At 42.3% G+C, this 57,671-nt stretch carries 54 protein-coding genes (1 of these 54 running past the window's edge); 21 read left to right on the top strand and 33 right to left on the bottom strand.

The genetic code is table 11. From position 1 onward, the window contains the following. Positions 1–1,319, top strand: the end of a protein-coding gene (locus tag BUC07_RS10375) for an ATP-binding protein (RefSeq protein ID WP_073169093.1). 1,492 nt of this gene lie to the left of the window's left edge; the window shows 1,319 of its 2,811 coding nt (coding positions 1,493–2,811); its start codon lies beyond the left edge, outside the window; its stop codon occupies positions 1,317–1,319. A gap of 94 nt (positions 1,320–1,413) precedes the next feature. Then, positions 1,414–2,151, top strand: a complete 738-nt coding sequence (locus tag BUC07_RS10370; protein ID WP_175552512.1) for an NAD-dependent epimerase/dehydratase family protein — start codon at positions 1,414–1,416, stop codon at positions 2,149–2,151. A gap of 60 nt (positions 2,152–2,211) precedes the next feature. Here the strand turns inward: BUC07_RS10370 and BUC07_RS10365 are convergent, their stop codons facing one another. The 3 genes from BUC07_RS10365 to BUC07_RS10355 form a co-directional block, all read right to left on the bottom strand. Then, a complete protein-coding gene (locus BUC07_RS10365; RefSeq protein ID WP_139279538.1) occupies positions 2,212–2,919 on the bottom strand; it encodes a LolA family protein in 708 nt (235 codons plus the stop codon). A 98-nt stretch (positions 2,920–3,017) separates the two neighbouring features. Continuing rightward, complete coding sequence (locus BUC07_RS10360; RefSeq protein WP_073169088.1) at positions 3,018–3,656, bottom strand: ferredoxin--NADP reductase; 639 nt, start codon at positions 3,654–3,656, stop codon at positions 3,018–3,020. 31 nt (positions 3,657–3,687) lie between these two features. Further along, entirely contained in the window at positions 3,688–4,803 is a 1,116-nt protein-coding gene (locus tag BUC07_RS10355; RefSeq protein ID WP_073169086.1) for an Sb-PDE family phosphodiesterase, read from the bottom strand. 204 nt (positions 4,804–5,007) lie between these two features. On the opposite strand from BUC07_RS10355, the gene BUC07_RS10350 reads away from it, so the two are divergent. The 3 genes from BUC07_RS10350 (at position 5,008) to nagB (ending at position 9,474) form a co-directional block, all read left to right on the top strand. Then, the gene (locus BUC07_RS10350; RefSeq protein WP_073169085.1) at positions 5,008–6,228 is read left to right on the top strand and encodes an ROK family transcriptional regulator; all 1,221 of its coding nucleotides are present in this window, start codon (positions 5,008–5,010) and stop codon (positions 6,226–6,228) included. A gap of 69 nt (positions 6,229–6,297) precedes the next feature. Beyond that, complete coding sequence (locus tag BUC07_RS10345; protein ID WP_073169083.1) at positions 6,298–8,619, top strand: glucosamine-6-phosphate isomerase; 2,322 nt, start codon at positions 6,298–6,300, stop codon at positions 8,617–8,619. A 39-nt stretch (positions 8,620–8,658) separates the two neighbouring features. Then, complete coding sequence (gene nagB, locus BUC07_RS10340) at positions 8,659–9,474, top strand: glucosamine-6-phosphate deaminase (protein ID WP_073169081.1); 816 nt, start codon at positions 8,659–8,661, stop codon at positions 9,472–9,474. 401 nt (positions 9,475–9,875) lie between these two features. On the opposite strand, the gene BUC07_RS10325 is transcribed toward nagB, so the two are convergent. The 4 genes from BUC07_RS10325 to yidD form a co-directional block, all read right to left on the bottom strand. Beyond that, on the bottom strand, positions 9,876–10,688 hold the full coding sequence (locus BUC07_RS10325; protein ID WP_217652680.1) for a metal ABC transporter permease: 813 nt from the start codon (positions 10,686–10,688) through the stop codon (positions 9,876–9,878). Between the two features lies 1 nt (position 10,689). Then, positions 10,690–11,436 (bottom strand): metal ABC transporter ATP-binding protein, encoded by a 747-nt coding sequence (locus BUC07_RS10320; protein ID WP_073169076.1) that lies wholly within the window; start codon positions 11,434–11,436, stop codon positions 10,690–10,692. Next, the gene (locus BUC07_RS10315; RefSeq protein WP_073169179.1) at positions 11,436–12,311 is read right to left on the bottom strand and encodes a metal ABC transporter solute-binding protein, Zn/Mn family; all 876 of its coding nucleotides are present in this window, start codon (positions 12,309–12,311) and stop codon (positions 11,436–11,438) included. The genes BUC07_RS10320 and BUC07_RS10315 overlap by 1 nt, the downstream gene beginning before the upstream one ends. An 87-nt stretch (positions 12,312–12,398) precedes the next feature. Then, positions 12,399–12,677 carry a membrane protein insertion efficiency factor YidD gene (gene yidD, locus BUC07_RS10310; RefSeq protein WP_073169074.1) on the bottom strand — a complete coding sequence of 93 codons (279 nt, stop codon included), beginning with the start codon at positions 12,675–12,677 and terminating at the stop codon, positions 12,399–12,401. A gap of 210 nt (positions 12,678–12,887) precedes the next feature. On the opposite strand from yidD, the gene BUC07_RS10305 reads away from it, so the two are divergent. From BUC07_RS10305 to BUC07_RS10285, 5 genes are all read left to right on the top strand, one after another. After that, positions 12,888–14,102, top strand: coding sequence for a paraquat-inducible protein A (locus BUC07_RS10305; RefSeq protein ID WP_073169072.1), 1,215 nt, complete (start codon positions 12,888–12,890; stop codon positions 14,100–14,102). A gap of 183 nt (positions 14,103–14,285) precedes the next feature. Then, positions 14,286–15,263 carry an ROK family protein gene (locus BUC07_RS10300; RefSeq protein WP_073169070.1) on the top strand — a complete coding sequence of 326 codons (978 nt, stop codon included), beginning with the start codon at positions 14,286–14,288 and terminating at the stop codon, positions 15,261–15,263. Positions 15,264–15,370: 107 nt separating this feature from the next. Further along, positions 15,371–17,302 (top strand): M1 family metallopeptidase, encoded by a 1,932-nt coding sequence (locus BUC07_RS10295; protein ID WP_073169068.1) that lies wholly within the window; start codon positions 15,371–15,373, stop codon positions 17,300–17,302. A gap of 101 nt (positions 17,303–17,403) precedes the next feature. Then, on the top strand, positions 17,404–17,805 hold the full coding sequence (gene nikR, locus BUC07_RS10290) for a nickel-responsive transcriptional regulator NikR (protein WP_073169066.1): 402 nt from the start codon (positions 17,404–17,406) through the stop codon (positions 17,803–17,805). A gap of 60 nt (positions 17,806–17,865) precedes the next feature. Then, on the top strand, positions 17,866–19,707 hold the full coding sequence (locus BUC07_RS10285) for a TonB-dependent receptor (protein ID WP_073169064.1): 1,842 nt from the start codon (positions 17,866–17,868) through the stop codon (positions 19,705–19,707). 5 nt (positions 19,708–19,712) lie between these two features. Here the strand turns inward: BUC07_RS10285 and porK (BUC07_RS10280) are convergent, their stop codons facing one another. From porK (BUC07_RS10280) to topA, 8 genes are all read right to left on the bottom strand, one after another. Continuing rightward, entirely contained in the window at positions 19,713–21,065 is a 1,353-nt protein-coding gene (gene porK / locus BUC07_RS10280; RefSeq protein WP_073169062.1) for a T9SS ring complex lipoprotein PorK/GldK, read from the bottom strand. A gap of 100 nt (positions 21,066–21,165) precedes the next feature. Further along, on the bottom strand, positions 21,166–22,017 hold the full coding sequence (gene porN / locus BUC07_RS10275) for a type IX secretion system ring subunit PorN/GldN (protein WP_073169060.1): 852 nt from the start codon (positions 22,015–22,017) through the stop codon (positions 21,166–21,168). 2 nt (positions 22,018–22,019) lie between these two features. Next, positions 22,020–23,630, bottom strand: a complete 1,611-nt coding sequence (porM, locus tag BUC07_RS10270) for a type IX secretion system motor protein PorM/GldM (RefSeq protein ID WP_073169058.1) — start codon at positions 23,628–23,630, stop codon at positions 22,020–22,022. A 17-nt stretch (positions 23,631–23,647) separates the two neighbouring features. Next, positions 23,648–24,622, bottom strand: coding sequence for a type IX secretion system motor protein PorL/GldL (gene porL, locus BUC07_RS10265; RefSeq protein ID WP_073169056.1), 975 nt, complete (start codon positions 24,620–24,622; stop codon positions 23,648–23,650). Positions 24,623–24,644: 22 nt separating this feature from the next. Further along, entirely contained in the window at positions 24,645–25,985 is a 1,341-nt protein-coding gene (gene porK / locus BUC07_RS10260; RefSeq protein ID WP_073169054.1) for a T9SS ring complex lipoprotein PorK/GldK, read from the bottom strand. Positions 25,986–26,008: 23 nt separating this feature from the next. After that, on the bottom strand, positions 26,009–26,953 hold the full coding sequence (locus tag BUC07_RS10255) for a PorP/SprF family type IX secretion system membrane protein (protein ID WP_073169052.1): 945 nt from the start codon (positions 26,951–26,953) through the stop codon (positions 26,009–26,011). Between the two features lie 117 nt (positions 26,954–27,070). After that, on the bottom strand, positions 27,071–28,228 hold the full coding sequence (locus BUC07_RS10250) for an arginase family protein (RefSeq protein ID WP_073169051.1): 1,158 nt from the start codon (positions 28,226–28,228) through the stop codon (positions 27,071–27,073). 55 nt (positions 28,229–28,283) lie between these two features. Beyond that, positions 28,284–30,623 (bottom strand): type I DNA topoisomerase, encoded by a 2,340-nt coding sequence (topA, locus tag BUC07_RS10245; protein WP_073169049.1) that lies wholly within the window; start codon positions 30,621–30,623, stop codon positions 28,284–28,286. Between the two features lie 211 nt (positions 30,624–30,834). Here topA and BUC07_RS10240 point away from each other — a divergent pair, with 211 nt between their 5' ends. Beyond that, positions 30,835–33,213, top strand: a complete 2,379-nt coding sequence (locus BUC07_RS10240; protein WP_073169047.1) for a penicillin-binding protein 1A — start codon at positions 30,835–30,837, stop codon at positions 33,211–33,213. On the opposite strand, the gene BUC07_RS10235 is transcribed toward BUC07_RS10240, so the two are convergent. Beyond that, positions 33,210–33,728: a nitroreductase family protein gene (locus BUC07_RS10235; RefSeq protein ID WP_073169045.1), complete on the bottom strand. Its 519-nt coding sequence runs from the start codon at positions 33,726–33,728 to the stop codon at positions 33,210–33,212. The two genes, BUC07_RS10240 and BUC07_RS10235, sit on opposite strands and share 4 nt — an antisense overlap. A 77-nt stretch (positions 33,729–33,805) precedes the next feature. On the opposite strand from BUC07_RS10235, the gene BUC07_RS10230 reads away from it, so the two are divergent. Continuing rightward, complete coding sequence (locus BUC07_RS10230) at positions 33,806–34,876, top strand: amidohydrolase family protein (protein ID WP_073169043.1); 1,071 nt, start codon at positions 33,806–33,808, stop codon at positions 34,874–34,876. A 60-nt stretch (positions 34,877–34,936) separates the two neighbouring features. Here BUC07_RS10230 and BUC07_RS10225 read toward each other — a convergent pair whose 3' ends face one another. From BUC07_RS10225 to ispG, 10 genes are all read right to left on the bottom strand, one after another. Beyond that, positions 34,937–35,407 carry a hypothetical protein gene (locus BUC07_RS10225; RefSeq protein ID WP_073169041.1) on the bottom strand — a complete coding sequence of 157 codons (471 nt, stop codon included), beginning with the start codon at positions 35,405–35,407 and terminating at the stop codon, positions 34,937–34,939. A gap of 2 nt (positions 35,408–35,409) precedes the next feature. After that, positions 35,410–36,777, bottom strand: a complete 1,368-nt coding sequence (locus tag BUC07_RS10220; protein ID WP_073169039.1) for an ankyrin repeat domain-containing protein — start codon at positions 36,775–36,777, stop codon at positions 35,410–35,412. A 224-nt stretch (positions 36,778–37,001) separates the two neighbouring features. Continuing rightward, positions 37,002–37,994 carry a metallophosphoesterase family protein gene (locus BUC07_RS10215; RefSeq protein WP_073169176.1) on the bottom strand — a complete coding sequence of 331 codons (993 nt, stop codon included), beginning with the start codon at positions 37,992–37,994 and terminating at the stop codon, positions 37,002–37,004. A gap of 106 nt (positions 37,995–38,100) precedes the next feature. Beyond that, entirely contained in the window at positions 38,101–38,937 is an 837-nt protein-coding gene (locus BUC07_RS10210; protein WP_073169037.1) for an alpha/beta hydrolase, read from the bottom strand. Positions 38,938–39,136: 199 nt separating this feature from the next. After that, positions 39,137–39,466: a helix-turn-helix domain-containing protein gene (locus BUC07_RS10205; RefSeq protein ID WP_073169035.1), complete on the bottom strand. Its 330-nt coding sequence runs from the start codon at positions 39,464–39,466 to the stop codon at positions 39,137–39,139. Next, positions 39,463–39,663, bottom strand: a complete 201-nt coding sequence (locus BUC07_RS21325; protein WP_245792691.1) for a type II toxin-antitoxin system RelE/ParE family toxin — start codon at positions 39,661–39,663, stop codon at positions 39,463–39,465. Before BUC07_RS21325 ends, BUC07_RS10205 begins: the two co-directional genes overlap by 4 nt. Beyond that, positions 39,660–39,809 carry a hypothetical protein gene (locus tag BUC07_RS21320; protein WP_245792690.1) on the bottom strand — a complete coding sequence of 50 codons (150 nt, stop codon included), beginning with the start codon at positions 39,807–39,809 and terminating at the stop codon, positions 39,660–39,662. Before BUC07_RS21320 ends, BUC07_RS21325 begins: the two co-directional genes overlap by 4 nt. Before the next feature lie 212 nt (positions 39,810–40,021). Next, positions 40,022–42,064: a M3 family metallopeptidase gene (locus BUC07_RS10195; RefSeq protein ID WP_073169033.1), complete on the bottom strand. Its 2,043-nt coding sequence runs from the start codon at positions 42,062–42,064 to the stop codon at positions 40,022–40,024. Positions 42,065–42,151: 87 nt separating this feature from the next. Next, positions 42,152–42,730 (bottom strand): flavin reductase family protein, encoded by a 579-nt coding sequence (locus tag BUC07_RS10190; protein WP_073169031.1) that lies wholly within the window; start codon positions 42,728–42,730, stop codon positions 42,152–42,154. Between the two features lie 9 nt (positions 42,731–42,739). Beyond that, entirely contained in the window at positions 42,740–44,593 is a 1,854-nt protein-coding gene (gene ispG, locus BUC07_RS10185) for a (E)-4-hydroxy-3-methylbut-2-enyl-diphosphate synthase (protein WP_073169029.1), read from the bottom strand. A gap of 89 nt (positions 44,594–44,682) precedes the next feature. On the opposite strand from ispG, the gene gldA reads away from it, so the two are divergent. From gldA to BUC07_RS10150, 6 genes are all read left to right on the top strand, one after another. Next, positions 44,683–45,600 (top strand): gliding motility-associated ABC transporter ATP-binding subunit GldA, encoded by a 918-nt coding sequence (gene gldA / locus BUC07_RS10180; protein ID WP_073169028.1) that lies wholly within the window; start codon positions 44,683–44,685, stop codon positions 45,598–45,600. Next, the gene (locus BUC07_RS10175; protein WP_073169026.1) at positions 45,590–46,594 is read left to right on the top strand and encodes a glycosyltransferase family 2 protein; all 1,005 of its coding nucleotides are present in this window, start codon (positions 45,590–45,592) and stop codon (positions 46,592–46,594) included. The genes gldA and BUC07_RS10175 overlap by 11 nt, the downstream gene beginning before the upstream one ends. Positions 46,595–46,779: 185 nt before the next feature. After that, positions 46,780–46,986, top strand: coding sequence for a hypothetical protein (locus BUC07_RS10170; RefSeq protein WP_139279536.1), 207 nt, complete (start codon positions 46,780–46,782; stop codon positions 46,984–46,986). After that, positions 46,986–47,255 carry a type II toxin-antitoxin system RelE/ParE family toxin gene (locus BUC07_RS10165; RefSeq protein WP_073169022.1) on the top strand — a complete coding sequence of 90 codons (270 nt, stop codon included), beginning with the start codon at positions 46,986–46,988 and terminating at the stop codon, positions 47,253–47,255. The genes BUC07_RS10170 and BUC07_RS10165 overlap by 1 nt, the downstream gene beginning before the upstream one ends. 427 nt (positions 47,256–47,682) lie before the next feature. Continuing rightward, positions 47,683–48,936, top strand: a complete 1,254-nt coding sequence (gene metK / locus BUC07_RS10160; protein WP_073169020.1) for a methionine adenosyltransferase — start codon at positions 47,683–47,685, stop codon at positions 48,934–48,936. 218 nt (positions 48,937–49,154) lie between these two features. Next, complete coding sequence (locus tag BUC07_RS10150; RefSeq protein ID WP_073169016.1) at positions 49,155–50,255, top strand: universal stress protein; 1,101 nt, start codon at positions 49,155–49,157, stop codon at positions 50,253–50,255. 122 nt (positions 50,256–50,377) lie between these two features. On the opposite strand, the gene BUC07_RS10145 is transcribed toward BUC07_RS10150, so the two are convergent. After that, positions 50,378–51,406 (bottom strand): NAD-dependent epimerase/dehydratase family protein, encoded by a 1,029-nt coding sequence (locus BUC07_RS10145; protein ID WP_073169014.1) that lies wholly within the window; start codon positions 51,404–51,406, stop codon positions 50,378–50,380. Between the two features lie 103 nt (positions 51,407–51,509). Here BUC07_RS10145 and BUC07_RS10140 point away from each other — a divergent pair, with 103 nt between their 5' ends. Beyond that, on the top strand, positions 51,510–51,698 hold the full coding sequence (locus BUC07_RS10140) for a hypothetical protein (RefSeq protein ID WP_073169012.1): 189 nt from the start codon (positions 51,510–51,512) through the stop codon (positions 51,696–51,698). Positions 51,699–51,702: 4 nt separating this feature from the next. Here BUC07_RS10140 and BUC07_RS10135 read toward each other — a convergent pair whose 3' ends face one another. From BUC07_RS10135 to BUC07_RS10120, 4 genes are all read right to left on the bottom strand, one after another. Continuing rightward, positions 51,703–52,185 (bottom strand): pyridoxamine 5'-phosphate oxidase family protein, encoded by a 483-nt coding sequence (locus BUC07_RS10135; RefSeq protein ID WP_073169010.1) that lies wholly within the window; start codon positions 52,183–52,185, stop codon positions 51,703–51,705. 11 nt (positions 52,186–52,196) lie between these two features. After that, a complete protein-coding gene (gene dnaG, locus BUC07_RS10130) occupies positions 52,197–54,152 on the bottom strand; it encodes a DNA primase (RefSeq protein WP_073169008.1) in 1,956 nt (651 codons plus the stop codon). Positions 54,153–54,213: 61 nt separating this feature from the next. After that, positions 54,214–54,621 carry a PIN domain-containing protein gene (locus tag BUC07_RS10125; protein WP_073169006.1) on the bottom strand — a complete coding sequence of 136 codons (408 nt, stop codon included), beginning with the start codon at positions 54,619–54,621 and terminating at the stop codon, positions 54,214–54,216. Then, positions 54,611–54,820: a hypothetical protein gene (locus BUC07_RS10120; RefSeq protein WP_217652679.1), complete on the bottom strand. Its 210-nt coding sequence runs from the start codon at positions 54,818–54,820 to the stop codon at positions 54,611–54,613. Before BUC07_RS10120 ends, BUC07_RS10125 begins: the two co-directional genes overlap by 11 nt. Positions 54,821–54,955: 135 nt before the next feature. Between BUC07_RS10120 and BUC07_RS10115 the strand changes: the two genes are divergently transcribed. Continuing rightward, complete coding sequence (locus tag BUC07_RS10115) at positions 54,956–55,648, top strand: SIR2 family NAD-dependent protein deacylase (protein ID WP_217652678.1); 693 nt, start codon at positions 54,956–54,958, stop codon at positions 55,646–55,648. Position 55,649: 1 nt separating this feature from the next. Beyond that, entirely contained in the window at positions 55,650–56,285 is a 636-nt protein-coding gene (locus BUC07_RS10110; RefSeq protein ID WP_073169004.1) for a porin family protein, read from the top strand. A 4-nt stretch (positions 56,286–56,289) separates the two neighbouring features. Here BUC07_RS10110 and BUC07_RS10105 read toward each other — a convergent pair whose 3' ends face one another. Then, entirely contained in the window at positions 56,290–56,712 is a 423-nt protein-coding gene (locus BUC07_RS10105) for a globin domain-containing protein (RefSeq protein WP_073169002.1), read from the bottom strand. A gap of 84 nt (positions 56,713–56,796) precedes the next feature. Beyond that, a complete protein-coding gene (locus tag BUC07_RS10100) occupies positions 56,797–57,498 on the bottom strand; it encodes a ComF family protein (protein ID WP_073169000.1) in 702 nt (233 codons plus the stop codon). Positions 57,499–57,671 lie beyond the last annotated feature (173 nt).

Below are 57,671 nucleotides of genomic sequence, written 5' to 3'. Positions count from 1 at the left end.
TTTCATTTCTAAAAAACCTGTTTTATTCATTTGAATCGATGGCTGAATCACAAAAAATTTCGTTGAAGTTTGAATCAGAATTAAAAAACATTCCTGTTGTTTTTGATCCGGATAAAATGGAAAAAATTTTTTATAACCTTATTTCGAATGCATTCAATTTTTCTGTTTCAAAAGGTGAAATAGAAGTCGGGTTGAACGTCATTGATTCCATTGTCGAAATCAGGATTAAAGATACCGGAATAGGCATACCCTCTGACCGGCTGCCACATATTTTTGACCGTTTTTACCAGGTGGATGGTTCTGCCACAAGAAAACATGAAGGCACAGGAATTGGATTAGCGCTGACAAAAGAATTGATTGAGCTTCATAAAGGAAATATTTTGGTAAACAGCAAAGAAGGCGAAGGCAGTGAGTTTATCATTCAACTTCCGCAAGGTGATTTTGAAATTAAAAAAGATGAGTTTGCCAAACCGCAGACCGACACATCTTTGCAGCTCAATGGTTTTAATTTAACTGAAACAGAAGAAAAAATTCCTGTGTGGGATTCTTCCGGCTCTGATAACGATGATATACTTTTAATCGTTGAAGATAATTTTGACGTACGGAATTACATCGCAGATATTTTTAAAAGCAGCTTCCGGATTTTAACAGCACAAAATGGAGAGCATGGATTTTCTATGGCAAAAAACGAAATTCCAGATATTATAATTACTGATGTAATGATGCCGGAAATGGATGGATTTCAATTTTCAAAACAAATACGAAGCAATGAAAAAACCAGCCATGTTCCAATTATAATGTTAACTGCAAAAGCAGGTTTCGATGATAGAATGGCAGGCCTCGAATCCGGAATTGATGCATATATTACTAAACCATTTAAGGCAAAAGAATTAGAAGTTCAAACCCAAAACCTGCTGAAACAACGAAAACTTTTACGGGAACGATTCTGCAAATCAACCATAATAAAACCTTCTGAAGTTTCTGCCATTTCAACAGACCAGATTTTCCTTGAAAAAACAATTCAGAAAATCGAAAATCATTTTGGGGATTATCAGTTTTCGGTGGAACAACTGGCCGGGCATTTGAATATGAGCATTTCGCAGTTAAACAGGAAGTTAAACGCTTTAATTGGTCAGCCTGCCGGGCAGTTGATGAGGTCGCTTCGGTTACAACGGGCTGCCGATTTGCTGAAGCAAAATGCCGGAAACGTATCTGAAATATGCTTCAACCTTGGTTTTAACGACCACGCCTATTTTTCACGTGCCTTTAAAAAACAATTTGGCTGCAGCCCAACCGAATTTAAAAACCAAACGACCTGAAAGTACCTGCTTTTGCGTAAATAAGACAAACGAACCGCTTGCAATCGCCTTAATTTTGCTTTTTAACTATTTGTTAATTAGCAAGTTAATTTCAATGAAAACAATAGGAATTTTGGGCGGGGCAGAGTTTATTGGCTGTTACATCACCCTTAAATTATTAGCAGAAGATTACCGTGTAAAAGTGCAGGACTCGCAAAAAAGAAAAACAATCTTCACTCCGTTTTTCGACCGAATTTCAGGCAACAATAATCTTGAAATATGCAAATTAGACCCGGAAAATCCCGGTCAGCTACGAAATTTTTTAAGCGGGTGTGAAATTCTTATCCAATGCGGCTCACCTTTAAAATTGGGAGTAGAAAATTCAGACACACAACTATATGTGCCGGTTATCAAAAACACAGGGATGCTCATGAAAGCTGTAAGCACAGCTCCGTGGGTAAAAAAAATAATTTTTATTTCTTCGGCGGCGGTTTTCAATCCAGGGCAACCCAAACGAGAAATACCAGGAAACTCTACAGTCACAGAAAACAGCAGGCACTTAAACAAAGCATTGCTACATGCCGAAAAAACGATATTCGAAACAGTTAACAATTTTTCGGATGATTTCTTCGAGGTAATTTACATCTCGCCAATTGAGGTGAAAAATAATGAGCTATCGAACAGCCGCGGCTCCACTGAAAAAGGATTGCAATACCTGTTCAAAAACAATATTAAAACCGATCCCTATTTCAAAAGAATATTAAAACGAAAAAAAATGGACTCGATGGGAGATGTAGATGAATTACCCGAGAGAATTTTCAGGTCAGTGCAGGCAAATGAAGCAGCCATGTAGAACCATAAAAAAAAGGACAGTTGCCTGTCCTCTCTATTCATGAAAATTATTTCTCCTGCCTCAGGGCTTTTCAAAAATCGAATCATCGAGCTGAACACCAAATTCTATTTCTTCAAAAATAATATTGGCCGAACCCATGGGTGATTTCTGCTCAATTTTTGTGGCCATTTTAATGCCGTCAAAATCTTTATAGTCGCTCATAATTTGCTCAATGGTAATTTCCTGCCCCTGCGCTTCCACTTTTCCTTTTACCGAATGCACCAGATAGCTGTCAGTATTGATGTAATAATTTCTTTCCACACCATCTTCGCCGGTTAATTTAATATTGAACACCTCGGCATCGCCTATAAATTCTTTCCCGAGCAACTCGGCGGTAAATCCCTTTTCTTCATAGTTGTACAGTTCTCCGTCAATATCGGCCTGTGTCATGGCCTGCTCCAGTTCTGCTCCGGTAAGCGCCTGAGGTTCCGAGCTAATCCACGGTGCAAGCATCCATCCTTTTTCGCCGTTATAAGTACGAATCATTTTCTGACCCTGCATTTCCATCTCCATCCTGAATTTATCGGGACGCTTCATTTTCATGTCCATAGGGATTTCCATTCCCATCTGTTCAACTTTTGCCTTAATCCGGTAAGTTTCTATATCTGACAGTTTTTCCTGACCGATAGCTTTGAAGTGCTTATCTAAAACATCCTGCAGATTTTGGGCCTGGGCAATATTTGCTGCTGCAAAGACCAGAATAACCAGAGTTAAAATTGTTTTTTTCATTTTTCGTAAATTTAGTTTTAAAATTTTGTGACTATTAAATGAGTTATAAGTAAAAATCTTACTGTTAAAGTTACAATAAAAAGCTGTTTTCTCCATATTCAAAAATAAATTTCAGAAAAAATATTATTGAACGGAATACCTTTTTCAATTAGCAAATCGCGGACTTCAACTACCATCAAGGCTTTTCCGCAGATAAAAAAATTGACATCGGGCGACTGATTTAGCTGTTTCAAATAATCAGTAACTCTTCCGGGAAAAGTATCACAGGAAGATTCACCGGAGCAACACCTCACGTAGTTTTCGTCAAGCGCTTGTTCCCATTCGTCTTCAAAATAAAACTGGTTTAACCATCGCACCCCGTGAATCAATGTTTTGTTTTCAGCAAGCCCTGACCGGTACATGCTGTAGAATGGGGCGATTCCGGTACCTGTGGCAATCCACCATGCAGGTGCTTTTGTATCGGAAAAATTTCCGTAGGGTTCCGAAACAAAAACCTTTTCGCCCGGGATGAGCGAGGCCAACCGCGGAGTAAGTTCACCACCTTCTTTTATGTTGAATAAAATGCGCACTTCATCATCGGTATTCCCACTGCAAATACTGTAAATACGCGGAACCTGCCCGGGCGAGAGGGCTATTTTAACTACCTGTCCCGGAATAAATTCAAAATCGCGTTTAAAAGAGATGACATGAACTCCCGGAGAAATTTCTTCGTTGTTGGTTAACTCATACGCTTTCATTTATCGCAAGCCCCCTCCTTTGTAATTTCATTCAGTTGTTGGCAAAAGAAAAAGTAACCACCAGGTTTTCGGTTGAGCTAACGGCCATATTATTTACCTGGTAGTAAGCCTCAAGTTTATTCATAGAACTCAACTGATCGGAATTGCCCCGCAGTTCAATTGGTGTAACACGGTGAGCTTCCAGGGTAACTCTTGCAGGAGCATCGAACCCGATTCCGGGCTGTACGAGCTCGAGCTCAAAATCGACATCCGATGTATTTTCAATCTCAATTACTTTCGCCTCTCCGTTTTTTAACTCCAGTGGAGTTTTTTCTATTTTGAGTGAAGCAAAAAATAAAGGCTCCAGCAATGCGGCTTGCCCCATTAAAGTATTATTGTAATATACAACAGTTCGTTTGTTAAAAAGCGCTTCCCGCACGCCTTTTTGAGTCCGGCTATTGGCAAAAACAAGCGTTAACGGACGGTGACTGTTTTCCACATCATAAGCCATAGCAATTGGCGGGTGAATATCAGTATTGGCAAACATGGTCAGGTTTTTATCGTTGGCCCAGTCGATTGCTTCCGGGTAATAACTTTTATAATTGTACACTTCAATCCCGTGCAGCAAATCGCTGTTTAGCAACCGTGTATGCTCAATCCACCAAAGTGTGGTATCGGGTTGCTGGGCTTTCCATCCCGGGTGGTTCCAAAGAATAAACGCGCCCTGATCGCGGGCTTCCTGCAACGCATCAAAAACATCATCGCGTTCGAGCAGGTTAGCATTTTTTATGAACAGCGTATTCAGATGGCCGGGAGGCATTCCGCGGGTAATTTCAGCACCTTTCACCAAAATTAAATTTAATTTTTCGGCCAGCGGGCTAGCTATTTCGTAGGAGCGATTGTGGTCGGAAACAACATCTTTTGAATGAGGCCTGTACTCAATATGATCGGTAATTGAAATCACATCCAGCCCTTCGCGCCAGGCTTCTTCAACCCTTACGGTTGGCCAAACTGTGCCGTCGGAAAAAACAGTGTGCATGTGAAAATCACATTTCAATGTTTGATAGCCCGGAATATCGGGAATATGGATAACCTTCCGCGTTTGCCCCATTGAAAGCTGGGCTGTGAATAAAAGAACCGAAAGAATTAAATAGGTAAATTTTTGCATAGTTGTATGGTTTTAAAAAATTCTTGTTTTCAAAAATAAATATCTGTGTTTTTATTGAACTATCAAGTATTAAAATTATTAAATAATCAATAATTGTAAAGGAATAATTAATTTTAGAGAAAATCAACCTATCTTTTTAAAAAAATTAAAAAGATTTTTGGTTAAAAAGTAAATAATTTCAATCTTTGTTGATATTCGTAAACTATGGAAAAACTATTTAAACATACCGGAAACCAAAGCCAGGGTGTTGAACAGAAAAAAGTTTCACACAAAAAACAAATTTTGCGTGCGCTCTATTTTCGCGGCCCATTGTCAAATTCAGAGTTATCGAAGGTTATAAAACTCAGCACACCAAAAATCAACAGCTTATTAATTGAGCTTATTAACGACGGATTGGTAAACGAACTTGGCAGGGGCGATTCAAGTGGTGGTCGCCGCCCCAACATTTACGGCCTCGTTGAGAATGGTTTTTATGTTGCCGGGATTACAATAAACATCAACCGGACCATCATTTCCATCTTTAACAGCAATAATAAAGAGATAACTGAATCTCAGTACTTCCCTGTTAAAATGCAGGCCGATTTCAATATTTTCCATCAGGTGAATGAAAAACTCGGGGAAGTTGCTCAGAAATATAATATCGATCGAAAAAAGATATTGTCAGTCGGGCTTGAATTACCGGGGTTGATTAACCAGAAACAAGGTGTCAACAAAACCTATTTCCCTGAAATTAAAAACTTTTCGGAGGAACTAAATAAAATATTCGGAATGCCGGTATATTTTAGTCACGACTCAAAGCTCCGTGCATTTTCAGAACAACATTTCGGGTTGGCCAAAAACAAAAAAAACGTAATTATGATTCAGGTTGACTGGGGCCTGGGTATCGGAATCATCATAAACGGAAAGCTGTACGCCGGAAAATCAGGATATTCAGGTGAATTCGGCCATTTGCCCATTGTTGATAACGGCATACTTTGCAGTTGCGGCAAACAAGGATGCCTCGAAACCATCGTTTCAGCCACGGCTATTACCCGCATGGCAAAACAGGGAATTGAAAATGGTACCTCATCGCTGATAAGCGACTTGCTGAAGGGTGACCTTGAAAAGATTGACATATCAACAGTGATTCAGGCGGCCAACCGCGGCGACCAGTTTGCCATCTCCATTTTTTCCGATGTGGGCTACTGGCTCGGAAAAGGTATTGTTTACCTCATCCAGATTTTCAACCCCGAACTGATAGTGCTTGGCGGAAGGGTTACCGAAGCCCGGCAGTTTATTACTGCTCCAATTCAGCAAGCCATTAATACATTCAGCAACAGAGACATCAGCGACGATACCGAAATTAAATTTTCTGAACTTGGCCAAAAGGCCGGCCCAATGGGTGCAGCTGCCTATGCGATTGAAAAAATGGCAGCACTGAAATAAGTGCGTAATGCTAAGACAATACATTTTGAATTATACTAAAATAGAGCAAACATAAAAAAGGATAAAACAATGAAAATTAATTTTTCAAAAGTAGAACAGGCATTTTCCGATGAGTCGGCAATAAAAGAAATTTCAACCAAAACACCTTACATTGCGGTAGATAGCTTTCCAAAGCTGGGGCTACTCTCAGCCCTGAGTTTTTTGGAATGGGCCTCAGAAAATCCCAATGGTGTTGTAACATTGCCTACCGGAAAAACTGCACAATACTTTATAGACTTCACTCACCTGTTGCTTGACAACTGGACCAATAAAAAAGGGAAAGATATACTCGCGAAATACGGTTTATCCGACATGAAAAAACCTGAATTAAACGGGCTCCATATTGTTCAGATGGGTGAATTTTACCCCATAAATTCAGAACAGCACAACAGCCTGTATAACTTTATTGAAAAAAATTATATTGAAGGTTTTGGCCTCGACCGCGATAAAGCACTGCTGATTGATTCAAACAAAATTGAACTGGCAGAAGGAAAATCATTTCACGAGGTGTTCCCGGATTATAAAATTGACCTGACTTTACGGTACCGCGAAGCAAAAACCTACAACGAGCAGTTGCAGAAAGAGTCGATATTCAAAATTGACCAGTGGTGCACTCAATACGAAAGCAAAATCAGGGAAAAAGGCGGAATTGGATTCTTCCTGGGCGGAATTGGCCCCGACGGCCATATTGCGTTCAATACCCGCGGAACACAACATTTTTCATCAACCCGGCTTACGGAAACCAATTTTGAAACCCAGGCAATAACAGCCGGCGACCTGGGCGGCATTGAAGTTTCGAGCAACCGTCTGGTAATTACAGTGGGACTGGGCACACTTGGCTTTAACCCTGAAAACAAAGCCATAATTTACGCTGCCGGCGAAGCCATTGCCGAGGTCATAAAAAATTCACTGGAAAGCGAACCGCACGTACTTTACCCGGCCACATCGCTGCAAAAACTGAAAAACAGCCGTTTTTACCTCACCGAAGGCGCTGCCGTAAAACTGGAAGATGCCGTTGAAAATTATTACAGCACCGGACCGTGGACACATCAGAAAACGGAACGTGCCGTGATGGAACTGTGCAAAAAAATCAACAAATTCGGAGGCAAACTGCAACTTGAAGATTTAAAGGCAGACAAATACTGCAGCCGGATTCCGGATCTTAACAAAGACACGGTTCAGTCGGTAATTGACTCCATTGAGGCGAAAATAAAAAAGGGAATGATAAAAGAAACCAACCAGGTTTTTTACCATACCGGCCCGCACCACGACGATATTATGCTTGGAATTATGCCGCTTACCAACCGGCAGTCGCGCGATGCAAGCAACGAAATGCATTTCTCCGTTTTAACATCAGGGTTCAATGCCGTAACCAACACTTTCCTCTACGATTTGCTTATCGACACAAAGGATCTCATGAACCAGGGAAAAATTGAAATGGTCGATTACCCCGATTTCTTTAAAGACGGGTACAAATACAAGTGGGATAAAGACATTTACCATTACCTCGACAATATAGCAGCCCAAAACCCCGAGGAAAAAAGACGAGGCGTATGCCATCGTGTGGTGAGGGCACTCGTATCCATCTGGGGAATAAAAAATAAAAGCGAGCTGACAGATGCAATCTACGAAATATTAACATCACTAAAAAACAGCTACGATGGCAGTAAAAACCCGCCAAAAATCCAAAAACTGAAAGGGATGATCCGTGAGCTCGAAGAAGAGCTTGTTTGGGCACACTACGGCACCATGGTAAAAAACGTACACCACCTCCGCCTTGGTTTTTACCACAGTAATTCGAAAGGGAGCCAGCCCGATATGGAAAAAGATGTAATGCCCATTCTCGAAGATTTCAGAAAATACAAACCCACGGTAATCAGTCTGGCAATGGATCCGCAGGGCAGCGGCCCCGACACCCACTACAAAGTGTTGCAGGCCATTGCGCGTGCTGTGGAAGAATGGGATAAGGAAGAAGACCTGAGCAACCTGCGAATTGTGGGCTACCGAAACGTTTGGTTCCGTTACAATCCATGGGACGTTGAAGTAATTGTGCCTGTTTCATTAAATGCACTGGCAACACTCGACAAATCGTTTGAAGAGTGTTACATCACACAGGTAAATGCCTCGTTCCCAAGCTACCAGCTCGACGGAAAGTTCAGCGATCTCACGCAAAGCATTTGGTTTGAACAGCACAAACAAATCCAGCTGCTGCTCGGTAAAAATTACTTCTACCAAAACAGTTCGCCGCTCCTGAGGGCAACCCACGGCATGGTTTACATTCGCGAACTTGATGTAAGTCAGTTTCTTGAGGAGGCTTCAAGCCTGGGAAAATCAATGGAAGGAATTTTTTAAATTCAAACTGACACAAAAAATATTTAATAAAAAGGAATTATGAGAATATTAATTCATGAAAATTATCAGAAAATCAGCAAGTGGACAGCTAACTACATTGCCAACAAAATCAATGCATTTAATCCAACACCGGAAAAACCGTTTGTGCTTGGTCTTCCAACAGGGTCGTCGCCAGTTGGAACTTACAATGAATTGATTGAGTTGGTTAAACAAGGCAGCCTGTCGTTTAAAAATGTGGTTACTTTTAACATGGACGAGTACGTGGGAATTCCGGAAAGCCATCCACAAAGCTACCATCACTTCATGGATAAAAACCTGTTTAACCACATCGACATTCCACGCGAAAATATAAACATACTCAACGGAAATGCCCCCGACCTGGAAAAAGAGTGCGAGGAATATGAACAAAAAATTAAAAGCGTAGGCGGAATTCATCTTTTTCTGGGGGGGATTGGCCCCGATGGCCATATTGCTTTTAACGAACCCGGCTCGTCGTTAAAATCGAAAACACGTATCAAATCACTCACTTACGACACCATTCTGGCCAATTCGCGTTTTTTCGACAACGACATCAACAAAGTTCCCAAAACGGCACTCACAGTAGGAGTTGACACGGTTATGCAGGCCAAAGAAGTGATAATAATTGTAAATGGTTACAACAAAGCAAGGGCTTTGCAAAAGGTTGTTGAAGAAGGTGTAAACCACATGTGGACAGTATCTGTTTTGCAAATGCACCCCAAAGGAATTATTGTATGCGACGATGATGCCACCATGGAACTAAAAGTTGGAACCGTAAAGTATTTCAAGGACATTGAAAGCAAGGAACTTTCTGATAATCCTGAATTAAAAAAGTAAATTTTATTTGACTTGAATTAAAGTTTAGAAATACCCTGAAAGTAAAACTGCCTGCCATTTTTGGCCAGGCAGTTTTTTTTTAATACCGAATTGATTCGTGCTGCGCACAATTCCGAAAAATACATTTTCTTTTACCCCACAGCAAAATTATGCCTGCCAAAATGGACATATTTTAAAACATTTATTTTTTTGAAAATGTGTAAAATAAAGGGCTGCAAACGGTTAACTTTTGCGGATTGATTTCATTGGTTTAACAACAACTTCCTCGCCGCACGACGGGCAGTTGTAGGTTTCGCAGCCCGTACACGCAAAACAGTTGCTGCAAACCCGGTCGGCCTCGAGGTTTGAAAACCTGGAACTACAAGCTGAACAAGTGTAATACTTTTCCTTTCGGCCAACCATCACTTAAAAAAATGTTTATATAACCTGAGCAGGGCAAAAATTATTACCAACGTAAAAATAATGGCTGCCCCCGACGGAATGTCGAGATAGTACGAAAAAAACAGCCCGGAAATGGTTCCGATAAAAGCAAACACCGAAGAGAGGACAAGCATCTTACGGAAATCTTTGGTAAATAGATTTGCCGTTGCCTGCGGAATGGTAAGCAGCGACAAAATAAGAATAATACCCACAACCCGGATATTCAGCACAACAGTTAGTGCAATCAGTGTAATGGTCAGGTAATTAAACAGCGAAACCGGCAAACCGGCAGCCCGGGCAAATTCTTCGTCGAAAGCGATGTACAGAATTTTCCGAAAATAGAAGGCAAAAAACAGGATTATCACCACATTCAGGATAAACATCCAAACCAGCTCCGAAATGGTAACCGTGAGTATATTTCCGAAAAGATAGCTCATTAAGTTGGGCGTGTACCCCGGAGTTAAAAAGACAAAAATAATCCCGAGCGCCATACCCAGCGACCACCAGATGGCAATGGAAGAATCTTCGCGAACGTGCGCCACTTTGGTGAAAAACTGTATTCCCAGGGCCGACATTACAGCAAACAGCACCGCTCCGAGCAAGGGATTAAAACCCAACAGAAAAGCCAGGCCAATGCCGCCAAATGAGGCGTGTGTAATTCCGCCGCTCACAAAAACTATACGGCGCGAAACGATGTACCCGCCAATAATCCCGCATGAAATACTGGCAAATACGGCAGCCAGAAAAGCTTTCACAAAAAAATCGTATGCAAACAGTTCAATCAGATTACTCATTTTATTCGTGGCGTTTTAAAACGGTATGCGGAATTTCTCCGTGTGTAATAATTTTAATGGGGCAGTTGTAGCTGTCCAGCTGGTCCTGAGTGATAATATTGTCGGGGTGATAGTGCAAGCTGTCGTTTACACAGGCAATGGTTTTCACATAGCTTGAAATGGTACCCACATCGTGCGAAACCAAAACAATTGCCATTTCCTGGTTTAACATTTTCAACCGTTCGTAAAGTTCCCCTTCAAACCGGTTATCCACAAAAGTGTCGGGTTCGTCAAGTATTAAAATTTTCGGGTCGCTGAGCAGTGCCCGGCACAGAAACACACGTTGCATTTGCCCGCCTGACAATTCGCCAATAGCCTTATCCCGGATATCAGAAACCCCCATTTCAGTAAGCAGCCATTCCACTTTTTGCTTGACTTCGCGGGTGTTAATTTTTTTGGGGTTTTTCATTAACGATCCCGAACGCACTACTTCATAAACGGTTATAGGAAAATTTTTATCGATGTGTTTGACCTGTGGCAGGTAACCAATGGGTTTTTTCTTCATTCTCATATCTTCTCTGAAAATAATTTTCCCTTTCATCGGTTTCAGCAATCCCAGAATAGCTTTCAGTAAAGTGGTTTTCCCTCCGCCGTTGGGACCGATTACACCCAGAAAATCGTTTTCAAAAATCTCGAGATTAACATTGTGCAGCACCGGTTGCTTGTCGTAACCAACCGATAAATTTTCTATTTTAATTAGTGCATCCATTAAAAGTTATCGGTTAAAATATTGGTCAATTCCACCAGGTTTTCAGCCCAGTTGGGGTCAAGCGGGGTGACTTCTACTATTTCTCCGCCGACCTCCTCGGCAAATACACGGGCATGGTCGCGATCAAATTCGCTCTGAATAAAAATTACTTCGATATTTTTTTCTTTGGCCAGTTTCACAACTTCCGACATGTGTTTGGGAGTAGGCTCTTTTCCCTCCAGTTCAAGCGAATGCTGGACCAATCCGTATTCGCGGGCAAAATAGGAAAGGCTCGGGTGAAAAGTGATGAACTCTTTCCCTTGGTAGTTTTTCAGTTTTGTTCTGATTTCATTGTCCAGCTCATCGATCTCTTTTACAAATTGAAGGTAATTGGAGTTGTATTCGTCGCTGTTTTCGGGCTGAAGTTCCGAGAGCTCTTCCATAATCCGTTGGGCCATTTGCTTAACCAATTGCGGCGAGAGCCAGGTATGCGGATCCACACCGTCGATGTGCACATGGTCGCCATGCTGAACTTCACTGCCGGCAATTAAATCAAGCCCTTCAGAAAGATTCACAACTTTCATGTTTTTATTGGCCTGCTCTATTTTATCTTTCCACGAATGTTCAAACCCAATATAACCAATGCGGAACCAGATTTCGGAACGGGAAATTTTTTTAAGCTGCGAAGGCAGCAAAGTGTAGGTGGAAGGACTTGCACCGGGCGGTATCAGCACGTTAACTTCAAAATCGTTACCGCCAATTTTTTCCACAAATGTTTTTTGTGGCAAAATACTTACAGTCACCACCTGTTTCCCTGAATCCTGATTTTTTGTTTTTTTTGAATTACAGGAAAAAAGCAATGCAGTTAAAGTAAGTACAAAAAATAGTTGTTTCATTTTAGCTTTTTCTGAATGTGTTGAATAAAACAATAAAAGGCAAATTTAGTTTTTCGAAATGGATTCTCCTGCCAGATCTTTAAAATATCAAAGGTTCATTTTTTTGACCTTAATTTTTGTTTTGGGAGGAACAGGATCATAACCTTCGGTACCCCAGGGGTGGCATTTTGCAATTCGTTTTGTGGCCAGCCAAAATCCTTTAAACGGTCCGTGAATTTTTACAGCCTGAACCGCATATTCCGAGCAGGTGGGGTAATGGCGGCACGAAGCCGGAGTTAATGGCGAAATAGCATACTTGTAAAAGTAAACCGGCACCAGCAAAATCCAGCCCAAAACGCTCAAAACTATTTTTCCGCCCCGTTTCATTAAAACTTAATTTACGGCAAAATTAAAACTAATTTTCACTTTACTTTGTTAAACAAAAGAAAACCACCGGATTAATGCCAATCAACGGCACATAAACCGGGAAACAAATTGGAAACAATAGAGAGCAAGCACTTATAAAAACCAGATAAAACAATTAATTTGAAAACGAACAGTTCCAGACTACTCTTTGCAGCAAGCCTTTTATTAATAATGCTTTCAGTATATTTTAGTGTATTACATATTCAAACGGCAAGGCAAAATCAGGAAAACAACATTCTGCAATCTGAAATAAACAGTATTCGCTACGGCTTATTAAATGCCGACGAATGGAAGCACAACCTCGCCGGTATTATTTCCAAAAAAATTGAAGAATTTGAACTTACCGAACAAAACAAGGAGCAGTTAAAAACGCAGATTGAAGATCTTTTGTACGGGCTGCTTGACCAAGTGAACAAAATTTTGCGTGACGACATGGGCAAAATCAAACAGTTTTTAATGGATGCCTTTGTTGATTTGGATAAGCTCCGCGAAAATGTCCCGCAATTATCAGAAAATTTACTTGAAGAACTGGGAAAACCACACAACAAAAACAACTTAAAAGAATTAACGCTTCAAAAACTCGACAGTTATGTTGAAGAAACGTTTAACAACGACGAACAACTGAAATTACAGCAAATACTGGAAAAGCATGGTTTTCAAAATAAGGAAGAGGCGACAACCGTTTTGGAGCAGCGCATAAAACGCGACACTAAAAAACTGCGTAACTACACCTTTGCCATCTCAGGGTTGCTTCTCGTTGTTTTTCTTTTGAATTTTTTTGGCGAAAACCGAAAAACCAAATGGGGTTTATTTTTACTGCTACTCACCTCACTCATTTTTTTAATAAACGGGCTGGCAGTGCCCATGATTGATATTGAGGCTAAAATCAGCCGGATAAATTTTCAGCTAATCGGAGAAAATATTCATTTTGGCAACCAGGTATTTTTCTACCAAAGCAAATCAATTTTAGATGTGGTGTGGATACTTATTTCAAACGGGCAGGCAGATATGATTTTTGTAGGTATTCTCATTTTCACCTTCAGTGTACTTTTTCCTGTAACAAAACTCATTAGCAGTTTTTTAACCATCCATTCGCCCGGCCGTTTCAAATCCGGCCGTTTCATCCGGTTCTTTACATTTAAATCGGGCAAATGGTCGATGGCTGATGTAATGGTAGTAGCTATTTTTATGGCCTTCATCGGGTTTGACGGGATAATCAGCGACCAGTTGGAATATTTAACAAATACAAACAAATACATAGAAGTTGTAACCACTAACGGCACCAGCCTGCAATCGGGGTTTTACCTGTTCCTGCTTTTCTGCCTTACCGGAATTTTTTTAAGTCTGGCCATCCAAAAGAAGAATCAACAAGGTAAGTCCGGATAAATAATTTTCTGTGCCGCTGTACTGTTTTTATTCAGAATAAATAACCCTAAAAGAAGCATGTACCCGAAAAGAATTCCATAATATTTTTAAATTTGTTGTTCAAGTTTCTAAAACAATTTAAAACCAGAATAAATTTCTGAAATCAATTATCGATTACTACTAATAATTATAAAATATTTAATGATGAAAAGAGTTGCAATTGGTGTAGATGTTGGAGGAACCAACACGGCTATTGGGGTAGTTGACCCCGAAGGGAATGTAATGGTGAAAGATAATATTTCAACTCCCTCGCACGGAGATATCGAAAGGTATATTTCTGACCTGGCCGATGCAATTAAAGAACTGATAAAATCAGTTAAACTTTTAAACAAAGATATTGAAATTCTGGGTATTGGCATTGGTGCCCCCAACGGAAACTATTACAGCGGGACCATTGAATATGCGCCCAACCTTTCGTTTAAAGGAGTGGTGCATGTTGTAAAATTACTTCGCACCCATTTTTCCGATTTGGAAGCCGTTGCACTAACCAACGACGCCAACGCCGCTGCCATTGGCGAAATGATTTACGGCGGTGCCAAAGACATGAAAAATTTCGTACTTTTTACCCTGGGAACAGGAGTTGGAAGCGGCCTTGTTGTTAACGGCGACCTGGTTTACGGACACGATGGTTTTGCCGGCGAGTGCGGCCACACCACGCTGGTTCCCGGAGGCCGCATGTGCGGATGCACTTCATTGGGGCACCTCGAGGCTTATTGCTCGGCACCCGGCATGAAACGTACTGCATTTGAACTTCTGGCCTACTATAATGCAACCGACAGTGTTTTGGCCAATAAATCATACAACGAACTCGATTCGAAAATGATTTATGAAGCAGCGGTAGAAGGCGATAAAGTTGCACTGGAAGTATTTGAAAAAACCGGTGCATGGCTGGGACAAGGACTGGCAGACACTGTTCACCACCTGAGCCCCGAAGCCATTTTCCTTTTTGGCGGACCTACTGCTGCCGGCGATTACATTTTCAAGCCAACTAAAAAACATATGGAGAAACACCTCCTGCCCATTTTCAAAGACAAAATAAAAATTTTGCCATCAGAACTCAAGCCCGGCGATGCGGCCATTGTTGGCGCAAGTGCACTGGTTTGGAAAGAACTGGAGAAATAATATTTCACAAACAACAGCTAAAACGGGGTTCAACAGAATCCCGTTTTTTTTGTTCCCTCTTGTGGAAGTTTCTCATTTCGAATTTGATTAATTGCTAATTTTATCAGATGATAAAACAAAATATTTTCCGGATAGTATTGTTTTTTTCTTTTCCGTCAATACTTTGGGCGCAGGAACCCGATCCCTTTTTCACCGATAAAATGGCCCAACAGGAAAGTAGCCGGTTTTTGAAAAAAACTGCTTTTGCCGAAACGGAAAGTTATGCTGATTACGATTTAATTTACCAGCGTATGGAATGGGAAGTCGATCCTGCTGTCTCTTTCATCAGCGGAGAAATAACATCTTACTTTAAAAGTCAGCAAACAAACCTCACTGAAATTGAATTCGATTTGCATGCAGAAATGATAGTTGATTCCATTACCCAAAAAGGACAACCCATTAATTTTTCACGCAACAAAAACAGAATCAGCATCCAGCTGCATGAAACGCTCAGCAAAGGACAAACTGACTCGCTCTCCGTTTTTTACCAGGGCGAACCACCGTCCACCGGTTTTGGTTCGTTTACCATTGGTACCCATAACCAAACGCCTGTGCTCTGGACACTTTCCGAACCCTACGGTGCCATGGAATGGTGGCCCTGCAAACAATCGCTTGCTGACAAAATTGATTCGATCGATGTGATTGTCACCACCCCGGAACCCTACCGAACTGCGAGTAACGGCATTTTGGTTTCTGAAAAAGTTACAGCCGGGAAACGCACCATGCACTGGAAACACCGCTACCCCATTGCCACCTATTTGGTTGCCATTGCAGTTACCAATTATGCTGATTATTCCGATTCCCTGGCAACTGAAGATGGCCGGGAAATTGAAATCCTGAATTTTGTTTATCCAGAAAACGAAGCAAAAGCCAAAACCGAAACTCCTGTAACTGCAGAAATAATGGCTCTTTTTAATGAATTAATCGGTGAATATCCTTTTGCCAATGAAAAATACGGCCATGCCCAGTTTGGATGGGGAGGCGGCATGGAACACCAAACCATGAGTTTTATGGGCAGCTTTGGCTTTGAACTTGTTGCACACGAACTGGCGCACCAGTGGTTTGGCAATTACATTACCCTGGGCAGCTGGCAGGATATTTGGCTGAACGAAGGATTTGCCACCTATCTTTCGGGCCTGACGTACGAGAATATGCTCGATGGAGTGTGGTGGCCAAGATGGAAAAGGCTGAACCACAATCGCATTACCAGCGAACCCGGGGGAAGCGTTTTTGTTGAAGACACCACAAGCGTTTCGCGAACTTTCAGCAGCAGGCTCTCTTACTCAAAAGGCGCTTATTTGCTCCACATGTTGCGCTGGGTTTTGGGCGACGAGCCATTTTTTAATGCCATCCGCAATTATTTTAGCGACCCGGAAGTCGCAAATGGTTTTGCCCGCACCAGTCAATTGATCAAACATTTTGAAACTGCTGGTGATACTACCCTCTCCGAGTTTTTCAACGACTGGTTTTATGGCGAAGGTTTTCCTGTTTACTCGGCTGAATTTTCACAAACAGATGCCCAAAATTTACAAATTACCCTTTCGCAAACACCTTCACACAATTCGGTAGATTTTTTTGAAATGCCTGTGCCTGTCAGGGTTTACAACACCCAAAAAACTGATTCGGCCAACTTCAGGATAATGCACACAGAAAACAACCAGCAATTTCAAGTTCAGCCTGGATTTATCGTTTCAGAAATTAAAATCGATCCGGATTACTGGCTGATTTCTCAAACAGCTGAAGTAGTAAACCTTCAACTCACCGAAAATCCGGAAACAATTATTGTTTCCCCAAATCCGTTTGTGAATGAAGTTTCGATCATTTTGAACGGAAACCAGTCAATTCTCAAAACCAGGATATTCAGCGCGGCAGGAAAATTACTGAATCAATTCGATGAAAATCAGACTACTCTCAATCTTTCGAACCTTTCGCAGGGAATTTATATCCTTAAAATTGAAACCTCGGAAAAAACGACGGAACGAATAATCGTTAAATACTGACCCCCCGTTGAAAATTTACATCTAAAAAAATGCATTACTCCTTTTTCTATTTTCATCAGTTTTTATATTTTCGTAACACGTATTTTAAATAAAGTAACACCATGTCAGTTACACGTTTTGGAGTTTCACTCGACGAAGATTTGTTAAAAGCGTTGGATGAATACGTTTCGGAAAATCTTTTTGCCAACCGCTCGCAGGCCATTCGCCACCTGATTGAAAAAAACCTGGTGGAAGAAAAATGGAAATGCGATAATATTGTGGCAGGAGCTGTTGTTTTGGTATTTAACCACGACAAAACTGATATTCTTAAAAAATCGTCAGACATTCAATTTGACCACAAAAAGTACATTCTTTCCACACAGGGATTTTACCTGAACGAAGAAAACTACCTCCAGATTATTGCAGTAAAAGGCCCCTCAAAGAAACTCACTGAAATCTCCGACAAACTAATAAGTGTCAGGGGAATTCAGCACGGCAAACTCGTGATGAGCAAAGCAGAATAAAAATTTTTTACCACAATAGTAACACGAATAAACAAAACAGTAACACCAATTGAGTAAGTCATGAAAATACAAAACGTAACGAAAAAATTATTCCTGTTTATATTGATTGTATCCCCCGCACTGCTTTCCGCACAGCTATCACTGAAAGATACTATTGAAATTGAAGAAGTTGTGGTTACCGGCACACCGGTTAAGGTAAATAAAAATAATGTGCCGATGGCCGTTTCGGTGGTTAATCGTACGCAGATTGAAGAAACCGACGAATCGGCGTTGCTGCCGGTTTTAAACGGAAAGGTACCGGGGCTTTTTGTAACCGAACGCGGAGTTACCGGCTTTGGCGTTGCTGCCGGTTCTGCCGGCCAGATTTCCATCAGGGGAGTTGGCGGAAATCCCACAACCGGAGTGCTCATGCTCATTGACGGTCATCCTCAGTTTATGGGAATTATGGGCCACCCGCTGCCCGATTCATACGTGGCTTCTGATGTTGAGCGCGTGGAAGTAATCCGGGGCCCGGCTTCTATCCTTTACGGCTCAAATGCCATGGGAGGTGTCATCAATATTATCACCAAAAAACAGACACAGGAAGGAGTTCACGGAAATGCGCGTTTTACTTATGGCTCTTTTAACACCCAAAAATATATGGGTTCAGCGGGCTTCAAAAAAGATAAATTCAGCGCTTTTATATCGGCTAACCATGATAATACCGATGGCCATCGCGAGCACTCTGAATTCAAAATAAACAACGGCTACGCAAAGCTCGGATACCAGTTGAACGAACACATACATTTTACAACTGATTTCAGCCTGGCCGATTTTGAAGCTGCCGACCCAGGTCCGGATACAATCAATGCATCTGCCGGAGAAAAAATTGACATTTCCCGCGGATACTGGGCGCTCACCATGCAAAATGAATGGGAAAAAATCTCCGGTTCTTTAAAATTATTTTACAATTTTGGGGAACACAATATTACCGACGGGTTTCATTCCAATGACCATAACTACGGTGTCAACTTTTTTGAATCACTAAAATTATTTAAAGGCAACAACATTACTTTGGGTGTGGATTATATGAATTACGGCGGCAAAGCAGAAAACCTAAAAGCCATGAACGGCAACGGAATTGTTTTTGCCGACACCACCATCAGCGAAACCGGAGTTTATGGATTTGTCCAGCAAAAACTGGCTAAAAAACTCACGCTCAATGCCGGATTGCGGTATCAGAATCATTCAGTTTACGGCAGCCAGTGGATTCCGTCGGCAGGATTTGCCTGGCAGCTCCAGGAATCCACCACCTGGAAAGGCACTGTTTCAAAAGGATTTCGCAGCCCAACCATGCGCGAGTTATTTTTATGGGGCCCCAACCCGGAGCTCAACCCTGAAACAATAATGAACTATGAAACAGGAATCTCAAAATCCTTTTTTGATAACACGATAAATACAGAAATTACTTTTTTTATGATTGAGGGAGACAACCTCATTGTAACGGTTCCAATGCAGGGCCTGAAAAATGCCGGCGAAGTGGAAAACAAAGGAGTTGAATTTTCGGCAAATGCACACCCCACCAAAAAACTGACTATTGAAACCACTTACAGCTTTATGGATATGAAAAACCCGGTTTTTGCCACTCCGGAACATAACTTTTTTGTAAGTGCTCATTATAGTTGGAAAAAGTTCCAACTCATGGGAAGCCTTCAGCAAATTGCCAACCTCGACAACGATCCTTCACCAAATGTAAACAAGGTTGATTATACACTACTGAAAGCAAAAGCTGTTTATAATATTACGCCGAACCTGAGGTGGTATATTAGTGGAGAAAACTTACTGGACCAGAATTACCAGGTCAATCGCTTTTACACCATGCCCGGAGCAACGGTATTCTCAGGATTAGGATTTAACTTTTAAGAAAATCAGCGGTTTTGCAATTCATTTCTGAATGAGGACCTTACACAGCGAAAGCCGATGTAGGATTTTGCTGTATCCTGGTATTCGTATGTTCGGGTAGAAGTGCGAATAAAGTAGGCAATATCTTTCCACGAACCACCTCTGATAACTTTGCGTTTCATCACGGGCGGATCATCGGGCAGGGCATTGTACTGCAATTCCGGATTAAAATCGCTGACCACATCATATGCTGCTTCATAAAAAGCGGTACTGGTCCATTCGGCCACATTCCCGGCCATATCGTAGAGTCCGTAATTATTGGGATCAAACTTCCCAACCTGCATTGCAGTTGTGGTTGTGGGACTGTCGGCCACATAATTCCCGCGCAAAGGTTTAAAGTTAGCCACAAAACAGCCGTTTACATTTCGCGTGTAGTAACTCCCCCAGGGATAAACCGTATTGTTTAACCCGCCGCGTGCGGCCATTTCCCATTCAGCCTCGGTGGGCAACCGGTAATCGTGCGCAGGTGCTTCATTTAACCTGCTGCTGAAGTCATTTTTCAGATCAGTCCGCCACCTGCTAAAAGCATTTGCCTGTTTCCAGGTAACGCCCACAACAGGATAATTATCGAATGCCACATGAGAAAAATATTTCATCGTAAACGGATCGTTGTAAGTGTACGTAAAATCACGTATCCAGGTGAGGGTATCCGGATAAACGGGAACCATTTCGTGCATCATAAAAGAGCTGCGATTGGCAACCGGAACCGTTTCGCCTTCAGGTGTCAGAACAGTACCCTCATAACTTTCACTTTCAAAATTGTAGCTGTTCTCCCGCCTTGCTGCCTGCTTGTAATCAACCCAGTAATATTCATAAATCAGTTTTCGGGGATCGACTTCTTTCCTGAATGCAAGCCGTTCTTCTTCAGGAATATATAATTCATCCATTGCCAGTTGGTAATCAGGATCGTCCCATTCAATTTCTTCCTCCCAGTCAATAACAGGTTCATCGAGAGGAACGCCGTTGAGGTCTTCGGTAATCACAAAATCGGTGTAAGTCTGGCCGAGTAACTTCCGGGCAATGGAGTCGCGCACCCAGTACACAAACTGGCGGTATTCGTTATTGGTAATTTCAGTATCGTCCATCCAGAATGATTCAACTGAAACTCTTTTTGATTTTTCAGCAATTCCTGTCAATTCCTCATCGGATGGCCCCATAACAAATGAGCCACGCGGGACATACACCATTCCGAAAGGAGAGGGCTCGAACCAGCTATTGGATTTTCGTTCGCCTCCGGGCAGGTACTGAACAATTTCATTCCGGCATGAATTGAAAAGCAAGCCACTGGCCAAAATAATATAAATTATTGCTTTTCTCATTCTTTTCAATATTGCTGGAAAATTTTCTTTGGTTGGTAAAAACTACCTGAGTAAAAAAAGGCCTTATGAAACCATAAGGCCAGAACTTAATTTTTTCATTTTAATATTCCCAAAGATCCTGCTCAAAGTTGAAAATTTCTTCCTCAATTTTCTTCGATTCGAGCATGGCTTCTTTTCCGCTCAGATAGGCACTTATATCACGGTTATTATACACGTTCGATTCTTTTACAACATAGCTGTTAAAGAAACGTTTGATAAAAAGCTCGTCAAACGACATGGACTGAGCCTCGTTGTACGGATTAAGTGCCACATTGGTGGCGAGCAGGTTCCTGGCTTCGGGGTAATACACCCAAAAAACCTTTTGACGCTGCATCTGTCCGGTTTCATCGCCCTCCCTAGTAAATTCGCGAATGGGACAAATACCGATTATGCGTACATTAAGTGCAGAGGCCTGTTTGTCGAAATACCACTCCTCCTTAATCATGTACTGCTTAATATTGCTTGGCCGAATTTCGCCTTGGATGGTTACTTGTTTTCTTTCGCCGGTATCAAAGTCTATGGTTTCTTCGGTGGTTTCTTCGGCACCGAACGATTCCTGTACCTGTTCAAATGTCATCGGCACTTTAAAATCATCGTCGAGTCGGGCATCATAAGGTGTAATCTGCCCGTTTTGAATCCCGTCCAATAGTAACGAAATCAAATTTTTCCGGCCGCCCGTTTCTTCGGTAGGATAATAAAGGGTCTGATTCATTTTTTCGCGTAAATCAACAACCCTCCAGATCGTTTTCGACCAAAACACATCTGCTTCGCGTACTGACGGTAAAGGCATTGGCCTTTTCTCCGAAATGTTGTTCGTACTGTATGCCCCGTTTATTATCTGGGCATTAACTGTATTTCCTGTAAATACAATGATGAAAATTAATGCTCCTATGTAACCAATACACTTTTTCATATTTACTGTATTTTAAATGAAATTGGGTCAAGATCGCGTGTTTCTCCATTATCCCCAACTGCTCTGATGTTACTTATATATACTATCTCTTCTGGATTAAGTCTTCTGAACTGTGCTATTTGATCGTCGGTAAAGCGATTTGAATTCGATTCCCAACGGTTTACATAGCCACCGGGCCCCGGAACTTGAATAGTAAACTGCGTGACAGTATAACCAAACTCGAAATCAAAATCTTCCAAAACAGCCATTACGCCATCTTCTACCAGCAACCTTTCTTTCCGAATAGTTCCACCTGACAGGCCGGCAACCTGGGCCACCGGATCAGGAACTCTTTTCACGCGCCACTGGCTGGAACCAACTAACCTTCTTTCGCCTCCAATATTTGAATAAACCGACACCACTGTGTTTCTTCCCTGTTCGTCGAGTTCATCAGGGCGAATAATATATTCGTTGCCACTTTTAACAACTGTTCCGTTTGTCATTTGCACTTCCAGGTTCTCCTGGGGTATTCCGCCACCGCCAACATCGAAAGGATTATCGAGGCCGCGATAAAATACATTCATTCGTGTGGCCGACATGGTAACACTGGGTCGTGTAACCTGATATTCCTGCGAGAAAGGATAATTTCTCACAATACCGGCGGGTGTTTTGTACTTAATAACACCACTCCAGCTAAAAACGCCGGGCTCATTTGCTTCCACACGGTAGGTTGCTTTCCCGTCCTGTACAGTTGCCGGCCGGTTGTTAATTAATATCTCGGGTTGCTGGGTGGTATCTTCAGCAGCCAGAAAAACTTCAGCTACATATTCTTCGCCCTGTAAAACAACATTTGAGGTTGGAATTACACGGGCACCCAATTTATTGAATTTAAACGACCCGGCATCAATTTGTGAATATAAATAGTTGATAAGATTTGCTTCGGTATTTTTTACATCGATCTGAATTTTGGAAAGCAAAGTAAGAATAGCCACCAGTGGTTTATTCAGAAAACGTTCGCTTTCCCACGATTTGCTTTCGCCGCCTTCTCTTAAGCTAACCGGAGGATCGGAAGTATCGAGTGCACTTTCAACAGTATTAATCAGTTCAGTATCCGACTCCTCAATAAGGGCAACCATGTTAGCTCTGTACTCATTAATTTTTTCTTTTAAAAGCTCAGCGTTCCCCTGGGTTATTAAAAATTCTGAAGGCGAATTCAAATCATCTTCTTTTTTCAGAATTATTGTGTCACCACTTTCTGTAACCAGGTAAAAATCATTTTCTCTCAAGGGTCTGTCGTCAGATACCGGGATAGCTCCGGAATCTCTGACTAAATCCTCTTTCAGTTTTGAAAGGTATAAATACATTTGGGAAGTCAGCATTTTCACACTGTCCGCCTTATCTTTCCACTCTTTAACCTTGGTTTCATTTTCAGCATATGCCTGTTCGAAAGAAGCATATACCTGTGCATTTTTCATGTCCACTGTTTCCAGGGTTTGGATAAGGCTTGAATCCACTACCTGGAATGCATCGAGCACCTCGGCCGCCACGTTGATTGCCAACATTGCGGTGAGGACAATGTACATCATGTTTATCATTTTTTGCCGCGGTGTTTCCGGACAATTTTTTGCACCCATAGTATAACTTCTATATGTTATTTCTTATAACTCATTGCACCCAGCATATTACCATAAATGGTATTCAGTGCTTCCAGGTTTTTATTCAACTTTTCTGCATTCTCTTTATACTTCTCGAGCTCGGAAACCGAAGAGGATAGTATTTCATTCATTTGCGACAGATCTTTGTTGAATTTATGACTGGCTTCAAACTGGCTTTTTGTTCCTTGCAACTGGTTCTCAAAGTTTTCGTTTAAGGCACTTATATTTTGATTCAGTTTTTCAAGGTTGTTGTAATATTGTTTCGATCCCTCTCCAATATTTTTTATTTCGTTTGAGAATGAAACAGTTGCTCCATTTACCGTTTCAGCAATCTTTTTTCCGGTTTCTGATAGTTGCGCCGAAAATTCCTCACTGCCTTTTTGCAGTGTATCAATAGTACCTTTGCCTGATTCGGAAAATTGTTGCGATGCAGCGGTATAAGAGTCAACTAATTTATTCACCGATTCATTAATTGTGTTGTTGGCGCGATTGTTAATTTCGGCCAGTGAATTCATTGACTCGGAGGCAGAACTCAGGTTTTTCACATACATATCGGTGGCCAGTGTTGCCGAGGAAATATCGCTGATTCCCCGCGCGGCTGCTGACAGTTCAGATAAACTTTTGCCTACTTTGTCGAGGAGTTCTGGTGATAAATCAGAAGAAGCAAGCAACTGGTTGAACCCGCCTTTTTTATTGTCCTGGTTCAACTCATCCATATCCATCATTTCGTATTCTTCGCGCAATTCAGGATAAACTTTACCCCAGTCGGGCATATCAAGTGGCGGTTCAAAAGCTGACAGGAAGAAAATGAAGGCTTCTGTTATAAGCCCGATAGTAAGAAATAAGCCGGAGTATTCCCAGTGCTGGAGTTTGAACAGTGCTCCAAGCATTACAACAGATGCACCCCATCCATAGACATAGCCCATGAATGTTTTCCAGCGTTTTGTTTTGAAAATCTCACCTATATTCATATTGCAGTGTAAAAATTAGTTGCTAATTAAATTCTTCTCCAAATGTTGACCGCACACATCTAAACCCAACGTATGACTTTGTAGTGTCCTGGTATTCGAAACTACGGGTAGAAACCTGTGTAAAGTAGGCAATGTCTTTCCATGAGCCTCCGCGAACAACTTTGCGTTTCATCACAGGCGGATCGTCTGGTCTTGCATTGTAGGTAAAAGTCGGATTTAAATCGCTGTAATAGTTATAACCTGCTTCGTCGTATGCTGTTTCGGTCCATTCAGCCACGTTGCCGGCCATGTCGTATATTCCGTATTCGTTGGGTTCGTAACTGCCAACTTTCATGGCTGAAATTCCGCCGTCCTCCACATAATTTCCTCGCAACGGCTTAAAATTAGCAAGAAAAACCCCGTCTTCGTCACGGGTATAGTAGCCACCCCACGGGTACATTGAAAAATCTTTTCCGCCACGGGCTGCATATTCCCATTCTACTTCTGTGGGCAAACGGTAAGCCTGAACGGTGGGCTCTCTTTTTGAGGTTAAATAGTCGGAATGAATTTTAGTTCTCCAGTTGCTGAAAGCCATTGCCTGTTTCCAGGTCACTCCAACCACAGGATAATCGTCGAAGCCGGGATGCCAGAAATACCGTGTGGCCCAGGGTTCGTTGTATGAATAAGTAAAATCCCTAATCCACGCAAGTGTATCGGGATAAACATGTACCCTGTCATTCAAAATAAAGTCTGACCGGTTTTCAATGGGGCGCAGTTCACCTTCGCTGTCGTAAACATTCCCCTCGTAGCTTTGTGTTTCGTAATTATAGTTGTTGGAGCGTTTGGCTGCCTGCTGAAGATCTATCCACCAGTATTCATAAACAAGCTTTCGGCTGTCAACTTCTCTTTTCCCAAAAAACCGTTCATTTTCTGGAACGTACAAATCCTGCATTGCCATCTGGAAGTCAGGATCGCTCCAGTCAATTTTTTCATCCCAGTTAATCCGTGGTGGATCAATAGGCGTTCCGTTCCGGTCTTCTGTAATCAGGAATTCGGGGTACTGATCCCCCAGCATCCGGCGTGCTATTGAGTCCCTGACCCAATGTACAAACTGACGGTATTCGTTGTTTGTAATTTCGGTATCGTCCATCCAGAACGCTTCCTGCGAAACTGTTTTGGTTGGGATACCAGACATTGCGGGATCCTGATCGCTGGGGCCAATATTGAAACTTCCCCGCCGGACGTAAACCATTCCGTACGGTTGAGATTCATTCCACTTTGGTCTCTGCTGCACTCCAATCAGCTCTCCGTTTCCCGATTGGTTACAGGAGGAAAAACCGATAATTGTGAAGAGTACAATTGTAATAAAAAGAAGTTTTTTCATAGCTCAATATAATATGGCTTTCTTTACAAAAATCTAATACTTTTATATCTTTTACTCCGACTGCGCTCCAGATCAATCGAATAACTGACAAAGATTTCATGTGATGCAAAACCTTCGTAACCGATTGCCGAAGTAACCAGATCGAACGCATATCCTACTTTTAGTCCATTTTCCATTTCAATACCCATCAACAGTGCCACAGCATCGTTTACGCGATAGGTTAGTCCGCCCCAAAAACGATCGTCGTAAACAAGGTTTGTATTTAAATCCACCTGCCAGCCTGCCAGGTCGGATCTAAACATGAACGACGGGCGTAACTCAAATAACGGATCGGCTAATTTAATATTGTATCCGCCGGTTAAATAATAGTGCCTTGCCATAAACGTAACGGCCTGTTCATCGAACTTAATAACGGCCTGGTTTAAATGAGTTACAGACACTCCTAAATAGTAGTCGATGGCCGACAAATACAAACCGGCTCCAAAGTCGAATGCCATTTGACTAACATCTCCCTGTGGTATTCCCGGATCGGAACCTGGTTGGGTGTATAAATCATCTTCAGGCACTTCCCATTCCCCGCTCAAACTCTTATTGAATAATCCCAGAGACAACCCAATTCCCAATGTTCCCATGCTCAAATCAGCCTTGTATGCATAATTGGCATTTATCATCGTATTATCTTCATTTCCCAATTGGTCACTCACTATATTTAATCCCAGGCCACTTGCTGCACCAAACAAATTTACGGCACCATCAACACTAAAAACTAGTGTTTTGGGAGCGCCGGGCATACCTTCCCACTGATAACGGTTTAATATGATTCCACTTATAACATCTTCTGCTCCTGCAAACCCGGGGTTTACACCCAACTTATAGTGCATATTGTTTGTAAACATCGGATCTTGCTGGCCCATAGCCGCTAAATTAACTATTATCAGCAAATATAGTAAAGAAAATATTTTTTTCATACTCCTCAATAGATGCGGCATAAACAATTTCTCAATCCATGCTAAAGAAATAAAAAATTGTTGTTTGTAACAAACTTCATTTAACATTGGTATGCAAAGAACGGATTCATTATTTTATTATTTTGACAAATCATCCATTTTTTGAACGTAGCGGAGCCATTTATGCGGTATTTCGTTGGCTGCAGCCTGATGATAATCTTCTTCTGAACAGGCAAAAAGATGCGTTTCTCCCGCTACTGAATTCACTTCGAACCACCACCTTTGGGTTGCAGGTTCATTAAAAAAAACCAGTGGATGATCAAGGTCATCAATTTCAACTTTATAAACTACGCTGTTATCAGCAGGTTTTAAATTTTCGTCATTTCGGGTGGTGCAACCTTCCAGAAAATACCAAATAATTTCGGCAGTTAGTTTTACGGTAATCAAATTATTGTCTGAAACCGGATTGAGTTCAAACAAACCGAAATTTTTCAGCCGTTCGCTCATCCCGGCATAACGGGCAAGCTGGCAGGCTTCTTCTCCTCTCAATCCGTTCGGGTTTTTTTGTATTGCGGCTGGTGCTTCGGTGTATTTTATTGCGCCCACATCAAATGACAAAACATCAGTATTACGCATTAAAGGTTCCGATTGGAAAAAATTCTCGCGCAGTTGCCCTAACCTCAGGTGTTCTGTTAAACCGTGAGATTTTTCAATCAGTTTTTGCCCCACCAGATGATTTTGATAGGCAATAAGGTTGAACTGAAAAAGCGTTGGCAGATTTTTGAATACCCGTGTTAAATAGTTCGATGAATGAAATGTCTCTACTCCTTTTTTAATGTCGAGCATTGCATCGACAGCCGAAAGCGAGAAAAAACGGTTATTGGCAAAAGCATCGCACACCCCCACTGTTAAATCCTGGCTGCCACCAATAATTACCGAAACAATATTCATTTCAGCAAAATACTCCACCACATCGCGTATGGCGAGCAGCGTTCCTTTCAGGCTACCCGTGGGTTTCAGGTTTCCCAAGTCGGCAATGTTCAGGTTAGAATTTAACGCTGCCAAACGGTATAATTGCTGCCGCACCAAATTGGGTGTTGATGATGGTTCCGGATTATATTCTCCGTTGAATACCGGCACACCAAACAAAACAACTTTTGCACCCGAAATTGTTGAAGCAGTAAGCTTAGTGGTGAAAGATTCGACAGATGCGCCCAGCGAATATTTCCCCAATGATTTGTCATTTGCGTCAAAACGCGAAAAATCAACAGGATCGAAATAATCGAAAACTTCCATTCATGAAAAATTTAGGCAAAAGTAAGGCAAATGTTGAATCATCTGCCTTTTTGCTCTATTTCTTTTTCCTTCTCTTTCCCGACTTGGCTGCCGGTGCTTCTTCAATTATTTTTTTGCAATCGTCGAGCGATAAATCTTCAGCCTTCAATTTCTTCGGAATTTTGTAATTCTTCTTTTTGAAAGAAATGTAAGGTCCCCATCTGCCGTTCAAAACTCTCAGTCCAGGTTCTTCATCAAAAGTTTTAATAATTGCTTTCCGGTCTTTTTCGCGTTTGGCCTCAATTAATTCAATCGCCTTGTCGAGTTCAACCGTGTATGGATCGTTTTCTTTGCCGAGCGAAACAAACTTATTGTCGTGCCGCACATAGGGGCCAAAACGACCAATATTTACGGTAACTTTTTTGTCTTCATACTCGCCCAGTTCGCGTGGCAGTTTAAATAAATCGAGGGCATCCTCCAGTGTAATTGTTTCAAGATGCTGCCCGTTGCGGAGGCTGGCAAATTGCGGCTTTTCTTCGTTGGTTTCGGAGGAAGCTTCGCCAAGCTGGGCTACCGGGCCGTAGCGGCCAATTCTTACCGAGACCTGTTTGCCGGTTTTTGGGTCGGTTCCCAGCACGCGTTCGCCTTTTGAGCGACCGGAATTTTCCAACACATCTTCAACTATTTCGTGGAATGGCTTGTAGAATCTGTCAATCATTTCATTCCAAACCTTCTCCCCTTCAGCAATATCATCAAAGTCCTTTTCCACGCTGGCCGTGAAGTTGAAGTCCATTATTTGTTTGAAATTCTCCATTAAAAAATCGGTAACCACCATTCCCACATCGGTTGGGAAGAGCTTCGATTTTTCGGTGCCTGTAATTTCCGTTTTCTTTTTTTCTGAAATTTTATCGTGGTCAAGCGTAATTACATCAAACTCGCGCTCCGTTCCCGGGCGATCTTCTTTTACCACATAATTCCGGTTTTGAATAGTTGTAATTGTGGGTGCATAAGTTGACGGGCGGCCAATTCCGAGCTCCTCGAGGCGTTTCACCAGCGAAGCCTCTGTAAAGCGGGGAGGTTTTTGTGAGAAACGCTGCATGGCAATAATTTCGGACATGCGCAATGCATCATTGGCTTTCAGCGGTGGAATAATATCCTGGGCAGGACCGCTGTTCCCGTTTTCATCGTCGGTCGATTCCATGTACACTTTCAAAAACCCGTCGAAAATCAGCACTTCGCCTGTTGCAGTGAATCTTTCGGTTGCGGTTGACACAGAAATATTCACGGTGGTTTTTTCCAGTTTGGCATCGGCCATTTGCGAAGCAATTGTGCGTTTCCAAATCAGTTCGTACAACCGCCTTTCCTGGTTCGATCCCTCAACGGTTTCATTGCTCATGTAGGTTGGCCGGATGGCTTCGTGTGCTTCCTGTGCCCCCTTCGATTTGGTTTGGTATTTTCTGATTTTCAGGTAATCTTCACCGTGTAAATCAAGAATTTTTTGTTTCGCTGTATTAATGGCCGTGTTCGACAGGTTCACTGAATCGGTACGCATGTAAGTAATTTTACCACCTTCGTAGAGGCGTTGTGCCACAGCCATGGTTTGCGAAACCGAAAAGCCCAGTTTACGGCTGGCTTCCTGCTGAAGTGTGGAAGTTGTAAACGGCATGGCCGGCGAACGTTTGGTTGGTTTCTTGGTTACATCGCTGACCGAAAATTCGGCCGACTGGCATTTTTTCAGAAATTCGAGTGCTTCGTTTTTTTCTGAAAACCTTTTTGAAAGTTCTGCTTTTAGTTCGGAAGTATTCCCATTTTCATCGCTCACCAGGAATTTCCCGGTAACACGGTAATTCGATTCACTTTTAAATTTGATAATTTCACGTTCGCGATCCACAATTAAACGGACGGCTACCGATTGCACCCTGCCGGCCGAAAGTGAGGGTTTCACTTTTTTCCACAATACCGGCGAAACTTCAAAACCCACAATGCGGTCGAGTACCCGGCGTGCCTGCTGGGCATTCACCAGGTTATCATCTATCACGCGTGGATTTTTAATGGCTTCCTGGATGGCTTCTTTGGTAATTTCATGAAAAACAATGCGTTTTGTTCTTGAAGGATCAAGTTTCAACACTTCCTTCAGGTGCCAGGCAATAGCTTCTCCCTCGCGGTCTTCATCGGATGCGAGCCATACTGTTTCCGCATCTTTGGCCAGTTTCTTCAACTCGGTTACAACCTTCTTTTTATCAGGGGTAACAACGTATTTGGGTTGATAATTTTTTTCCAAATCAATCCCAAAATCTTTCTTTTCCAGGTCGCGTATATGGCCCATGCAGGATGTAACATGGTACCCTTCTCCTAAAAATTTCTCAATTGTTTTTGCTTTTGCAGGTGACTCGACAATGACAAGGTTTTCTTGCATAAATATATGTTCCTTTCTAAAAAAATTTCTGCAAATTAAAGAAAATGAATCGCTAAGTTCAAAATTAATTTTGTTTATTTATTTCTACCCAATTGATAATGATAAGTTTATTTTCTTAAAATAAAAATATTTATCCCCGTTGTTGCGTTTAAAAAATTGCAGCCACACCAGAATGATTTATATTTGTCGGAATATTAATTCACATGAATTTATGACTGAAGAAAAAAATAAAAATTACAAAAAATACATTGTCGGATTTTGGTCAATTATCTTAACCGGAATTCTTGCCCTGATCCTACTTTTTGTTTCCATTGCAAAAGGCTGGATGGGGTTTATGCCCTCTTTTGAGGAACTTGAAAACCCGCCAAATATTCTGGCTTCAGAAATTTATTCATCCGACGGAAAGATTCTCGATAAATATTTTCTTCGCGAAAACAGGACTTTTGTTGATTACGAAAACCTGCCGCAACACCTGATTGATGCATTAATTGCCACCGAAGATGTGCGGTTCTACAGCCATTCGGGGATCGACCTGCGGGGTTTGGCCAGGGTTTTTAAAGGTATTATTACTGGCGACACCAGCTCTGGCGGTGGAAGTACCATTAGTCAGCAACTGGCCAAAAATCTTTTCCCGCGCACCAGTTTTGACAGTTTCTGGGAACTTGTTTTCAGAAAATTTAAGGAATGGGTAATTGCTGTAAAACTGGAACGCAGCTACACCAAAGAGGAAATCATTTTAATGTACCTCAACAAGTACGATTTTCTGAACCACGCCGTTGGAATAAAATCGGCAGCAAATGTATATTTCAGTATTCAACCCGATTCACTTCAGCTTCACCAGGCAGCCATGCTGGTGGGGATGGCCAAAAATTCGTCGCTCTTCAACCCTGTCCGCCGCCCCGAGCTGGTAAAAAAACGACGTAACGTGGTGCTCAACCAAATGGAGAAGTACGGCTATATTACAAAAGCGATAAGAGATTCAGTAAAACAACTTCCCCTGGATCTCGACTATCAGAAAGTGGATTACCGAATTGGGCCAGCTCCGTATTTCAGGGAGTACCTAAGGCTTACACTTACTGCCGACAAACCCGAGCGCGATGATTACGCATCGTGGCAAACCCAAAAATTCATTGAAGATTCCGTTGAGTGGCAAACCAATCCGCTATACGGTTGGTGCAATAAAAATATTAAACCCGATGGAAATAATTACAACTTATATTCAGATGGATTAAAAATTTACGCCACCATTGATTCGCGAATGCAGAAATACGCGGTTGAGTCAGTAAAAAAACATCTGAAAAATGATCTCCAGCCCGAATTTGACGGAAGTATAAAATACCTCGACAATCCACCTTTCGCAAACAACATGACCAGCGAACAGGTCGAAAATCTTCTGAACAGGGAAATAAGACAGAGCGAACGTTTCCGGGTATTAAACGAGCAGGGGAAAAATTTCAGTGAGATAAAAGAGAATTTTAAACAGCCGGTTGAAATGACTGTTTTCTCCTGGGAAGGAGAGATTGATACGCTCATGTCACCGATGGATTCCATCAAATGGTACCTGCGCTATTTCCGGTCTTCATTCATGGCAATGGAACCGCACAGCGGGCAGGTAAAAGCATACGTGGGCGGGCCTGACTACAAACATTTTATGTACGACATGGTAAAGGGCGGAAAACGCCAGGTTGGATCCACCGTAAAACCATTCCTTTATACGCTTGCCATGCAAAACGGCCTCACACCGTGTACAAAAGTTCCGTATGTAAGCCAGCAATTCCAGATGCCCGACGGAACAATTTGGGAACCCAAAGATTCTGAATATGACGAAGAAAACGAAGGGAAACTGGTTACATTGAAATGGGGCCTGGCAAAGTCGCGCAATAAAATTTCGGCCTGGGTGATGAAACAGTTTAATCCCCACGCAGTTACTGACATTATGAAACGAATGGGCATTTACAGCCCCATCGACCCTGTTCCTTCTTTGTTTTTAGGAACTTCGGATATCACATTATACGAAATGGTTGGGGCTTTTAATACCTACTCCAACCAGGGTGTTTTTGTGAAACCCTACTTTGTTACGCGAATTGAAGACCAGCACGGAAACGTAATCGCTACTTTCCAGCCTGAACGCAGGGAAGCCATTGATGAGCAAACCGCCTACCTGATGATTAACCTGTTGCAGGGAGTAATTGATGAAGGAACCGGAATTCGGTTACGCATTTCAAATCTGTTCCGGGATGGAGTAACGGAGGACTATGGAAGTTTCACCATGCCCATTGCCGGGAAAACAGGCACCACACAAAACCATTCCGACGGCTGGTTTATGGGAATAACTCCAAAACTGACTGCAGGTGTGTGGACAGGTGCCGATTTGCGAAGTGTTCATTTCCGTACGATTGCATCAGGGCAGGGAGCCAACATGGCATTGCCTATCTGGGGATACTTTTTCAAAAAAGTGCTGGCGGATGAATCACTCGGCATTACCGAAGATATGGAATTTGAAAAACCGGAAGACTTCAATATTAATCTCGATTGCGACGATATTGGACAACAGGAACAAAGGCCATCGGATTACAACGATTTCTTTTAAAACCTGTTCATTCTGATTTTTTCGAACTGCAATTCCTCAAAAGGTTTCCCAGCGCGCTGCTGGTCAGGGTGGCCGACAGAGATAATACTCAACACCCTGAAATTTTCGGGCATCCCCAATAAATGCTGAATGTATCTTTCGGATGAAAGCTCATCGGAGTGCATCCGGTTGCGGATTTGAATCCAGCAACTGCCCAAATCCAGTGACTGTGCGGTGAGCTGCAGCAAAATGGAAGCGATGGAGCAATCTTCAATCCACACATCGTTTTTGGTCTCGTCGGCACACACCACAATGGCAAGTGGCGCCGTTTTCAGTGGCGTTATGCCGTGCGGTTTGCAATCTTTCAGCCGGCCAATAATTTCCTTATCATCCACAAAAATGAATTCCCACGGATTGGTATTTTTTGATGAAGGTGAACGAAGCGCAGCCTCTTTCAGAATATCCAACTTTTCTTTTTCAATTGTCTGCTCAGTGTATTTTCGAATACTGCGACGATTGCGTAAAATGTCTATCATTTTTCTGTTTTAACGGTGAATGTCTCAAATAAAAGAAATTTTTCTAACTTCAAAATTTAAAACAAACCATTACTATTATGAAAACCAGTTTTCTTTACCTGTTCCTGATTGCATTTGGCCTTTTTTCGTGCCAAAACAACAATTATTACACACTTGACGACTTCCCGGAAGTTCCCAAAATTGACGCCCATTATCATATTTACACTGATAACCCGGCATCCATGAAACAGGCTCAAAAAGATAATTTCAACCTGCTTGCTATCAACACGTTTTCAGGCGGGTGCGAACGGGTTGTGGAGGCTCATCACTGGCTGAAAACACATAAACAACAGCACCCGGACATAATTGAATTTTCAGCCACTTTTTGCCTCGATGGGTGGGACGAACAGGGCTGGACAGAAAACACCATTGCGTGGATTGACCGGTGTATTGACGATGGCGCCATTGCTGTGAAAGTTTGGAAGAATATCGGGATGGAATTCCGCGATGAAGACAGTGTTCTGATTATGATTGACCATCCACAGCTTGATCCCGTTTTTCAACACCTTGCCGATAACAACATCCCGTTGGTGGGTCATTTGGGCGAACCCAAAAACTGCTGGCTTCCGCTCGACGAAATGACCACAAAAAACGACAGTAATTATTTCGCCAACAATCCGCAATACCACATGTACAAACACCCGGAATATCCGTCGTACGAAGAGCAAATGGCTGCCCGCGACCGGATGCTCGAGAAACATCCGGATCTCACATTTATCGGCTGCCACCTGGCCAGCCTCGAATGGAGCGTGGATGAAATGGCCGCGTTTCTCGACCGTTTCCCAAATGCCGCCATGGATATGGCCGCCCGAATGGGCCAGCTGTTTTACCAAACCCGCGAAGACCGTGAAAAGGTGCGCAGCTTTTTTATCGACTACCAGGACCGCATACTTTACGGAACTGACATAATCGACCGCGGCGGAAATCCAGAAGCATTTCAAAAGCGAATGCACGAAACCTGGCTCACCGACTGGGAATACCTTGCTACCGATAATACAATGACCAGCAATTTAATCGACGGCGAATTCCGCGGACTGCAACTCCCCAAAAAAGTGATTGACAAAATTTATTTTGAGAATTGTAAGCAATGGTATGATACTGACTGGTAAAAATGAAAACTCCTGCAACTCAACCAATACAAAAACTGAATAGAAGCAAATTAATTCAATCTATTGCATTAGGCGTACATCGATTATGCCACCTTTAAAATAATAACATTTTTTATCGCATGCGCTGTTCTCCCGTTTCAAATTAAAGCGATCGCCATCAACCACACACAGGGTGTCTTTTCCTCTTACATACTTAGCTTCAACCGAATAATATTCGTCAACCGAAACGTCAATTTGCTCTTCGTTAAAAAAGGCAGTATCGGCATATTCAACAATACCATCATCAAAATTCCCTTTGTAAATTGTGTAAAGCACATATTCATTTACATCATCAATTGAGAAATAGACAATTAAGGGCCCGTATTCTGGCTTCTCCTGGTAGCAGTCTTCGCAGTCGAATTCAAAAAACTCAAATTTCCGCTCACAGGCATTAATCGCAAACAGTACTAAAACTAAAGATATCCATCTTTTTAAGCTCATTTTGTTTTGCCTGAAAATATAATTTGATAAACGGTTAATTGATTTCTTCATAATTACATTCTTCTGAAATAAAAATGAAACTGAATGGTGAATTCACCGGCCTCATTGGCACCGAATATATCGTTCTTGTAACCAAGTTTTGTTTCCACAAAGCCCTGCCTCCAGAAAAGTCCGGCTGCAGGCAAAAAGCCCAGATGTGATGCAGGCCTGAAACCGGTCCCCCGGTAGGTTCCAAATTTGTATGCTGCTTCAGCACCTGCAAATATCCCAAATTCGGTCTGGTAGCTTTTTTTAAACGAGATGTATTTATCTATCTCAAAAGCCAGCCAATAGTCACGTTCCCAAAATTGGTATTTTTTATTGCCAATTTCTTCCAGCGTACTGAAAACAAATGGCGTAACTCCCAAAGCTGCCTGAACCCAGAAATTATATTTTGTTTCCTTAACTCCGAATACCACCTCCGTTTTCAGGTGATTATTAAGCATTCCCAACTTTGCACCTCCACCCCAGTCATTAAAAACCGGTAATAAATTTCGTTTCACATCATAGTTTCTCAAAACCGATTTCATGGCCCTTCCGGTACCTTTTGAATAATACCAGTGATCTTTTGCCTCTCCGGATAAATGGTTGCCATCGGCACCATTAAGCAAAAAAAATTCAGCCAGGTAAGCATTTCCATTTAGAATGGCAATGGTAAGGGCAGAAAATCCCTGTTCATTTTTCGCATTCAAATCTACCCCGTAACTTACCAATAATTCAGCAGTGGTATTAAAATTTTCTGATGTTGCTACCATCAATGGGGTGAATCCCTGGTTATCTCTTTTGTTGGGACGGGCCCCGGCGTTCAGCAGTAGGACTACCATGGAGTCGTTTCCAAAAGCTGCCGCAAAATGGAGTGCTGTATTCCCGTCGGTATTGGAACCATTTACCTGGGCTCCTCTTCGAATTAGCAACCGGGCCATATTAAGGTTATTGTTCAGGGCAGCATTTATTACCGGGGTATTCCCTAAATAATCTTTTGTATTTAAGGTGGCACCGTTTTCAAGCAAAAATTCAACAGCATCTGGCTTGTCGGAAATGATTGCGCTCTGAAGTGCTGAAATTTCATTATCAGGAATTTGATTTACATTTGCACCCGCCCTGACCAGTTTTTTGATGAAATAAATATTCCCTTCCTGGGCGGCATACATTAAAGGGGTAACTCCATCAGCGATAGAAATATTTACATCAGTTCCGGCAGCTATCAAACTATCTGCTGTTAATGTATCGTTGTCTAGTATTGCCTCGGAAAGCCAAACTGCAAGCTGAAGGGAATCGACCGGTGAATCTTCTTCCTGAGAATATACATTTCCGGAATGAATAACCAGCAACAAAAAAAGTAGTTTGCATTGAATTTGTCTGATTCTTGCAGTTAAGGCCATTTTATTGATTTTAAAAAAGCGACAGCACAAAATCCATACCACATAGCGATTATCGGGACCGTTAGATATTATTTTTAGGTACCAAGAAACCCCTCCATGCAAAGCCGTGCAAAATTATTTGTGCAAAAAGCGCGAAGTATAAAGGTTATTGGTTTCTATTGCTGCACCTATAACTCTGCATGATATATCATTCTCAGTCATTTGTTTTTTTCTTTTCGCGATTTTCACAAAGTACTAATCCTGATATCCGAATAATATCCTGTGGCATTAAGATTAGAAACAACCTGAGGGATTCCATTTTTTACATCGATAGTGCTTTGATGTATATGGCCGGTAAGTATGGTTAAAAGATTGGGAGTACGGAACACCTCGTTGTAAAAATCAAATGTGACTTTTGTATGCCCCCCCTTTCGCCATTTTTCCCGTCGCTCAATATCAAAATTTTTATCTGTGTTTTCGCCCCATTCGGGGTGGGCACAACCATATCCTACTGGCCTTCCCGGCATATACAGGGGAATATGCATCAAAAGAATTAGTGGTAAACCACTATTAACCATGTCTTTAAAAAATTGCAACTGTTGAGGTAATATTTCATATGTTGAATTATCGATGCATACAAATCGTATTCCGTTTAAATCATATGATGCAAATAAAGGATTGTTACCCTGATACATTGCTTTCAGATGCTTTTCTGTCCAAATATTGCGAAGTTTCATTGAACTTCCGCTCATTCCTTCGTAATGCCAATCGTGGTTACCGGCAACATAAACGAAAGGAATGCCGGTTTCATTTAATTTATCTTGTACCCACTCTACCGCAGCCTCAGAAGGAAAACTAAAAATATCACCTGTTAATGCCAGCAAATCTGCTTTTTCTTCTTTTGCCCTTTTAAGAGTCCACTCAAAACTATCTTTCGTTGAGTAGCTTTCACCGCTTTGAAAATGAATATTTGATTTATACGCACCGGCCATTCGACGACTGAATTCCAAATATTTCTCTCCCCTTTTATCATCGATGGAAAGATGGGTGTCGGTAATATGAGATATATGAGTTGATTTTACATCTGCTTTGGTGAATATTGAAATGTTATTTTTCAAAGTAGAAAATGTACCCCTGATATCCTTGAGCTTTTTTTGTTTTGCAGCCGGAGAGAAGGCATCAAACAATAATCCGGTTCCTGTAAGTCCGGCAATAGATATAAAATTACGCCTGTTCATTGTATTGTTTTTTAATGTTAATTCGCCAAACAATTCATTATAATTTCTTCAATATCAACACCACACACACGTACCAAAATGCATGTTGCTTTTAGCGTTTATATACTCATTCTAACACAATTTCTTCAGATAAGGATTTTACCTCTCGTAGCAAAAGTGGTAATGCAGGATACATCATTTGTCCGTGGTTGGAGCCATCTAATTCGTAAATTCGTACACGTTTATGTCCTGCAACTTTCATCATTCGCATCATATAAGCATTCTCTTCATATCTGCCCAACATTTCAAGCTCTCTGTCTCCTGTAATAATTAACAGAGGTGGAGCATCTGCTCTCACGTGAAACAAGGGTGCCATCTCATCAACAATTGGCTGTTCTCCCGGAATTCCTCTTTCTTTTCGAACAGTAAAATGCGTAATAGCGTGCCCGGAAAATGGTATCAATCCGGCAATGTTATTAGCATCAATATCATGAGCTGCTAAATATTTTTTATCCAATCCAACCATATAAGTGAGGTATCCTCCGGCTGACATTCCAGAAACAAATACCAGAGAGGTATTACCACCATACTTTTCAATATTTTTAAATACCCAGGATGTTGCTGCCGCGGCATCCTTTATGCACTCCAAACTTTTTACATTTGGGGACAAACGATACTCAACCCCAACAACTGCCACTCCGTTGTTTTTAAGGTATTCTGGAATCTCACGCTTTCCTCCGGTTAACCCACCTCCATGAAACCACACTATCGTTGGGAAATCCTCAATATTTGTGGGATAATAGAAGTCAACAACGCACATTTCCTGCTTATATTTGTCATCCTTCATTATGTCCTTACTGTAGTAAGGTATTGAAGTTTCTGTTTTGTATTTAATTTTTTCCTGAGCGAAAACACTAGTTATTAGTAATGTAAGTGTAAAAACTATTGCAATTCTTAATTTCATAATTTATTCAAAATATTGGTTACTCTACAATCTGTTGTTTTGCATGAAAGACAACGTCACGGCCACATTAGTCTGGGCGTGGCTTTCAGTCCAGCTGTGACTTTATCAACGAACGCATAGAAGAGGGTAAAACGAAACCCTCAATATGCTGTGAATGCCACTGCTGGCGTAGAATACGCTTTGTTGTGGTTTCGACTTTTTATTGTTCAAATTGGATGTTTTGATTCATCAATTCGACATTAAAATTGATTTTTGCATTCAACGCTCTGAATACCTTTAAAATTGTTTCAAATCGTGCGTCTGTTAGATTGTTTTCAATTTTAGAAATTTGGGCTTTTTTCACACCAATCATTTCTCCAAGTTGAGCTTGTGTCAAATGTTTGTCTTCTCGAATTCTCCTTATAGTTTGTCCCAAAATATCAAGACGAAGTTCTTCTTCAAAATTATCTCGTTTCTCAGTTCCAATCTCGCCGATGTGTTTATCAATCATTTCGTCAAGACTTTTCTTTCTTAATCTATCGTTTTTCATAACCCGTTATTTTTTTGTTCAAAATATTCTTTCCGTATTTCTTCTGCTTTTTTTATTTCTCCTTTTGGGGTTTTCTGCGTTTTTTTAACAAATCCATTAGTTGCCAAAACTAACGTTTCTTCATTTTTCGTTTTATCCCAAAATGCAAGAAGTCTGTATTGATTTTTATTGTATTTGGTTCTTAATTCCCAAATCAAATCATCAATTTCTTGAATAATTCCGGGTCGCTTACTATCTGGGCTTTTCTTGCGTTGTAAAGGATTTTTTCTCTCGTTTTATCGTCCAGTGATTCAACGAAATCAATCGCTTCCCCAAGTAGTTCAACTTTAAATTTCTTATTCATTCATCTTTTTACACGAAGATACAAGTTTCTTAATTAGGAAACAAATGGGAATTAGTTTTTTCTTTAAGCTTAACCACAACTATATTATCTCGTGCCCATTAATTGCATTTTTGCCATGGCAAGGAATTTGGCTAATTAAAGGAAAAAGCTCCGATGGCCGTTTCTACAAGATAAGAATTTCGAAATCCGCCGGCTGGCGAACAGAAGCATATTCACTTCAACCCGCCTCTTTCCATCAGTGCATCAACCGTGGGTTCTTTGCCGCGGAAACGTTTGTACAATGTCATCGGGTGTTCGGTGCCGCCTTTTTCCAGGATATTTTTCCGGAAGGAAGTGGCCACTTCCCTGTTGAACAGTCCTTTTTCGCGGAAGAGGCTGAATGCATCGGCATCGAGCACTTCGGCCCACTTGTAGCCATAATAACCCGCGGCATAGCCACCGGCAAACAAATGCCCGAACTGTGTGCTCATGCAGGTTCCTTCAACTTTGGGAAAGATTTGCGTTTTCTTCCATGCTGCTTCTTCAAAGGATTTCACATCGTCGTTAAACGGTTGTTGCTGCGTGTGCCAGGCCATGTCGAGATAACCAAAACTAAGCTGCCGCAAGGTTTGATAACCTTCCAGAAAATTGCCCGATGCTTTGATCCGCTCCACCAAATCAGCAGGGATTTTTTCGCCGGTTTCGTAGTGCTCTGCAAAACGATCCAGAAAATCTTTTTCCACCGCCCAGTTCTCCATTATTTGCGATGGAAGTTCCACAAAGTCGTGATATACATTGGTACCCGACAAAGCTGAGTAAGTGGCATTGGCAAGCATTCCGTGCAGCGCATGGCCAAACTCGTGCATAAACGTTTCCACCTCCCTGAAAGTGAGCAGCGCAGGTTTTGTTTCGGTCGGACGGGTAAAATTCATCACAATGGCGATGTGCGGCCGCGAGTTTTTGCCGTCTTCCTTCCACTGCCCTTTAAAGTCGTTCATCCAGGCGCCACCCTGCTTGCCGGGCCGCGGGTGAAAATCGGTGTACAGCACCGACAGGAATTCACCGTCTCCATCGTACACTTCGTACGGCACCACCTCTTCATGATAGACCGGGATTTCCTTGTTCGGTTTGAAAGTGATTCCATACAAACTGGTAGCCAGTCCGAAGACTCCGTCAATGACGCGATTCAGTTCAAAATAGGGCTTCAGTTTTTCATCGTCGAGTTCAAACTTTTTAATCTTCAGTTTTTCGCTGTAGTAGCTCCAGTCCCAGGGCATTATTTCATCGTTAAACCTCAGTTCCCGCGCAAAAGCTTCCACCTCTGCTTTCTCTTTTTTAGCCACACCTGCAGAGGCTTCAAAAAGTTCGTCTAATAATTGGTAAACACCTTTTGTGTTTTGCGCCATCTTGCGTTCGAGCACATAATCGGCATAATTTTTATAGCCCAGCAAGCGGGCCAGTTCCAGCCGCAGGTTGACAATCTTTATGATGTTTTTGCGGTTGTCGAGCCCATCGCCTTTAAACGATTTCGACATGTACGCCATAAACATTTCCTCACGCAATTCGCGGTCGTCGGCATATTTCATGAACGGCTGGTACACCGGCATGGTGATATCGAAAATCCAGCCCTCTTTTCCTTTCGATTTTGCTTTGGCTGCAGCTGCTTCCAGTAAACTTTCGGGCAGACCCGACAAGCGTCTTTTATCGGTGATGTGCTTTTCGTATTTATTGGTTTCTTTCAGCACATTCTCCCCGAATTTCAGGGTGAGTTGCGCCAGTTCCGTACTGATTTCCCGGAATTGCTCTTTCTTTTCCTCCGGAAGATTGGCGCCTTTCCGCTCAAAATTGAGGTAAGTTTCTTCCAGTAAAGTTTGCTGCTCAACAGTCAAGTTAAACTCACCTTTCAGATTGTAAACGGCTTTTATCCGCGCAAACAGTTCAGGATTGAGCGTAATGTCATTTTCAAATTTTGTGAGCAGCGGCGAAACCTCCTGCGCCAGGTTTTGCAACTCTTCGTTTGTTTCGGCATGAAGCAGGTTAAAAAAAACGCCTGCGGTACGGTTCAGCAGCCGGCCGGCGCGTTCGAGCGCTTCCACTGTATTTTCGAAAGTCGGCACATCCGGGTTTTCAACAATGTTTTTTACTTCTGCTTCTCCTATATTAATTGCTTCTTTAAACGCCGGCAAAAAGTGCTCGTTTTTTATTTCAGCAAAAGGTGCGGTTTCGTGCGGCGTTTTAAATTCCTGTAAAAGCGGGTTATTTGTTATTTCGTTCATAATTTTTCAATTAAAATGCTTCCGGGGAAAATCCGGATAAATTGTGTTGGTTTAACCAATAAAAGTAAGAGATTGTTCAGAATTGAACTACTTCTTTTTCTTCCTCTTTTTTTGTACCGACCAGCCGAATTTGCCAATGATTTCGCCGAGCCCGAAATAGTGGCCGTGATTGTAAACCAGCGGCCTGGCCTTGGCAAAACTGAATTTCCCGGTTTCGTCGAGGTAAGTATCATCCACCGAAACATTCACCACTTCGGCGGTGAACATGTGGTGCGATCCGAGTTCGATGATGTCTTTCACCACGCACTCCACATTCACCGGCGATTCTTCGATTATTGGCGCTTTTACCACTTTTGCCTGAACCGGGGTCAGGTTCATTTTTTCCCACTTGTTGTATTTGCTGCCCGAGCGAACACCGCACCAATCGGTGGCCCTGGCCAGCTTTTCGGTGGTCAGATTAATGACGAAATCGCCGGTTCTTTTTATAATATCGTAAGAATGTCGCTCCGGCCGCACCGAAATGAAGCACATGGGCGGTTTACTGTTGATGGTGCCTGTCCAGGCAATGGTAATAATGTTGAATTCTTCCGGTTGATGTCCGCAACTCACCATTACCGCCGGAATCGGGTAAATCATGGTTCCGGGCTTCCAGTGTTGTTTTGCCATAAATCGATTTTAATCTTCCGGGTCAATCCAGTCGTCGTTTTCGCGAATTAGCTGTTCCAGTTCTTCAACAGCATCTTCGTACGGAATGTGGCGTTTTACCGGTTTCAATCCTTTGTAGAGCGTCACTTTGTTAACGCCGGCACCTACAAAACCGTAATCCACATCGCCCATTTCACCCGGACCATTCACAACACAGCCCATAATTCCGATTTTCAGGTGATTCAGATGCTTAAAATGCGTTTTTACTCTCCGGGTGGTTTCCTGCAAATCGAAAAGTGTGCGGCCGCAACCCGGGCAAGAGACAAACTCTGTTTTGGTTGTCCGCATCCGACTGGCCTGCAAAAGACCAAAACTTAAATCTTTTAACTCGGTAAAAGTGATGTTATCATTCGAAATGCAAATTCCATCTCCGTAACCATCGATGAGCAGACCACCCAAATCACACGAGGCTTTGATTTGCAAATCTTCCAGACTGGTTTCATTGTAGCGGCGGTAAAGAATAACCGGCACTTTCCAGATATGCGTTTCGAGGCACATAAAAAATGCCCTCAGCTCAGCCATCGGATTTTTATTGAAGCTTTCGAGAATCAGCACTGTTTTGCGGGTTTGCTTCAGCTTCATTATTATTTCGGGGTTCTTCTCCATGAAGTTGTCAAACTCCTTTTTATTGGTGCGGATGAATTTCATCCGGCCCCAGCGGGTACTTTCAAAAAGGTATTCTTCCAGCGAAATGATGGGAAAGCTATCTCCTTCGATGTCCATAATTTTATTCCCTGAAAGGAAATAGTCGGGAACCAGGTTCCCGCGCACCGGAATCATCTCTTTCAGGCTGCGCTCGCCCAAATCGGCAACAACAACAGGCAATTCTTCACCTCCCATTTTCAACACCGGACGGGTAGCCCGGCGCTCATACTCAAACGGATTTGTTTGCGCGAACAGGTTGGCCGAAATGGGGTCGTGCCCCTGGTAAAGTTTAAAATGATCAACCATTTTCTGCGCTACCGGAATTTCTCTTGCCGGGTCTTCGGTGAGCGATACGCGAATGGTATCTCCAATTCCGTCGGCCAGCAGTGCGCCAATTCCAACTGCAGATTTAATGCGTCCGTCTTCGCCCTCACCAGCCTCGGTAACTCCCAGGTGAATGGGGTATTTCATATCCTCGAGACGCATTTTGTAATTCAGCAACCGAACGGTGTAAACCATCATGCGTGTATTGCTCGATTTAATGGACACCACCACATCGTTAAAATTCACCTTTTGGCAAATGCGCAGATACTCGAGAACCGATTCGGCCATTCCCGAGGGGGTGTCCCCAAAACGGCTCATTACCCTGTCGGAAAGCGAACCATGATTGGCACCAATACGCAGGGCGGTTTTGGTCTTTTTCAGGTGTTCCAAAAAAGGAATAAACTTTTCCTCAATTTTATGAAGTTCAATTTTGTACTCTTCGTCGCTAAATATTTTTCCGTTGAAATTCGCCCGCTTATCGTAAAAATTACCCGGATTAATGCGTACTTTATCAACATATTTAGCTGCTACTTCGGCCAGTTTGGGATTAAAATGAATGTCGGCAATCAGCGGGGTGGTATATCCCCTGTCTTTCATTTCCTGTACAATGTTTTTAAGATTTTCAGCATCATACATCCCTTTGACGGTAAGACGGATGAAATCCGTTCCGGCCATAATTAATTTTTTAATCTGATCCAGTGTGGCCCCTGTGTCCCGTGTACTCGTATCGGTCATTGTCTGGATCCGAACAGGGTTTGTGCCCCCTACGCCAATGCCGCCAATATTCACTTCCCAGGTTTCCTGCCGCTGGTACCGGGTTAAATCTGTTACATAATTGAAATGACGATCTTTCATTGAATTCTATCTGTTAAGCTGATTTGCAAATTTACGTTAATGGTTCTAAATTAAAAAGATTCGATTATTTTTGTTTCAGTAAAAATCATATGGCAATAACAGTCAGTAATATAACAAAATTATTTGGAAAGCAGAAAGCGCTCAATAATGTCAGCTTTTCTGTTGAAGAAGGTGAACTTCTGGGTTTCCTGGGCCCCAACGGTGCCGGCAAATCCACGTTAATGAAAATAATGACCGGCTTTTTGCCTGCTAATTCGGGCGAAATTCAAATTGATGGCCAAAAAATATCGGTTGACAATACCGAAATCCGAAAAAATATCGGTTACCTGCCGGAAAACAATCCGCTTTATACCGACCTGTTTGTAAAAGAATACCTTGAAATTACAGCAGGTTTTTACCACCTGAAAAACAAAAAGCAGCGGGTAACTGAAATGGTTGAACTGACCGGGCTGGGCGACGAGCAACACAAAAAAATCGGCGCCCTCTCCAAAGGTTACCGGCAGCGAGTGGGGCTGGCACAGGCGTTGATTCACGACCCCGGGATTTTAATTCTGGATGAAGCTACCACTGGTCTCGATCCCAACCAACTGGAAGAAATTCGCGGACTGATACGAAAAATCAGTACCGAAAAAACGGTGATCCTTTCGTCTCACATTATGCAGGAAGTGGAAGCTATTTGCAACCGGGTGCTTATTATCAACAAAGGAAAAATTGTGGCCGACGGCGGCATAGCTGAAATCAGAAATGGCAAACTGAAAAAAAGCCAGCAGGTGATTGCCGGGTTTGCTGAAAAGATTTCTGCGGATCAATTGCTTGCGGTTGAAAACATTAAAGGAGTGGTTCCTGACGGGGAAAACTGGCTGATTGAATCAGACGGCAACACCGATATCCGTCCGGTAATTTTCCGGTTTGCCGTTGACAATAACCTCACGCTATTAACCCTACAGGTAAAACAACAAAACCTGGAAAGTATTTTTCAACAGTTAACCCGCGAAAATGCCTCCTGAAGTTTCGGTCATCCTGCCGTTTTACAATTCCGGGAAAACTCTTGCCGCTGCCGTAGAAAGTATTCTTCAACAGACTTTCAGGGATTTTGAGCTGCTCCTAATCGACAATAATTCTTTAGACAAAAGCATTGCGATTGCTCAAAAACTTGCTGAAAAAGATCATCGCATCAGGCTGCTTTCTGAAGAAAAACAAGGCGTGGCACATGCCATGAACTGCGGGCTTAAAAATGCCCGCGGCCGGTTTGTTGCCCGGATGGATGCCGATGACACTTCACAACCGGAAAGGCTGGAGAAACAGGTTCATTTTCTGAGAAATCGCCCAAACATCGGGCTTGTTGGCTGTGAAGTAAATTACATAGCGCACGAAAAAAACACAGCGGGTTTTAACCGGTTTGTAAAGTGGGTGAACTCTTTTCACTCGCCGGAAGAAATCGACTTCAAGCGTTTTGTGGAAATCCCGGTGGTGAATCCAACCGTCCTCTTTCGCAGGGATTTATATGAGAAGTTTGGGGGTTGTTTTCATGGAGATTTCCCGGAAGATTACGAAATGCAACTGCGCTATCTAAAAGCCGGAGTAAAAATGGCCAAACTACCGGAACCGCTGCTCGAATGGCACGATACTCCAACCCGCCTCACCCGCACTGACGACCGTTATTCCACCGAAGCTTTTTTCAGAACGAAAGCGTTTTATTTCAAAAAATGGTCGGAAAAACAGAACCGCTTCCATCCGGATATTTGGGTGTGGGGTGCCGGCCGAAAAACGCGACAGCGGGCAAAACTACTCGAAAAAGAAGGCCTAAAAATTCAGGGATTCATCGACATTGTAAAAGGAAAAACCACCGAAAAAGAGACCCTGCACTTTACTGAAATTCCTGATCCCGGGAAAATCTTCATCGTGCCTATGGTGACAAAAACGGGAGCAAGGGAACTAATACAATCGTTCCTGCAAAAAGCCGGATACAAAGAAGGAAAAGATTTTATAATGATGGGGTGAATTAATGTCCGGGACCAGCAAAATCTTCCATTGGAATCGCTATGCGACGATTCGCCGACTTAATTTAATTAAAAGCAAAACAGTTATTTGTGCAATGACAGCTCCCTTTTTTACAATACAACGGCAGAATGCCAGGAATGATGAAAAATGGTTATATTTGTTTTAAGAATGAAATTGTAAAAAATATGACTTTTCACTATAACGAAATTGTTGACAAAATTTACAGCCTTCCACTGGAAGATAAAGTAGAATTAAAGAATTTGCTGGAAAACAATATTGCTGATGCCCGAAGGGCTGAGATTCAATTGCACTACAAGCAATCAAAGGATGAAGAAAAATCAGGAGCCCTTGATTTTTCTTCAAGCATCCACGATCTTAAAAAGATGCTCTAATGGAAGTCGCATTCAGTAAATCATTCAAAAAAGAATTTAGCAAGAGAATAAAATCAACTCCTTCAGAAAAAGAATTCTGGACAAAGCTTGAGATATTCATTGCAGATCCATTTCACCAACTTCTTAAAACACACAAATTATCAGGAAAACTGAAGGGTTTGTGGAGCTTTTCTGTAGAATATGACGTACGGGTTATTTTTTATATCACAAAAGATAAACCCAAAAAAGCTGTATTTGTAGATATTGGTACCCACCATGAAGTTTATTAATTTCTCAAACTCTTTCTGCGTGATGCATAATCTTCCACTTACTAATTAAATTGACGAGATTGATAATCGCATCTTCCATTGGAATCGCTATGCAACAATTCGCTGGCTTTCATAACAAAATTCAGAAACTGCGGCACCCGGCAAAAAATAATCCTAAAAACTCCTTTTTTATTTTGCTAAAGAATATTACATTTGTCCCCGCTACGTGGAAAGATTTGAGATTGATTGCAACCACATGAAAAAAATGCTAAAGCAATCGTGCTTTTTTTCACCGACTTCAATCCGAAATATCCCGCAGCCCGAATTTAATTGTTGAATTTGAGAACCTAATTGTTCTGAAAAACATCATCCTGAATTCATTTTTGTAAAAATATAATTCACTTTCAGAATGATGGGACAGTGAAGGAACTCATAAAATTTAAACGACATGAGTTATTTATTTACAAGCGAATCGGTTTCGGAAGGCCATCCCGACAAAGTATCCGATCAGATTTCGGATGCCCTTCTCGACGAATTCCTGGCATTTGACACCGACTCCAAAGTTGCAATAGAAACACTGGTAACCACCGGTCAGGTTGTTGTTGCCGGCGAAGTAAAATCGAACACCTACGTAGATGTTCAGGAAGTTGCCCGCAGGGTAATTAACGACATCGGATACACCAAAGGCGCCTACCGTTTCGAAGGTGAATCGTGCGGCGTTTTGGTGGCCATTCACGAACAAAGCCCCGACATTAACCGTGGTGTGGACAAAGACGACAAAAACGAACAGGGTGCCGGCGATCAGGGAATGATGTTTGGCTACGCCTGCAAGGACACTGACAAATACATGCCGCTTGCGCTGGAGCTGTCGCATGATATTCTGAAAGAACTGGCTAAAATTCGCCGCGAGGGGAAAGAGATGACCTATCTGCGCCCCGACTCCAAATCGCAGGTAACTATTGAATACTCCGACGAAAATATTCCGCAAAGAGTGCACACCATTGTGGTTTCTACCCAACACGACGAATTTGACGCTGATGATCCAATGCTGGCTAAAATCAGGGAAGATGTAATCAACATTCTCATTCCGCGGGTAAAAGCCAGGCTCCCCGAGCGGATGCAGCAGCTTTTTGACGACAAAATTATTTACCATGTGAACCCAACCGGTAAATTCGTAATTGGCGGGCCACATGGCGATACCGGCCTGACAGGCCGCAAAATAATTGTGGACACATACGGCGGCCGCGGAGCACATGGTGGCGGCGCTTTTTCAGGCAAAGACCCATCGAAAGTGGACCGCTCGGCAGCTTATGCCGCGCGCCATATTGCCAAAAACCTGGTAGCAGCCGGTGTGGCCGATGAAATACTGGTGCAACTGGCTTATGCAATTGGAGTGGCACAACCAGTGGGTGTTTATGTTGAAACCTATGGGCGAAAAAACGTAAAATTCAGTGATGGTGAAATTGCCCAAAAAGTGAAACAAATTTTTGATTTGCGCCCGGCAGCCATCGAAGAGCGGCTGAAGCTAAGAAATCCTGTTTACCTTGAAACGGCTGCATACGGCCACATGGGAAGGACTCCCAAAACGGTAACCAAAAAGTTTGAATCGCCCTACCAGGGAAAAACCGAACTCGAAGTGGAACTTTTCACCTGGGAAAAACTCGATTATATCAAACAAATAAAAGAAGCTTTCGGGATTTAATGGCTTTGAGCCCTAATTGCTGAAAAGCAGTTGGATTAACGTTAAAACCCCCGAAGGAAGTATGAATAATACGCCAATGAGGACGGTACTGCGGTATCGTCCTTTTTTTAATATTTTTTATCATGTTAAATGTAACCTCTTCCAATCCCGATTCGAATAATAGCATAGAGCTGTATCATGGTTATTGAAACAATGTTCAACTAATAAATCTGGAAATCATGGAAGAAAGATTGCTTACACTTGTAGTTCTCCCCTACTCAAAAGCACAGATACTGAAAGCGCGCCTCGAAGAAAACGAAATAGAATGTTACCTGGAAGATATTAACCTGATGGAGGGCGCGGCTACTTCGGTGAAAGTAAAAATTATGGAGAAAGATGTCCGGGAAGCTTTTCCTGTTCTCGAAAAATTGCTGGGGAAAAAACCCATTGCTGCCAAAAAGAAGGTGGAAAAAAAAGACGACCACATCCTGGTGCCGGTCGATTTTTCAACGGCCTCGGCCAAAAGCTGCAAAATGGCATTTAACATTGCCAGCCACCTAGGCACCAAACTGGTTTTTATGCACTGCTACATTAATCCCATTGTCCATTCAGTACCCTACGGCGATGTGTACATGTACGACTCCACATTGCTGGCACGCATGGACGAAGCCGAAAAAAATGCAAATGAAGATTTTCAAAAATTTACAACTAAACTGGTAAACGATATCGGTAAAGAAAAATGGGATGCCGTGGAAACCGATTTCATCATTAAATCGGGCTATGCCGATGAAGACATTCTGGCCTATGCCGAAGATAATAATTCACGACTGATTGTTATGGGCACAGGCGACGAAACGGCCAACGTAATTGGCAGCATAACCGCTGATATTATTTACAACGCAAAAGTTCCAGTATTGGTGGTTCCTGAAAAAATGCCAGAAAAAGAGCTGAGCGAATTCAACCGTGTGTTGTATGCCACCAACTTCGATGAAAAAGATTTTTTGGTAATAGAGAAACTGGTGGGGCTGCTGAAACCCTTCGAGGCCAAAGTTTTTTGCGTGCATGTAGGAAAAACCAAGCAATCGGACTGGGACACAGCCAAGCTGGAGGGAATGAAAGAGGTGCTAAATGAAAATTACCAGTCGAAAGACTTTGATTGCCGGCTCATTTCAGGCGACGATATCCTGGAAGCACTCGACTCGTTTATTGAAAAAGAGAACATCGACATAATTTCGCTGACCACACACAAGCGGAATATGATTTCGCGGTTGTTTAACCCGAGTGTGGCGCGTAAAATGGTGTTCCACACCCAAACGCCGCTGCTGATTTTTCATGCATAAAAACCCCTCTCAGTATCAGCCCCTCTCTGTCTCCCCGGAAAGGAAAGAAGCCCCTCTCGTCTCCCCGGAGGGGAGATGTTAGAGTTTCTATTAATAAGCCAAGGGTTATAAAAAAATGACTGCTATTTTTCCGGCAAATCGTTCAGAAAAAAATGGGCAGTTTGCTGAATGGATTGTGAAATCGGTGTGTAATCAAATTCAAAACACCGGGTGATTTTACTGCCATCGAAATTTTTAATACTTGCTGAAGCAGATGCCGTTTCGCGGGTAATAGCAGCTGATTTCCCCGACACCTTTCCCCAAAATGCTGCTGCCCGCCAGACTAATGCCAACAAAACCGGAGATGCATGAAATTTTGGATGCGGTTTACCAAATGCATCGGCAATTTGTGAAAACAGTTGCTGATAGCTCAAATTTTCGGCATTCAGTAAAAAACGGTTGTTTTTGCAGGCCTCAAAATTGGAGTTGTTCATCAACAAAATCATGGCACGGGCCACATCTTTAACATCTACATAGCCGGTAACTCCCTTTGTGTAAAACTTCATACCATTCCACACGGTTTTAAAAAGCTGCGCACTTCCCGAGTCCCAGTTTCCTGGCCCCAGCACAATCGACGGGTTTACAATTACAGCATCGAGTCCTTCTTCAATTCCCCGCCACACTTCGGTTTCAGAATAAAATTTACTCTCGGAATAGCCTGAAATTTTTTTGGAAGGCACCCAGTTGGTCTGTTCGTCAATTGAAAAACCGTTTTCGGCATTTCCAAGCGCAGCTACCGAACTCACATGGCAAAACTTTTTTACACCGTTTTCCAGGGCAGCGTTTACCAGGTTGGCAGTGCCTTCCACGTTGTTGCGGATCATTTGATCACGCTCGCCGGAATTAAAAGAAACTATTGCTGCACAGTGGAAGACTTCGGTTACTACACCGAGCAGTTTTTCCAGACCGAAATAGTCGAGAATATCGCCATCCACCCATTCAATTTGCCGATACAATTCTTCCGCATTTTCAGAATAATATGAAAATACTTTTTGCACCTGCTGCAGATTGCTGGTTTCGCGTTTCAGCGCTTTCACCTTTTTGCCTGCCGAAACAAGTTCGAATAATACATGCGATCCGATTAATCCCGTGCCCCCTGTTACAAACTGCATAGTTCCAATTTTGCAACAAAGATAGAAATTTAAGTGCCTTTAACTTTTTGAATTTCTTTTGAAACAACAGAATCGTTAATTTTACAGCATAAAACAGTGAAAGATGGATACTGGAAACAATTTACGTTTTGAAACCAAAGAAAAAGCCAACGAGCGGAGAATGCGAGAAGCACTGAGCCGCACCCCACACGAACGGCTGATGTTTTTTCTGGAAATGGTGCAGGAAATGCAGTTTTTTGAACCATCGAAACCTCATCCCAACAGGGTAAAAAACAACTTTATTCTTGAATAAGAACTCAACTATTCCACGGCGTATCCGGCTTGGCCCCAAACTCTTTGGCTGATATTTTTTCGATATGTACTTTCATAACACCCACATTTTTTATCGCGGGGGAATTGAATTTGAAGTCCCGGTCGCTGTACTGCGCCATTAAAAGCTCCAGGCAACGCACTTTTTCATCGTAATCATCCACAATTTCGACACTTCCTTCCACAATGGCCGATTTCGATTTTACGCGGTAGCTGCACCCTACCCGCTCATCCTGCCAGGCCAGCTCCTCGCCCAGTGTCCAGTTAATGCAAACATTCGGATTTTTTTGCAACGTTTCCCACATGCGGCCACTTTGTGCCGAATGAAGAATCACCGCATCGCCGTCGAGCGCAAAATTCATGGGCAACACATACGGACGATCATTTTCCGACATCGCCAGGTAACAGGTTTTACAGGTTCTGATGAGTTTATTTATTTCTTCTCTGTTTTCGATAAATAGGGTGCGCATATTATTTTCAGCTAATTTATGGCGCGGCTTCCGAGTTTTTCCGACAAAAATTTTTCCACCCGCTTCAGGTTCATGTATTTTGATTGCTCCTCGATTACGTGGTCGAAATTATTTTCCTTGGCAGCCACATCAATGGCCTTTTCAATTTCTTCCATCATCAATTTAATTTTCCGGAGCTTGTATTCATAAATAATTTTGGGAATCAGGAAATCGAGAATCTCCTCCTCCTTTTCGGTGTAGGCGCCTGCTTTTGTCCAGCGTTTGCTTTCAATAAATTTTTCAGAAAGAAGGTCGGTGGCCAGTTTGCTCACCTCAGTGTCGGGGTGGTAAATAAAATGTTTCCACGGGTCGAATTGTTCATTATCGAGGTTCGCTTTCACTTCGTTAAAAACCTGGCGGAACAATTTATTATCGGGCACCAAATCATCATTCTCCAGCTCCATCACCATAAATTCCCCCACTTTCACATTACGCGTTTCATCAGGATTTTCACCATCTTCTTCAAACAGAACCACATTGCAATGCTTTAACAGAAACCGCAAAAACTCCAGCTCTTCAATTAAAAATTCAGAAGGTTTAATTTCGGGTTCCTGCGATTGTGGCTCCGCTTTTTGGCGTTGGTCGCGCACCTGTTCGCGCCTCTCTTTTTTCCGCAGTTCTTCATTCTGTTTGCGTTTTTGTTTCCTTACTTCTGAATACAACACCTCTTCATCCACATTGAGCAACTTGCTGCACTCCTTTATATACACCGAACGGGTAATTGTATCGGGAATTACTGCCACCGAGCGGATTACATCAGAAATCAGACGGGCTTTGGCCACCGGGTCGTTTTCAGTGGTTTTCAGCAGCAGGCGCGTTTTAAATTGTATAAAATCGGTTTCGTTTTCACTGATGTACTCCTGAAAACCGCTGGCTCCCTTTTGTTTTGCAAAGGAATCAGGGTCTTCACCATCGGGGAGCAACAAAACTTTCACATTCATTCCTTCTTCCAAAACAAGATCAATCCCGCGCATGGATGCTTTTATTCCCGCCTCGTCGCCATCGTAAATAATGGTGATGTTGGTGGTGAACCGCTTAATTAAACGAATTTGCTCCGATGTAAGCGCGGTTCCTGACGAGGCCACCACATTTGTGATTCCGGCCTGGTGCATTGAAAGCACATCGGTGTAGCCCTCCACGAGGTAACATTTATCGGCCCGTGCCATTTCGCGCCGGGCCTGGTAAATTCCGTAAAGTGCCTTGCTTTTGTGGTAAATTTCCGATTCCGGCGAGTTGAGGTACTTGGCGGCTTTGGGATCGTCTTTCAGGATGCGGCCACCAAAACCAATTACCCGGCCCGCCAGGTTGTGGATGGGAAACATCACACGCCCGGCAAAACGGTCGCGTTTCCAGTCGTCGCGCACAATAGTGAGCCCGGTTTTTTCGAGAAATTCGATTTTGTACCCCTGCTTTTGCGCAGCTTCGGTAAAAGGCGTTTTCCCGTCGGGACTGAAGCCCAACTCAAATTTTTTCAGAATATCGTCGCGGAAACCACGCTCACGGAAATAGCTCAATCCAATAGTGCGGCCCTCATTTTCTTCCCATAAAAAACGCGTGAAGTATTTTTGGGCATAACCGGAAACAATCATCAGGCTTTCCCGCTCGTCCTTCAGCTGTTTTTGCTCCTCGGTTTCCTCTTCCTCTTTTACCTCTATATTGTATTTTTTTGCCAGCCACTTGAGCGCCTCCGGGTAGCTGAGGTTTTCATGCTCCATAATAAAATTGACCGCATTGCCACCTTTTCCACACCCAAAACATTTAAAGATTCCCTTGGCCGGAGAAACCGTAAACGAAGGTGTTTTTTCGTTATGGAATGGACACAAACCGAGCATGTTCACACCTCTTCTCCGGAGTGTTACAAACTCCGAAACCACGTCGGAAATGTCCGCCGCATCCAAAATACGTTCTATTGTAGCATGATCTATCACAACTGCAAATGTAGGAAAATTGGACGGAGATTAACGGGAAATTTTTAAACCTGCCCCCTGTTTAAAAAAATGGATTGATTATTTTTAACTTGCCTTCAATAATTTGTCCGTGTTGTAAATCTTCACTACAAAGCATTACACAATTACAGGAAATAGCGGCAGATATAATCAATGAATCGTAAAATGAATAACGGTATTTTTGGGCAATTTCACAGGCTTTAATTATGGTCTTTTCATTGTTTACAAAAAGAGAATTGTTTTGTAGAGATTCCCTTGCTGCATTTTTTGCATTATCCCAATTGATTCCAAATTTTTTTGTAAGCGTATTTAAGAGTTCCTGAATCACTTGTGTGCTAATATATGAATTTGATTCAGCAATAAGTTTTCGGGCAATTTTCTGTTTATCTTTTTCGGTGAAAGAATAGGAATAAACCAAAATATTAGTATCCAGAAATACATTATCGTTCATTTGCTTCCTCGCGGTTAAATTTAAAACCTGATGTGTCTAAACTAACAGCATCGAAAGTGGCTTTTTGTATCTCTTTTTGAGGCACATCAGCCTCATCTTCCAGCATAAAAGCAATTACTTCCAATTGCTTTCCCACATATTCATTGGGTAAAGGTATAGTGAGGTAATTCTTTTTTGCTTTTACTATCGTTCTTATCATTTTTATACAATTAAATATATTCCGTCTGTTACAAATTTATTCAAATAATCTTTATTTCCAACAAATTAGAAATTAGCAAAATTGAATGCAACTAATTTCCCATATTTTCATTTATCTTTAAATCGAAAACAGTTTATGATGAAGAAAAAACTGGTTATACTTTCAGGATCGGGCATCAGCCAGGAGAGCGGATTACAAACTTTCCGCGACATGGGCGGACTGTGGGAACAGTACGAAGTGAACGAAGTGGCCAGTCCCGAAGCATGGAAACGCGACCCTGAACTGGTATTGCGTTTTTACAACGAACGGCGCAAACAATTATGGGAAGCCAAACCCAATGCCGGCCACCGGGGAATTGCCGAACTCGAAGAATGGTTCGATGTTAATGTAATTACTCAAAATGTGGATGATTTGCATGAACAGGCAGGCAGTTCGCGTGTGATACACCTGCACGGCGAACTGCGAAAAGCACGGAGCACAGTCGATCCTAAACTTGTTTACACGTTGAAAAACTGGGAACTCAAACTGGGCGACAAATGCGAAAAAGGGAGCCAATTGCGCCCTCATATTGTTTGGTTTGGCGAATCGGTTGACGAGCTTCAACGGGCCATTCCAATTGTTGAAAATGCAGATATTTTTGTGGTGGTGGGCACTTCGCTCGTTGTTTATCCGGCGGCCGGGCTGGTAAATTATACCAAACCGGCGATTCCGATTTTTGTGGTCGATCCGGACAGCCCGGAAATGTTTATAAAAAATGTAACTTACATTCACGAAAAAGCCGGGGAAGGTGTTCAGCTATTAAAATCAAAACTTGAAAAATTGAAGTAAAATGCGTAAAAAAATTCTTATCCCGATTTTGTTTCTGATTCTGGCACAAGTGGCTTCCGCACAACGTTTCGAAGGCGGAATACTGGCAGGTTTTAATGCTTCGCAGGTGGAAGGGACCATGATTAACGGGATCAATATTAATGGTTACCACAAGCCGGGGATTCTGGCCGGGCTATATGTACAAACCGATTTTGCACCGGCAATATTCGGAGGCATGGAAATTAAATATTCACAAAAAGGAGCCCGCAAAAAAATTGATAAGGAGAATCCCGACCCTGAAAAATACATTATGCGGCTCGGTTATATCGATGTCCCGGTTTATGCAGGATTCCGAACCAGCGACCGTGCCACAATTATTGCAGGCGCATCGGCAGGATACCTCATGCACTCAAAAGAAATTGACAATTACGGTGAGATACCACAGGAAGACCGAAATGCCTTCAACAATTTCGACCTTCAGCCATTTTTGGGTTTCCAGTTCGATATGCTGGACCAGATAATGCTTGATTTACGCTTTGCATTGTCGGTACTTCCCATCCGAAAACAATCGGGCGATAATGCAACCAACTACTACTGGCACAACAACCAGTTTAACAATGTGATTTCGCTGGCTTTGTATTACCGGTTCGGCGGGTAAACCTTCAGGAGTTCACCATCCACATTGAAAATGTATCGAGATAATTCCAGAACGATTCCAGTACATCCTCAGGAATTTCCTGTTTTTTCAGCGCATCCCGGTAACATTCAAGCCAAACTACGCGGGATTCGGGTTTAATTTTGTGCGGCAGGTGGCGCTTGAACATCATGGGCCGGCCACGGTTTTTATTAAAATACATAGGGCCGCCACATATCTGAACAAAAAAGTCACCCGCATTTTTCTTGGCTTTTTCCAGGCCCGGTTCATCTTCCGGAAACAAATCTTTTATTGAACTTTCTTTTAAAAGTTCGTAATGATCGCTTACCAGTTCGCGAATACCCTCTTCGCCCAACACACTGAACATTTCGTGCGAGGGCAAAGTAACTCCCGGGCGTCCCTGTACATATTCTGATATTTTAAAATCCATATAAGGTTCTTTGATTTAACCAAAATTGAAACAAACCGGATGGAAAGAGGTTGAAAAAAAGAAAAGAAGTGACAAAAGCAGTTTTTAACTGTCGGCAAAAGCAAGCGTGGCCACACTTACTTTTGCATCTTCTGCTTTTAAAAGCTGGAAAGCAGAGGCTTCTAATGTTGATCCGGTGGTAACCACATCGTCAGTCAGCAAAATATGTTTCCCTGCAAATTCGGCGGGCTGATGCAATCCAAAAATACTGTCCACATTTTGCCACCGTTCATACCGGTTTTTTCGAGTTTGGGTTGAAGTGAAAATTTTCCGGTATAAATTATCAACAGAGACCGGTTTTTGCATTGCGGCGGCCATTCCATTTGCTATCCATTCACTTTGATTGTATCCCCTCTTTTTTTGTTTCCGCGGATGCAGCGGCACCGGAACAACCACATCAACGTTAGTATAAGCAGGCGATTCAGCCAGTGCGTTCCCAAACCTCAATCCGGTTTCGTAGCCCAATTCTTTCAGCCCTTTGTATTTTATAAAATGAATTAAATCCTGGTATTTGCTCCCTTTCCTGTAATGAAAAAAGGCGGTTGCATTTTCAATTTTTACCCGGCCCCAAAAAAGCTGTGCCACTACATTCTCTTTTTCAAAATGGAAATTATTTACTGGTAAATCATACCAACACCTCATGCATACATATTTTTCCTGCGAGATTAAACGTTCGCCACAGGTAACACATAAACGAGGATAAAATAACCCAATAAAATCATCGAATACGGAGGACAGTTTATTCATGATGTATAAATTACAAAAACATTTCCGACCCGCCAATTTTCGCAACCGGGATGAATCACTTTTCCTTTAGCCTGTTTAATTCTTACCGCAGCACAAGGCTGCAAACAAAAATACATAATTTGTACTTTTGAGTAAAAACGAATTATGAATTTTACCGAAGCATTCAATAAGAG

The organism is Tangfeifania diversioriginum (assembly GCF_900141875.1).
GTDB lineage: Bacteria > Bacteroidota > Bacteroidia > Bacteroidales > Prolixibacteraceae > Tangfeifania > Tangfeifania diversioriginum.
The sequence above is the reverse complement of the archived record's forward strand: the minus strand, read 5'-3'. Positions and strand labels throughout refer to the sequence as shown.

Bases quoted from the DNA above. Each gene is read 5' to 3' on its own strand.
- BUC07_RS10370 (WP_175552512.1), top strand. From the start codon at position 1,414: ATGAAAACAATAGGAATTTTGGGCGGGGCAGAGTTTATTGGCTGTTAC.
- BUC07_RS10365 (WP_139279538.1), bottom strand. From the start codon at position 2,919: ATGAAAAAAACAATTTTAACTCTGGTTATTCTGGTCTTTGCAGCAGCA.
- BUC07_RS10360 (WP_073169088.1), bottom strand. From the start codon at position 3,656: ATGAAAGCGTATGAGTTAACCAACAACGAAGAAATTTCTCCGGGAGTT.
- BUC07_RS10355 (WP_073169086.1), bottom strand. From the start codon at position 4,803: ATGCAAAAATTTACCTATTTAATTCTTTCGGTTCTTTTATTCACAGCC.
- BUC07_RS10350 (WP_073169085.1), top strand. From the start codon at position 5,008: ATGGAAAAACTATTTAAACATACCGGAAACCAAAGCCAGGGTGTTGAA.
- BUC07_RS10345 (WP_073169083.1), top strand. From the start codon at position 6,298: ATGAAAATTAATTTTTCAAAAGTAGAACAGGCATTTTCCGATGAGTCG.
- nagB (WP_073169081.1), top strand. From the start codon at position 8,659: ATGAGAATATTAATTCATGAAAATTATCAGAAAATCAGCAAGTGGACA.
- BUC07_RS10325 (WP_217652680.1), bottom strand. From the start codon at position 10,688: ATGAGTAATCTGATTGAACTGTTTGCATACGATTTTTTTGTGAAAGCT.
- BUC07_RS10320 (WP_073169076.1), bottom strand. From the start codon at position 11,436: ATGGATGCACTAATTAAAATAGAAAATTTATCGGTTGGTTACGACAAG.
- BUC07_RS10315 (WP_073169179.1), bottom strand. From the start codon at position 12,311: ATGAAACAACTATTTTTTGTACTTACTTTAACTGCATTGCTTTTTTCC.
- yidD (WP_073169074.1), bottom strand. From the start codon at position 12,677: ATGAAACGGGGCGGAAAAATAGTTTTGAGCGTTTTGGGCTGGATTTTG.
- BUC07_RS10305 (WP_073169072.1), top strand. From the start codon at position 12,888: ATGCTTTCAGTATATTTTAGTGTATTACATATTCAAACGGCAAGGCAA.
- BUC07_RS10300 (WP_073169070.1), top strand. From the start codon at position 14,286: ATGAAAAGAGTTGCAATTGGTGTAGATGTTGGAGGAACCAACACGGCT.
- BUC07_RS10295 (WP_073169068.1), top strand. From the start codon at position 15,371: ATGATAAAACAAAATATTTTCCGGATAGTATTGTTTTTTTCTTTTCCG.
- nikR (WP_073169066.1), top strand. From the start codon at position 17,404: ATGTCAGTTACACGTTTTGGAGTTTCACTCGACGAAGATTTGTTAAAA.
- BUC07_RS10285 (WP_073169064.1), top strand. From the start codon at position 17,866: ATGAAAATACAAAACGTAACGAAAAAATTATTCCTGTTTATATTGATT.
- porK (WP_073169062.1), bottom strand. From the start codon at position 21,065: ATGAGAAAAGCAATAATTTATATTATTTTGGCCAGTGGCTTGCTTTTC.
- porN (WP_073169060.1), bottom strand. From the start codon at position 22,017: ATGAAAAAGTGTATTGGTTACATAGGAGCATTAATTTTCATCATTGTA.
- porM (WP_073169058.1), bottom strand. From the start codon at position 23,630: ATGGGTGCAAAAAATTGTCCGGAAACACCGCGGCAAAAAATGATAAAC.
- porL (WP_073169056.1), bottom strand. From the start codon at position 24,622: ATGAATATAGGTGAGATTTTCAAAACAAAACGCTGGAAAACATTCATG.
- porK (WP_073169054.1), bottom strand. From the start codon at position 25,985: ATGAAAAAACTTCTTTTTATTACAATTGTACTCTTCACAATTATCGGT.
- BUC07_RS10255 (WP_073169052.1), bottom strand. From the start codon at position 26,953: ATGAAAAAAATATTTTCTTTACTATATTTGCTGATAATAGTTAATTTA.
- BUC07_RS10250 (WP_073169051.1), bottom strand. From the start codon at position 28,228: ATGGAAGTTTTCGATTATTTCGATCCTGTTGATTTTTCGCGTTTTGAC.
- topA (WP_073169049.1), bottom strand. From the start codon at position 30,623: ATGCAAGAAAACCTTGTCATTGTCGAGTCACCTGCAAAAGCAAAAACA.
- BUC07_RS10240 (WP_073169047.1), top strand. From the start codon at position 30,835: ATGACTGAAGAAAAAAATAAAAATTACAAAAAATACATTGTCGGATTT.
- BUC07_RS10235 (WP_073169045.1), bottom strand. From the start codon at position 33,728: ATGATAGACATTTTACGCAATCGTCGCAGTATTCGAAAATACACTGAG.
- BUC07_RS10230 (WP_073169043.1), top strand. From the start codon at position 33,806: ATGAAAACCAGTTTTCTTTACCTGTTCCTGATTGCATTTGGCCTTTTT.
- BUC07_RS10225 (WP_073169041.1), bottom strand. From the start codon at position 35,407: ATGAAGAAATCAATTAACCGTTTATCAAATTATATTTTCAGGCAAAAC.
- BUC07_RS10220 (WP_073169039.1), bottom strand. From the start codon at position 36,777: ATGGCCTTAACTGCAAGAATCAGACAAATTCAATGCAAACTACTTTTT.
- BUC07_RS10215 (WP_073169176.1), bottom strand. From the start codon at position 37,994: ATGAACAGGCGTAATTTTATATCTATTGCCGGACTTACAGGAACCGGA.
- BUC07_RS10210 (WP_073169037.1), bottom strand. From the start codon at position 38,937: ATGAAATTAAGAATTGCAATAGTTTTTACACTTACATTACTAATAACT.
- BUC07_RS10205 (WP_073169035.1), bottom strand. From the start codon at position 39,466: ATGAAAAACGATAGATTAAGAAAGAAAAGTCTTGACGAAATGATTGAT.
- BUC07_RS21320 (WP_245792690.1), bottom strand. From the start codon at position 39,809: ATGAATAAGAAATTTAAAGTTGAACTACTTGGGGAAGCGATTGATTTC.
- BUC07_RS10195 (WP_073169033.1), bottom strand. From the start codon at position 42,064: ATGAACGAAATAACAAATAACCCGCTTTTACAGGAATTTAAAACGCCG.
- BUC07_RS10190 (WP_073169031.1), bottom strand. From the start codon at position 42,730: ATGGCAAAACAACACTGGAAGCCCGGAACCATGATTTACCCGATTCCG.
- ispG (WP_073169029.1), bottom strand. From the start codon at position 44,593: ATGAAAGATCGTCATTTCAATTATGTAACAGATTTAACCCGGTACCAG.
- gldA (WP_073169028.1), top strand. From the start codon at position 44,683: ATGGCAATAACAGTCAGTAATATAACAAAATTATTTGGAAAGCAGAAA.
- BUC07_RS10175 (WP_073169026.1), top strand. From the start codon at position 45,590: ATGCCTCCTGAAGTTTCGGTCATCCTGCCGTTTTACAATTCCGGGAAA.
- BUC07_RS10170 (WP_139279536.1), top strand. From the start codon at position 46,780: ATGACTTTTCACTATAACGAAATTGTTGACAAAATTTACAGCCTTCCA.
- BUC07_RS10165 (WP_073169022.1), top strand. From the start codon at position 46,986: ATGGAAGTCGCATTCAGTAAATCATTCAAAAAAGAATTTAGCAAGAGA.
- metK (WP_073169020.1), top strand. From the start codon at position 47,683: ATGAGTTATTTATTTACAAGCGAATCGGTTTCGGAAGGCCATCCCGAC.
- BUC07_RS10150 (WP_073169016.1), top strand. From the start codon at position 49,155: ATGGAAGAAAGATTGCTTACACTTGTAGTTCTCCCCTACTCAAAAGCA.
- BUC07_RS10145 (WP_073169014.1), bottom strand. From the start codon at position 51,406: ATGCAGTTTGTAACAGGGGGCACGGGATTAATCGGATCGCATGTATTA.
- BUC07_RS10140 (WP_073169012.1), top strand. From the start codon at position 51,510: ATGGATACTGGAAACAATTTACGTTTTGAAACCAAAGAAAAAGCCAAC.
- BUC07_RS10135 (WP_073169010.1), bottom strand. From the start codon at position 52,185: ATGCGCACCCTATTTATCGAAAACAGAGAAGAAATAAATAAACTCATC.
- BUC07_RS10125 (WP_073169006.1), bottom strand. From the start codon at position 54,621: ATGAACGATAATGTATTTCTGGATACTAATATTTTGGTTTATTCCTAT.
- BUC07_RS10120 (WP_217652679.1), bottom strand. From the start codon at position 54,820: ATGATAAGAACGATAGTAAAAGCAAAAAAGAATTACCTCACTATACCT.
- BUC07_RS10115 (WP_217652678.1), top strand. From the start codon at position 54,956: ATGATGAAGAAAAAACTGGTTATACTTTCAGGATCGGGCATCAGCCAG.
- BUC07_RS10110 (WP_073169004.1), top strand. From the start codon at position 55,650: ATGCGTAAAAAAATTCTTATCCCGATTTTGTTTCTGATTCTGGCACAA.
- BUC07_RS10105 (WP_073169002.1), bottom strand. From the start codon at position 56,712: ATGGATTTTAAAATATCAGAATATGTACAGGGACGCCCGGGAGTTACT.
- BUC07_RS10100 (WP_073169000.1), bottom strand. From the start codon at position 57,498: ATGAATAAACTGTCCTCCGTATTCGATGATTTTATTGGGTTATTTTAT.